This is a genomic window from Kitasatospora atroaurantiaca (assembly GCF_007828955.1).
Classification (GTDB): Bacteria; Actinomycetota; Actinomycetes; order Streptomycetales; family Streptomycetaceae; genus Kitasatospora; species Kitasatospora atroaurantiaca.
The window spans coordinates 1,884,240-1,941,132 of record NZ_VIVR01000001.1 but is presented as its reverse complement, the minus strand read 5'-3'; the positions used below and the strand labels follow the sequence as shown (position 1 = coordinate 1,941,132).

At 71.1% G+C, this 56,893-nt stretch carries 47 protein-coding genes and 1 pseudogene (2 of these 48 only partly in view); 23 read left to right on the top strand and 25 right to left on the bottom strand.

Annotated elements, in window-relative coordinates:
- Positions 1–1,163, top strand: the 3' portion of a protein-coding gene (locus FB465_RS08745; protein WP_145789192.1) for a hypothetical protein. The gene continues 259 nt to the left of window position 1, outside the view; the window shows 1,163 of its 1,422 coding nt (coding positions 260–1,422); the start codon falls outside the window, past its left edge; it ends in the stop codon at positions 1,161–1,163.
- A gap of 54 nt (positions 1,164–1,217) precedes the next feature.
- Here FB465_RS08745 and FB465_RS08740 read toward each other — a convergent pair whose 3' ends face one another.
- The 5 genes from FB465_RS08740 to FB465_RS08725 all read right to left on the bottom strand — a co-directional run bounded on the left by FB465_RS08740 (position 1,218) and on the right by FB465_RS08725 (position 6,013).
- Entirely contained in the window at positions 1,218–2,264 is a 1,047-nt protein-coding gene (locus FB465_RS08740) for a DUF1906 domain-containing protein (RefSeq protein WP_342791791.1), read from the bottom strand.
- A 196-nt stretch (positions 2,265–2,460) separates the two neighbouring features.
- On the bottom strand, positions 2,461–2,622 hold the full coding sequence (locus FB465_RS35655) for a hypothetical protein (protein ID WP_170290529.1): 162 nt from the start codon (positions 2,620–2,622) through the stop codon (positions 2,461–2,463).
- Positions 2,623–2,722: 100 nt separating this feature from the next.
- The gene (locus FB465_RS08735; protein WP_145789190.1) at positions 2,723–4,720 is read right to left on the bottom strand and encodes an aldehyde dehydrogenase family protein; all 1,998 of its coding nucleotides are present in this window, start codon (positions 4,718–4,720) and stop codon (positions 2,723–2,725) included.
- A 49-nt stretch (positions 4,721–4,769) separates the two neighbouring features.
- Positions 4,770–5,057, bottom strand: a complete 288-nt coding sequence (locus tag FB465_RS08730; protein ID WP_145789188.1) for a putative quinol monooxygenase — start codon at positions 5,055–5,057, stop codon at positions 4,770–4,772.
- Between the two features lie 29 nt (positions 5,058–5,086).
- Positions 5,087–6,013, bottom strand: a complete 927-nt coding sequence (locus FB465_RS08725; protein ID WP_145789187.1) for an NADP-dependent oxidoreductase — start codon at positions 6,011–6,013, stop codon at positions 5,087–5,089.
- A 117-nt stretch (positions 6,014–6,130) separates the two neighbouring features.
- Between FB465_RS08725 and FB465_RS08720 the strand changes: the two genes are divergently transcribed.
- The gene (locus FB465_RS08720) at positions 6,131–6,574 is read left to right on the top strand and encodes a MarR family winged helix-turn-helix transcriptional regulator (RefSeq protein WP_145789185.1); all 444 of its coding nucleotides are present in this window, start codon (positions 6,131–6,133) and stop codon (positions 6,572–6,574) included.
- A gap of 44 nt (positions 6,575–6,618) precedes the next feature.
- On the opposite strand, the gene FB465_RS08715 is transcribed toward FB465_RS08720, so the two are convergent.
- Together FB465_RS08715 and FB465_RS08710 are read right to left on the bottom strand one after the other, a co-directional pair.
- Positions 6,619–7,638, bottom strand: coding sequence for a serine hydrolase domain-containing protein (locus FB465_RS08715; protein ID WP_145789183.1), 1,020 nt, complete (start codon positions 7,636–7,638; stop codon positions 6,619–6,621).
- A 6-nt stretch (positions 7,639–7,644) separates the two neighbouring features.
- A complete protein-coding gene (locus FB465_RS08710) occupies positions 7,645–8,046 on the bottom strand; it encodes an ACT domain-containing protein (protein WP_145789182.1) in 402 nt (133 codons plus the stop codon).
- A 151-nt stretch (positions 8,047–8,197) separates the two neighbouring features.
- Here FB465_RS08710 and FB465_RS08705 point away from each other — a divergent pair, with 151 nt between their 5' ends.
- Positions 8,198–8,875, top strand: coding sequence for a PadR family transcriptional regulator (locus tag FB465_RS08705; protein ID WP_145789180.1), 678 nt, complete (start codon positions 8,198–8,200; stop codon positions 8,873–8,875).
- Positions 8,876–8,898: 23 nt separating this feature from the next.
- On the opposite strand, the gene FB465_RS08700 is transcribed toward FB465_RS08705, so the two are convergent.
- Positions 8,899–9,117 carry a hypothetical protein gene (locus FB465_RS08700; protein ID WP_145789178.1) on the bottom strand — a complete coding sequence of 73 codons (219 nt, stop codon included), beginning with the start codon at positions 9,115–9,117 and terminating at the stop codon, positions 8,899–8,901.
- A 360-nt stretch (positions 9,118–9,477) separates the two neighbouring features.
- On the opposite strand from FB465_RS08700, the gene FB465_RS08695 reads away from it, so the two are divergent.
- Complete coding sequence (locus FB465_RS08695; protein ID WP_145789176.1) at positions 9,478–10,179, top strand: bifunctional DNA primase/polymerase; 702 nt, start codon at positions 9,478–9,480, stop codon at positions 10,177–10,179.
- 143 nt (positions 10,180–10,322) lie between these two features.
- Here the strand turns inward: FB465_RS08695 and map are convergent, their stop codons facing one another.
- Complete coding sequence (gene map, locus FB465_RS08690; RefSeq protein WP_145789174.1) at positions 10,323–11,168, bottom strand: type I methionyl aminopeptidase; 846 nt, start codon at positions 11,166–11,168, stop codon at positions 10,323–10,325.
- Positions 11,169–11,272: 104 nt separating this feature from the next.
- Between map and FB465_RS08685 the strand changes: the two genes are divergently transcribed.
- Positions 11,273–11,503: a hypothetical protein gene (locus FB465_RS08685; protein ID WP_145789172.1), complete on the top strand. Its 231-nt coding sequence runs from the start codon at positions 11,273–11,275 to the stop codon at positions 11,501–11,503.
- Positions 11,504–11,538: 35 nt separating this feature from the next.
- On the opposite strand, the gene FB465_RS08680 is transcribed toward FB465_RS08685, so the two are convergent.
- Both FB465_RS08680 and FB465_RS08675 read right to left on the bottom strand, forming a co-directional pair.
- Positions 11,539–12,867 (bottom strand): MFS transporter, encoded by a 1,329-nt coding sequence (locus tag FB465_RS08680; RefSeq protein WP_211785741.1) that lies wholly within the window; start codon positions 12,865–12,867, stop codon positions 11,539–11,541.
- 112 nt (positions 12,868–12,979) lie between these two features.
- A complete protein-coding gene (locus FB465_RS08675; protein WP_145789171.1) occupies positions 12,980–13,561 on the bottom strand; it encodes a hypothetical protein in 582 nt (193 codons plus the stop codon).
- Positions 13,562–13,608: 47 nt separating this feature from the next.
- On the opposite strand from FB465_RS08675, the gene npdG reads away from it, so the two are divergent.
- Both npdG and FB465_RS08665 read left to right on the top strand, forming a co-directional pair.
- Entirely contained in the window at positions 13,609–14,301 is a 693-nt protein-coding gene (gene npdG / locus FB465_RS08670; protein ID WP_145789169.1) for an NADPH-dependent F420 reductase, read from the top strand.
- Positions 14,302–14,387: 86 nt separating this feature from the next.
- On the top strand, positions 14,388–14,573 hold the full coding sequence (locus FB465_RS08665) for a hypothetical protein (protein ID WP_145789167.1): 186 nt from the start codon (positions 14,388–14,390) through the stop codon (positions 14,571–14,573).
- Here FB465_RS08665 and FB465_RS08660 read toward each other — a convergent pair.
- Together FB465_RS08660 and FB465_RS08655 are read right to left on the bottom strand one after the other, a co-directional pair.
- Positions 14,570–15,310 (bottom strand): MBL fold metallo-hydrolase, encoded by a 741-nt coding sequence (locus FB465_RS08660; RefSeq protein WP_145789165.1) that lies wholly within the window; start codon positions 15,308–15,310, stop codon positions 14,570–14,572. The genes FB465_RS08665 and FB465_RS08660 overlap by 4 nt on opposite strands.
- A gap of 8 nt (positions 15,311–15,318) precedes the next feature.
- On the bottom strand, positions 15,319–16,134 hold the full coding sequence (locus tag FB465_RS08655) for a site-2 protease family protein (protein ID WP_145789163.1): 816 nt from the start codon (positions 16,132–16,134) through the stop codon (positions 15,319–15,321).
- A gap of 162 nt (positions 16,135–16,296) precedes the next feature.
- Between FB465_RS08655 and FB465_RS08650 the strand changes: the two genes are divergently transcribed.
- Entirely contained in the window at positions 16,297–19,635 is a 3,339-nt protein-coding gene (locus FB465_RS08650) for an ATP-binding protein (RefSeq protein WP_145789161.1), read from the top strand.
- Here the strand turns inward: FB465_RS08650 and FB465_RS08645 are convergent, their stop codons facing one another.
- From FB465_RS08645 to panB, 3 genes are all read right to left on the bottom strand, one after another.
- Positions 19,636–20,445, bottom strand: coding sequence for an ABC transporter permease (locus FB465_RS08645; RefSeq protein WP_145789159.1), 810 nt, complete (start codon positions 20,443–20,445; stop codon positions 19,636–19,638).
- Positions 20,442–21,464: an ATP-binding cassette domain-containing protein gene (locus tag FB465_RS08640; protein ID WP_145789158.1), complete on the bottom strand. Its 1,023-nt coding sequence runs from the start codon at positions 21,462–21,464 to the stop codon at positions 20,442–20,444. Before FB465_RS08640 ends, FB465_RS08645 begins: the two co-directional genes overlap by 4 nt.
- 219 nt (positions 21,465–21,683) lie before the next feature.
- A complete protein-coding gene (panB, locus tag FB465_RS08635; protein WP_145789156.1) occupies positions 21,684–22,577 on the bottom strand; it encodes a 3-methyl-2-oxobutanoate hydroxymethyltransferase in 894 nt (297 codons plus the stop codon).
- Positions 22,578–22,822: 245 nt separating this feature from the next.
- Between panB and FB465_RS08630 the strand changes: the two genes are divergently transcribed.
- From FB465_RS08630 to FB465_RS08615, 4 genes are all read left to right on the top strand, one after another.
- The gene (locus FB465_RS08630) at positions 22,823–24,418 is read left to right on the top strand and encodes an MFS transporter (protein WP_145789154.1); all 1,596 of its coding nucleotides are present in this window, start codon (positions 22,823–22,825) and stop codon (positions 24,416–24,418) included.
- Positions 24,419–24,471: 53 nt separating this feature from the next.
- On the top strand, positions 24,472–25,134 hold the full coding sequence (locus FB465_RS08625) for a TetR/AcrR family transcriptional regulator (RefSeq protein WP_145789152.1): 663 nt from the start codon (positions 24,472–24,474) through the stop codon (positions 25,132–25,134).
- Between the two features lie 120 nt (positions 25,135–25,254).
- Positions 25,255–26,259 (top strand): endonuclease/exonuclease/phosphatase family protein, encoded by a 1,005-nt coding sequence (locus FB465_RS08620; RefSeq protein ID WP_145789150.1) that lies wholly within the window; start codon positions 25,255–25,257, stop codon positions 26,257–26,259.
- A gap of 27 nt (positions 26,260–26,286) precedes the next feature.
- Entirely contained in the window at positions 26,287–26,862 is a 576-nt protein-coding gene (locus FB465_RS08615; protein ID WP_145797222.1) for a maleylpyruvate isomerase N-terminal domain-containing protein, read from the top strand.
- A 26-nt stretch (positions 26,863–26,888) separates the two neighbouring features.
- Here FB465_RS08615 and FB465_RS08610 read toward each other — a convergent pair whose 3' ends face one another.
- Positions 26,889–28,643, bottom strand: coding sequence for an NAD+ synthase (locus FB465_RS08610; protein WP_145789148.1), 1,755 nt, complete (start codon positions 28,641–28,643; stop codon positions 26,889–26,891).
- Between the two features lie 207 nt (positions 28,644–28,850).
- On the opposite strand from FB465_RS08610, the gene glnA reads away from it, so the two are divergent.
- Both glnA and FB465_RS08600 read left to right on the top strand, forming a co-directional pair.
- Positions 28,851–30,212: a type I glutamate--ammonia ligase gene (glnA, locus tag FB465_RS08605; RefSeq protein WP_145789146.1), complete on the top strand. Its 1,362-nt coding sequence runs from the start codon at positions 28,851–28,853 to the stop codon at positions 30,210–30,212.
- Positions 30,213–30,343: 131 nt separating this feature from the next.
- Entirely contained in the window at positions 30,344–30,769 is a 426-nt protein-coding gene (locus FB465_RS08600; protein WP_145789144.1) for a hypothetical protein, read from the top strand.
- Positions 30,770–30,776: 7 nt separating this feature from the next.
- On the opposite strand, the gene FB465_RS08595 is transcribed toward FB465_RS08600, so the two are convergent.
- Positions 30,777–31,550, bottom strand: coding sequence for a hypothetical protein (locus tag FB465_RS08595; RefSeq protein ID WP_145789142.1), 774 nt, complete (start codon positions 31,548–31,550; stop codon positions 30,777–30,779).
- Positions 31,551–31,807: 257 nt separating this feature from the next.
- Here FB465_RS08595 and FB465_RS08590 point away from each other — a divergent pair, with 257 nt between their 5' ends.
- On the top strand, positions 31,808–34,948 hold the full coding sequence (locus FB465_RS08590; protein WP_145789140.1) for a bifunctional [glutamine synthetase] adenylyltransferase/[glutamine synthetase]-adenylyl-L-tyrosine phosphorylase: 3,141 nt from the start codon (positions 31,808–31,810) through the stop codon (positions 34,946–34,948).
- A 28-nt stretch (positions 34,949–34,976) separates the two neighbouring features.
- On the opposite strand, the gene FB465_RS08585 is transcribed toward FB465_RS08590, so the two are convergent.
- On the bottom strand, positions 34,977–35,936 hold the full coding sequence (locus tag FB465_RS08585; RefSeq protein WP_145789138.1) for a phosphatase PAP2 family protein: 960 nt from the start codon (positions 35,934–35,936) through the stop codon (positions 34,977–34,979).
- Between the two features lie 436 nt (positions 35,937–36,372).
- On the opposite strand from FB465_RS08585, the gene pulA reads away from it, so the two are divergent.
- From pulA to FB465_RS08565, 4 genes and pseudogenes are all read left to right on the top strand, one after another.
- Positions 36,373–41,976, top strand: coding sequence for a pullulanase-type alpha-1,6-glucosidase (pulA, locus tag FB465_RS08580; protein ID WP_145789137.1), 5,604 nt, complete (start codon positions 36,373–36,375; stop codon positions 41,974–41,976).
- A gap of 531 nt (positions 41,977–42,507) precedes the next feature.
- Positions 42,508–44,850, top strand: coding sequence for a M4 family metallopeptidase (locus FB465_RS08575; protein WP_246192579.1), 2,343 nt, complete (start codon positions 42,508–42,510; stop codon positions 44,848–44,850).
- Positions 44,851–45,060: 210 nt separating this feature from the next.
- The gene (locus FB465_RS08570) at positions 45,061–46,380 is read left to right on the top strand and encodes an ammonium transporter (RefSeq protein WP_145789135.1); all 1,320 of its coding nucleotides are present in this window, start codon (positions 45,061–45,063) and stop codon (positions 46,378–46,380) included.
- A pseudogene (locus tag FB465_RS08565) lies at positions 46,377–46,714 on the top strand (P-II family nitrogen regulator). Before FB465_RS08570 ends, FB465_RS08565 begins: the two are co-directional and overlap by 4 nt.
- 2 nt (positions 46,715–46,716) lie before the next feature.
- On the opposite strand, the gene FB465_RS08560 reads toward FB465_RS08565, so the two are convergent.
- Both FB465_RS08560 and FB465_RS08555 read right to left on the bottom strand, forming a co-directional pair.
- A complete protein-coding gene (locus FB465_RS08560) occupies positions 46,717–47,505 on the bottom strand; it encodes a hypothetical protein (RefSeq protein WP_145789134.1) in 789 nt (262 codons plus the stop codon).
- A 40-nt stretch (positions 47,506–47,545) separates the two neighbouring features.
- Positions 47,546–48,094 (bottom strand): SigE family RNA polymerase sigma factor, encoded by a 549-nt coding sequence (locus FB465_RS08555; RefSeq protein ID WP_342791790.1) that lies wholly within the window; start codon positions 48,092–48,094, stop codon positions 47,546–47,548.
- Positions 48,095–48,407: 313 nt separating this feature from the next.
- Here FB465_RS08555 and FB465_RS08550 point away from each other — a divergent pair, with 313 nt between their 5' ends.
- Both FB465_RS08550 and FB465_RS08545 read left to right on the top strand, forming a co-directional pair.
- Complete coding sequence (locus tag FB465_RS08550; RefSeq protein ID WP_145789132.1) at positions 48,408–50,147, top strand: carbohydrate-binding module family 20 domain-containing protein; 1,740 nt, start codon at positions 48,408–48,410, stop codon at positions 50,145–50,147.
- Positions 50,148–50,286: 139 nt separating this feature from the next.
- Positions 50,287–50,508: a hypothetical protein gene (locus tag FB465_RS08545; RefSeq protein ID WP_145789130.1), complete on the top strand. Its 222-nt coding sequence runs from the start codon at positions 50,287–50,289 to the stop codon at positions 50,506–50,508.
- Between the two features lie 30 nt (positions 50,509–50,538).
- Here the strand turns inward: FB465_RS08545 and FB465_RS08540 are convergent, their stop codons facing one another.
- The gene (locus FB465_RS08540; RefSeq protein WP_145789128.1) at positions 50,539–51,942 is read right to left on the bottom strand and encodes a glycoside hydrolase family 16 protein; all 1,404 of its coding nucleotides are present in this window, start codon (positions 51,940–51,942) and stop codon (positions 50,539–50,541) included.
- A 207-nt stretch (positions 51,943–52,149) separates the two neighbouring features.
- Between FB465_RS08540 and FB465_RS08535 the strand changes: the two genes are divergently transcribed.
- The gene (locus FB465_RS08535; protein ID WP_145789126.1) at positions 52,150–53,655 is read left to right on the top strand and encodes a glycoside hydrolase family 64 protein; all 1,506 of its coding nucleotides are present in this window, start codon (positions 52,150–52,152) and stop codon (positions 53,653–53,655) included.
- A 56-nt stretch (positions 53,656–53,711) separates the two neighbouring features.
- Here FB465_RS08535 and FB465_RS08530 read toward each other — a convergent pair whose 3' ends face one another.
- Complete coding sequence (locus FB465_RS08530) at positions 53,712–54,464, bottom strand: SDR family oxidoreductase (protein WP_145789124.1); 753 nt, start codon at positions 54,462–54,464, stop codon at positions 53,712–53,714.
- Positions 54,465–55,004: 540 nt separating this feature from the next.
- On the opposite strand from FB465_RS08530, the gene FB465_RS08525 reads away from it, so the two are divergent.
- Complete coding sequence (locus tag FB465_RS08525) at positions 55,005–56,030, top strand: alpha/beta hydrolase (RefSeq protein ID WP_145789122.1); 1,026 nt, start codon at positions 55,005–55,007, stop codon at positions 56,028–56,030.
- A 42-nt stretch (positions 56,031–56,072) separates the two neighbouring features.
- Here FB465_RS08525 and FB465_RS08520 read toward each other — a convergent pair whose 3' ends face one another.
- Both FB465_RS08520 and FB465_RS08515 read right to left on the bottom strand, forming a co-directional pair.
- The gene (locus tag FB465_RS08520; RefSeq protein ID WP_145789121.1) at positions 56,073–56,600 is read right to left on the bottom strand and encodes an SRPBCC family protein; all 528 of its coding nucleotides are present in this window, start codon (positions 56,598–56,600) and stop codon (positions 56,073–56,075) included.
- 15 nt (positions 56,601–56,615) lie between these two features.
- Positions 56,616–56,893 carry the 3' portion of an ArsR/SmtB family transcription factor gene (locus FB465_RS08515; protein WP_145789119.1) on the bottom strand. 91 nt of this gene lie beyond the right edge of the window, so only the last 278 of its 369 coding nucleotides appear in the window; its start codon lies beyond the right edge, outside the window; it ends in the stop codon at positions 56,616–56,618.

The following is a 56,893-nucleotide window of genomic DNA, read 5'->3' as shown; positions in this document are numbered from 1 at the left end:
TCGAGGCATCCGTCACCTCACTCATTGCGCGCTTCATGAACGCCCTCTCTCTGACTCCCGCCGACTGCACGTTGCTCGGCAGCTCGAAAGGCGCCAGTGCCGCGCTGTATTTCGGGCTGAGGTACGGCTTCAAGAATATGGTGGCCATCGCCCCCCAGTTCGCGATCGGGACTTATGTGAGGGAGGTGCACCCCCGTACCGCCCGATTCATGACGGGGGAGGCGGTCTCCGACGAGAACATCAGAATCCTTGACGGAATCCTGCCTGACCTGGTGGTCGGAGGGGCCAACGCCGGGGCCAACGTCTACCTGTTCTCCTCGCCTGCCGATTCGCAGTACCACCAGCAGATCGAGCCCTATCTGGGTCTTTTCCAGAACTACGCCAATTTTAATTTCGTCTTCACGGAATCCCCCTTTGTGACCAATCACGCCGAGGTGGCCGGGCGAAATGTTCCCATCATCATGGGGCTCATCAACTTCCTCATCGACGGAATCGCTCCGCGTATAGGCCTGGTCCGGAACGGCTATGAGGACCCCCACGGCGACAGATCCGCCATCAACGACTACCTTGCGGCCACCGCTCTGGGGGAGGGCGGGCCGCTTGCTCCGCCGGTGGTTTCGGTGCCGGGGGCCAACCAGCAGGTGCCGGGAGCCGTTATGCGCTTCGTGGGGTCCGCGCGCGGCGCCGCAAAGGTGAGCTTCTGGGAGAACGGCAAGCGCCTGGGGTGGAGCAACGTCGCTGCCGACGGCAGCTGGGGCTGGGCGCCGGGCAAGCCCTGGGCCATGGGGGATCACGTCGTCAAGGTCTTCGCGGTGGATTCGACCGGTGGCGAGTCCGAGCGGACCACGGTGCCCTTCACCATTCTGAACACGCTCCCCGCGCCGGTGGTGTCGGCGCCGGTGCCCTACCAGATGGTGCCGCCGGCGGCTGTGGGTTTCATGGGGTCCGCCTGGGGCGCCGTGAGGGTCGAGCTCTGGGAGAACGGCAAGCGTCTGGGGGCGAGTGACGTCGCTGCCGACGGTAGCTGGATGTGGCAGTCGGACGGGTCCTGGCTGGAGGGGGATCACGTCGTCAAGGTCTTCGCGGTGGACCCGACCGGTAGCGAGTCCGAGCGGACCTCCGTCCCCTTCACCATTCCGACCCCGCTCTACAAGGGCTTCTGAGCGGGGCCGGCGGCGTACCTCGGTGAGGGCGGCGGCCCGCAGCCAAGCTGATGGTCAGCCGACCTGGGCGACGGGGCCGTCCCAGGCGTTGCGGTCCACGGTGAGGGCGGCGCCCCCGTAGGTCTCCTTCTGGTTGACCTGGTACTGGTGGCCGCGGCGGTGGCCGGTCCACAGGCCGGCCGCGAAGGGGAAGCTCGTGGTGGTGTCCGCGGCGCCGTCGTACTTGGCGTACCAGAGGGCGTCCGGCAGGTCGGCGGCGGACTGGCCGGCGGCCCGGGCGATGCCGGCGGCGCTGGAGCCGGCGAAGCCGTAGAAGCCGGCCCAGTAGCCGGCGGCGTGCACCGCACGGTCCCAGGCCTGGACGTAGGTCAGCACGGTCTGCGCGCAGGCGGTGTTGCCGCTGTCGTAGGCCTCCATGTCCAGATAGAGGGCGCTGCCGGAGCGCATGCCCAGCGCGGAGGCCTTCGCCACCGCGTCGGCGCCGTCGGAGGCTCCCAGCGTCGAGGCGTTGTCGGCGGTGATCTTCTCCGGGCTGCTGCCGGTCTGGCACGGCGGCTGGGCGCCGACGTACAGCGGGATCAGCCGCCAGCCGGCGGCGCTGACGGACCGTACCCAGCCCGAGGTCAGCTGGGGCTGGGCGCAGCCGCGGTTCTTGCCCCCGATGTAGACGGCGGCAGCGCCGTAGGGGGAGGCCTGGTGCCAGGCGTTCATGGTGGCGAGGGCGGGCGCGGTGCAGGTGTCGAAGGCCTGGCCGCTGAAGACGGCGGGGGGCGACAGCTTCGCCGTGGTGTGCGGCGGTGCGGCTGCCGCCGAGGTGCCGGGGGAGGCGGTGCCCGAAGCCGAAGCGGACGGGGAGCCCGAGGCGGACGCGGCGGGCGAGGCGGAGGTGATGGCGCGGGCCGAGGCTGAGCCGGACGGGGCAGCCTCGGAGCCGGCGGTCGCCGTCGCGTCGGAGGCCACCGAGTCGGCCGCCACCGGGGCCGCCTTCCCGTCGCCGCTCCCCGATCCCGAGGCGCCGGTCAGCACGGCGCAGCCCACGATGAGCACGCCGGCGGCGGACAGGGCGACGGTACGCCGTCTCGATATGCGGCCGTTCGGCACGACGACCTCGCAGAGGTGGGGGCGGGCGCGAACGCCGCAGCTGATGATCGGTACCAGTACCTATCACCCGTGGTCGTGGCCTCGCCAGTTCGGGCGCCGTCGCCCGACTCCATCCGCGGCACGGTCGCGCGCGAGGGGCCTCTCCCTACCCCGTGGTCGGGAAGGGAGAGGCCCCAGGCAGGACGGCCGGTCGCGGTCAGTCCACGCGGCGCCAGCCCCAGTAGCCGGGTGGCGAGTCCAGATCCTCCCGGCAGCAGGGCCGTTGGCACTCGGCCGTCGGCGCCTGCACCTCGTCGTCCGGGTCGGTGACGAAGGTGCCGGTGCCGGCGATCGTTCTGGGGATCTTCTCGCGGTCCATCGCGCTCTCTCCTCCTCGGACGTGGCAGGGACTGACACTACCGTCCGTGGCGAGGCGTGTACATGCCGCATTGTCATTCGTATGCGGGCTTGTGCGTTGCTCAGCGCAGCGGCTTGTCCAGGACGGCCTTCGCGTGGCTGAACGTCGCGATCGAGTACCTGCCGTGGTAGTTGCCCATGCCGCTCTCGCCGACGCCGCCGAACGGCAGCTCGGGTACCGCGAGGTGGGAGACGGGCAGGCCGAAGACCAGGGCGCCGGAGGAGGTCTCCTCGGTCAGTCGTCGCTTGGTGTCCGCGGACTCGGTGAACGCGTACAGGGCCAGGGGCTTGTCGCGGTCGTTGATGAAGGCGATGGCCGCATCGAGGTCGGGCACGGGGATGACCGGCAGGACGGGGCCGAAGATCTCGGACTGCATCACGGGGGCGTCGGGGGAGACGTCCGCGAGCACGGTGGGTGCGATGTAGCGGTCGGCGCGGTCGTGTCCGCCTCCGGTGACGGTCCGGCCGTCGCCCAGCAGCGCGGTGAGCCGGTCGAAGTGCCGGGTGTTGACGATCCGTCCGTACTCCGGGTTGGCGGCCGGGTCGTCGCCGGCCAGCGCGTGCACGGCGGCGGCCAGGTGCGGTTCGAGCGCGGCCGCGGCCGTGCCGATGGCGAGGACGTAGTCGGGGGCGACGCAGGTCTGGCCGGCGTTGAGGAACTTGCCCCGGGCGAGCCGCTCGGCGGTGACGGCGAGATCGGCGTCCTCGTCGACCACGACCGGACTCTTGCCGCCGAGTTCCAGGGTGACCGGTGTGAGGTGCTTGGCCGCGGCGGCCATGACGATCCGTCCGACGGCGCCGTTGCCGGTGTAGAAGATGTGGTCGAAGCGCTGCTCCAGCAGCGCGGTGGTCTCCTCGACGGCACCCTCCACGACCGCGACCGCCTGCGGATCGAGGTAGCGGGGCAGCAGACGGGCGATCAGCGCGGAGGTGGCGGGGGCGAGCTCGCTCGGCTTCACGACCACCGCGTTCCCGGCCGCCAGCGCACCGACCAGCGGGGCGAGGGCCAGCTGGAGCGGGTAGTTCCACGGCGCGATCACCAGGACGACGCCCAGCGGCTCCCGGACGACGCGGGCCTCGGCGGGGAGGAAGGCGTCGGGGACGGCGGCCGGCTCGGGCTGCAGCCACTCCTCCAAGTGCCGGACGGTGTGGTCGAGTTCGTTGAGGGTGAAGCCGACCTCCGTACGGTAGGCCTCGGCCGGGCCCTTGCCCAGGTCGCTGCGCAGCGCCTCCAGCAGGGCATCGGTCTGCTCGGTGAGCAGGGTGCGCAGGGCGCTCAGCTGGCCGAGCCGCCACTCCAGCCGCCGGGTGCGGCCGGAGTCGAAGCCGACCCGCATCCCGGCCACCACCGCAGCGGCGTCGACCGGCCCGGCGGCGACCAGCAGGCGGGCCAACTCGGCGGAGGAGGACGGGTTCTGGCCGGTGAACAGGTTGCGGTCGACGACCGTGTGCGGGGTGAAAGGCGCCGCCTCCTCGAAGTCCGCGCCGAGCTCGACCAGGCGGTCCTGGATCAGCCAGACGGCACGCTCGGCGAGGCCTGCCGCGGTCTCCTCGGCGTTGGTGAACGAGGTCAACCGGTACCCGGCGAACGGCCAGCTGCCGTCCTCGCGGCGGGCGGCGAGCAGCGCGGCGGGTGCATGGCAGAGCACGCCCACGGGCTTGCCGGTGTCCAGGGCGCGGGTGAGGATCCGGCCGGAGTCCGCGTCCGTGGCGAGGTCCTCCATCGGCCCGTGTCCGCCCGGGTAGAACACCACGTCGTACTCGTCGGGGTTGATGTCCGCCAGCTCGGCCGGGCTCTCCAGCTCGGCACGGATGGAGTCGAGGTACCTCGCGACGGCGTCCGCGCGCTCCGCGCCGCCGTTGGCCTCGGCGGTCAGGCTGGCGCGGTCGACCGTGGGGGTGACGCCGCCCGGGGTGGCCAGCGTGATCCGGTACCCGGCTTCGCGGAGGATCCGGTGCGGCTCGGCGAGCTCCTCGGCCCAGTAGCCGGTGGGGTGGAGGGTGCCGTCGGCGAGGGTCCAGTGGGCGGCGCCGGTGACGACGAACAACGCTGAGGTCATGGTGTCTTCCTGGTGTGTACGGGCGTGTGCGGGCGCGTCGGACGGCTGGTCAGATGGTGGAGTAGACCTCGACCTGCCGGTCGATGAGGAGCGGGGCGATGGTTCCCTGGACGAAGTCGCGGAAGTGGTCGGTGGCGCGGTGGGCCTCCAGCGCCGCGGCGTCCGCGTACTCCTCGAAGAGCACGAAGGCCGCCGGGTCCCGCCGGGAGCGCACGGCCCGGAAGCCGAGCGCGCCGGGTTCGGCCAGGACGGCCTCGGTGAGTGCGGGCAGCAGGTCGGCGACTCGCTGCTCCTGGCCGTCGGCGGCGAGCCAGTCGGCGATGACGACGATGGACATGGGGTTCCTCAGGGGGTCGCGACGGAGCTTCAGGGGACGGTGACGACGACCTTGCCGCGGGTGTGGCCCTCGGCGTTGAGCCGCTGCGCGTCGGCGGCCCGGCGCAGCGGGAAGGTCGCGGCGACCTCGACCTTCAGGCGGCCGATCTCGGCGAGGTCGGTGAGCGCGGCGAGGTCGGCGGCGTCGGGGCGGACGAACACGAAGCGGCCGCCGAGCCCGAGCACGGTGGGCTCCGCGGCGGAGGCGAGGCGTCCGCCCGGGCCGAGCAGTGCGGGGGAGGCCTGAAGGGCCTCGCCGCCGATCAGGTCGAGGACGGCGTCCACGCCCTCCGGTGCGAGCGCTCGGACCCGGGCCGCCAGCCCCTCGCCGTAGCGGACGGGCTCGGCGCCCAGCGAGCGCAGGAAGTCGTGGTTCTGCTCGCCGGCCGTACCGATCACCCGGGCGCCGAGCGCGACGGCTATCTGGACGGCGAGTGACCCGACGCCGCCGGCGGCCGCGTGGACCAGGACGGTCTCGCCCGGCTGCACGTCGAGGGCGCGGGTGAGGGCCTGGTAGGCGGTGAGCCCGGCCAGCGGGAGACCGGCGGCCTGCTCGAAGGTGAGGTTGCGCGGCTTGCGGGCGAGGGTGCGGACGGGCGCCGCGACGTACTCGGCGAAGGTCCCGCGGCTCACCATGTCCTCGCGGACGTAGCCGATGACCTCGTAGCCGGGCTCGAACTCGGTGATGCCGATGCCCACCCGTTCGACGACGCCCGCCACGTCCCAGCCGGGGATGACGGGGAAGACGGCGTCCATCGCACTGTCCAGGTACCCGGCCTGGATCTTCCAGTCGACCGGGTTGACCGAGCTGGCCCGTACCCTGACCAGCACCTGGTCGGCTCCCAGCTTGGGCTCCGGGACCTCCCCGTACTCCAGGACGTCGGGGCCGCCGTAGCTGCGGTAGGTGATGGCCTTCATGGTGGTGCTCCTGAACGGAAAGATTTGATGCCCTTGATGATTGAAGTCGTCAAGCAATGAATCGAAGGTAGATCTAGATGGTTGAGGATGTCAAGTAAATCCGCCTAGACTTGAGCCATGACCCCGACCAAGCCGCCCGCCGCGCCCGCACCGACCGCCGCCGAACTCCTGGACCAGCTCGCGCAGGCGGCCGCCGCCTACTACCGCAACTTCGCCGTCACGGCGGCCGGGCAGGAGCTCACCCTCATGCAGGGGAAGATGCTCAGCGTGCTCCGGCGGCCGATGTCCATGCGCACGCTGGCCGAACTGCTCGGCTGCGACGCCTCCAACATCACCGGGATCGTCGACCGGCTGGAGACGCGCGGACTGGTCCGCCGGACGGCCGATCCCGCGGACCGCCGTATCAAGAACGTCGTCCTGACGGACGAGGGGGCCGAGGTAGTCCGCCGGATCCGCGCGGAGATGAGGTCGGGGCTCACCGGCCTGGAGCAGCTGGACGCGGAGGAGCGGCGGGTGTTCCAGGACCTGCTCGGCCGGGTGCTCCCTGCCGCGGCCGCCTGAGTTCACGGCCGCCTCGGCGGCACCGCGCCGGCGGCGGTCCGGTGTCACGTCCCGTCCGCGATGGTCCTGAGTGCGAGGTCGCGCAGCGGTGCCAGCCGGGCCTTGTCCCAGCCGTGGTAGACCGCGTTGGTGCAGATGGCGAGGTAGCGGCCGGTGCGCGGCGCGAGGTGCAGGCTGGTGCCGGTGAAGCCGTGGTGGTACGCGACGGCGCCGTCCTCGGCGATGATCCAGGCCAGCCCGCGGTGCAGGCCGGGCTCGATGAACGCGGTCGGCCGCATGCTCTCCGCGAGCCAGGGCGAGCCGAGGGTGCGCTCGGCGAAGCTCGCGAGGTCCGAGGTGGTGGTGAAGACCCCGGCATGGCCGGCGATGCCGCCCATCATGGCGGCGCTGGGGTCGTGGACGGTGCCCCAGAGGCGGGGCGCCCCGGTCAGGCGCGGCTCGGTGGGCGCGACGTCCGGCCCCCGGGCGACCGGCCCGTACAGCGTTTCCGTCATGCCCAGCTCGCGCCACAACTCCCCTGCCGACCGGTCGAGTTCGCGGCCGTGGAGGGCGGTCAGCAGCAGGCCGAGCAGGATGAACCCCCGGTCGATGTACCGGTGTTCCGTGCCGGGTGCACTGATCAGCGGTTCCTCGCAGATGAGTTCGGCCAGAGGGGTCCCGCGGTCCAGGTAGCGTTCGAAGTGGGTGTCCGCGCGCAGCCCGGTGGTGTGGGTGAGGATCTGGCGTACCGTCAGCGCCGCCCCGGGTGCGGAGGGTGGGATACCGGGCAGGTAGGTGTGCACGGGCGCGTCGAGGTCGAGCAGCCCGGCGTCCACCGCCCGGCCGACCAGTGGCCAGGTGGCCACCACCTTGGTCAGTGAGGCGACGTCGTAGCGGGTGTGCTCGTCCGGCGGCTCCGGGCCGCACTCGGGGGCGACGATCCCGGCGGCCACGGTGTGGCGGACGCCGTCCGCCGTCCCGGCCGTGATCACACCGCCGGGCAGGCCGCCGTCCGCCGTGAGCGGGTCGAGGCAGTCCTCGAGTACGGCGGCCGCGGTGGCCGCCCAGTTTCGGGCCCGGGGCACGGCGGCTCAGGCCCGGTTGGCGGCCGACAGCTCCTGCAGGGCGGCGACCGCGCGGTCCGCGTCATCGGCCGCGACGAAGAGGTGGTCGTGGTGGAAGCCGGCCACCACGTTGCAGCTGATGCCGTGTTCGGCGAGGCAGGTGGCGACGGCGGCGGTGAGGCCGACGGCCTCCAGGGCGGAGTGGATCTGGAGGGTGATCCAGCCGGCCACGTACTCGTAGCGCAGGCCGAGGGCGTCGGCCTCCTCCTGGGCCACCACGATGGTCGGCCCCTCCGCCTCCGCGACCATGACCACCGGCCGCAGCCCGGCGGGCACCTTGGCGGGGAGGGTGCAGTAGACGTACCGCCCGGGGTTGAGCACCGGGCGCATCCCGCCGAGCAGCTGCTGAAGATCTCGTTCACCGGCCATGGCGGCCACGCTAGCCCGTGTGATCCACCGTCGCGGGCGGACGGCGCGCGACGCGCAGAATCGTTGACGAGCGATAGGTAGCGATATATCGTTGAGCTATCAAGATGCTTCGGGAGAGAGGCATCGACAGTCTGAGAGGTGGTGCGCAGTCATGCGCCCAGGAAGCCCGTTTCGAGGAGAGGGGCGGCGCCGCGGCCGGCGCCCCCAGCCCGGGGAGTTCCCCGGGGAGAGTTTCGAGGGCCGCAACGCGTTCGGCGGCTTCGGTGGTCCGGGCCGTCCGCCCGGCCCGCCGGGAGCGTTCGGACCGTTCGGTCACGGTTTCGGCGGCCGGGGTGGCCATGGCGGCGGCTTCGGCGGTCATGGCCGGGGTGGCGGCCGTCGTGGTGGGCGGGCGCGTCGCGGGGACGTCCGCGCGTCGCTGCTCGCGCTGCTCAAGGAGCGGCCGATGCACGGCTACGAGATGATCACCGAGATCGGTGAGCGGACCGGCGGAGCCTGGCGGCCGAGCCCCGGTTCGGTGTACCCGACCCTCCAGCTGCTGGAGGAGGAGGGGCTGATCCGGGCTCAGGAGGTCTCGGGAAAGCGGCTGTTCGAGCTCACCGAGGCCGGTAGGACGGAGGCCGAGGCGGGTCAGGAGTCGCCGTGGGACGAGGCCGGGCGAGGTGTCGACTGGGAGGCGATCCAGGAGGTCGGCCAGGCGCTCGGTGCCGTGGACCACGCGATCCGGCAGGTCATGACCACGGGTACGGAGGAGCAGCGGGCCAAGGGCCTGGCCGTGCTCACGGACGCCAAGAAGAAGCTGTACCTGATCCTGGCGGAGGAGGACTGAGCGTGGAGGCCTGAGGGAGGAGGCTAGGAGGCGGCCTGGTCGTACTCGTAGCGCCAGCGCGAGTGGCCCTTGGCGTCGTACTCCCTGGCCCGGCGGTACACGAGTGTGGCGGCCGGCACATCCCCGTGAGCCGGGACGGGTACCCGGTAGACCTTCGGCACGTTGTGGAACAGGCCCAGCAGGATCGGCAGCACCTTGCCGTCCAGTGGCCCGCCGACGAATTCGGTGTCCGCGCTCTTCACCAGCACAGCCTATGCCGACGGCCGGTGTGACCAGCGCAGCACCGCCCCCGGTCAAGAAGACCCGCCGGACACCCTTATCCTGCTCTGTACGCCCCCGGGGTTTCACCCGGGTCAGCGGGCCCCGTACGGGCCGGGCAGGGCGCGCGTCGGTGCGCCTGCCCGCCGAGCTTCAACTCTCGTACTCCGTCACGTGACCCCGGGCGTCGGCCGTCCGGCAACCCCGGCTCCGGCCCACGGCGGATGCACCGGACCGAGCACACCCGGGAAGTAACGGGCGGGCCCGGACGTTGCGTCCGATATCGCGTCGGTCGCTGTGTCACACCAGGCACGGCAGGTCACAGCAGGTGCGGAAGGGGCCCGATGGAAGCCAGCAGTAGGTGGACGACCTGGTGGCAGCGGCGTGACCGGGAGCGGGCGAGGCCCGTGACCGGGCAGGACGCGGCCGTCCGGCTGGATCTGCTGCTCGGCGCGGTCAGAGCGGGCTTCCCGCTGGCGCCCGCCGCACACCCGGCAGGCCATCGCTGTTCCTGCGACCGGGTCGGCTGTCCGGCCCCCGCCCAGCACCCGGTGTCCTTCGCCTGGCAGACCCAGGCCACCACCGACCCCGAGCAGCTGGCCCGCTGGCTCTCGAGGGACCCGCAGGCGAACTTCATCACCGCCACCGGCCGCGCGCACGATGTGCTCGACGTACCCGCCGTGGCCGGGCGCCTCGCGCTCGAGCGGCTCGACAAGCTCGGCGTGGGCGGCCCGGTCGCGGCCGTCGGCGAGGACCGGTACCTGTTCTTCACCGCCACCCGCGGCACCCCGGTCGACGAGGACGAGTGGTGGCCGAGCGCGCTGGACAGCACGCCCGACACCATGTCCGAGCACCCCGGCCTGCGCTGGCACTGCCGCGGCTCGTACACCCTGCTGCCGCCGGCTTCGCTGCCGGACGGCTCCGAGGTGCGGTGGCTGCGCGGGCCCGAGCAGCCGCTGCCGGACGCGCTGCGCGTTCTGGACGTGCTCACCGACGCCTGCACGGAGGTCGGCGCGGTGGCCGAGGAGCAGTGGCTCATCGGCTGAGCGGCTCCGCCGTGGATCAGGCAGACGAGCAACTACAGCAGGGGCGCGAGGAACTGCGCGAGGCGGTAGGGCACAGGTCGTCGCCTTCCGATCTCGCGCAGTTCCCCGCGCCCCTATGGGGTACCCCGACTTGATCGGTGCACCTACGGCAGCGTGAGGACCTCCGCGCCGTCCGCCGTGACGACCAGGGTGTGCTCGAACTGGGCGGTGCGCTTGCGGTCCTTGGTGACCACCGTCCAGCCGTCCTCCCAGATCTCGTAGTCGTACGTGCCCAGGGTGAGCATCGGCTCGATGGTGAAGGTCATCCCGGGCTTGATCACCTCGGTGGCGCGGTCGCTGTCGTAGTGCGGGATGACCAGGCCGGAGTGGAACGAGGTGTTGATCCCGTGCCCGGTGAAGTCCCGGACCACGCCGTAGTCGAAGCGCTTGGCGTAGGACTCGATGACGCGGCCGATCACATTGACCTGGCGCCCGGGCTTGACCGCCTTGATCGCGCGGTTGAGTGACTCCCGGGTGCGCTCGACGAGCAGCTTGGACTCCTCGTCCACATTGCCGCACAGGTACGTCGCGTTGAGGTCGCCGTGCACGCCGTGGATGTAGGCGGTCGCGTCGATGTTGACGATGTCGCCGTCCTGAAGGACCGTCGAGTCCGGGATGCCGTGGCAGATCACCTCGTTGATCGAGGTGCAGACCGACTTGGGGAAGCCGCGGTAGCCGAGGTCCGAGGGGTACGCGCCGTGGTCGCACATGTACTCGTGGGCGACGGCGTCGAGTTCGTCGGTGGTGACCCCCGGCGCGATCAGCTTGGCGGCGGCCTCCATCGCCTGCGCGGCGATCCGGCCCGCGATCCGCATCTTCTCGATGGTCTCGGCGGACTGCACCTCGGGCCCGTCGTACGGGGTCGGCTTGGGCTTGCCGACGTACTCGGGGCGCGCGATGTGCGCGGGAACCTTGCGGGTGGGGGACTGGATGCCGGGTACGAGAGCCATGGCGCCGAGTCTATCGGCCGGGTCCCGGCCGACCCGGCTGTGTGTGCGAGACGGTTGCCGGGAATGATCCGTAAGGAAGCAACCGAGCGACAGGAGAACCCGTCATGCCACTGGGATTCGGCCGAAAGCCCACCGGGAAACCGGGCGAGTGGTTCTACTGCATCAAGCACGCCAAGGTCGAGGAGGGCCCGGAGTGCCCGGCCAAGGACCGCCTCGGCCCGTACGCGAGCCGTGAGGAGGCCGCGCACGCGCTGGAGATCGCCGCCGAGCGCAACCGCGAGTGGCAGACCGACCCGCGCTGGCACGACAAGGTCGAGGAGCAGGAGGGGGACTGAGCGCGCCTCGCCGAAGGCCTGACGGCCCGTCGGCCTCAGGCGGCCAGCGCCGCCGTGGCCTCGTGCTCGGCCCGGACGGCGGCGGCGTGCGGGTCGGTGCGGTCGTCGTAGGCCAGCAGCTTCGGCAGGGCGGCGGCCAGGCCGAGCACGCCGACCACACAGGCCAGGCCGCCCGCCCAGACCGAGCCGCGGACGCCGATCAGTCCGGCCATGCCGCCGGCCCTGACCTGCCCGAGGTGCGGACCGACCGAGTAGCTGAGCAGTTCCACGCCGGCCAGCCGGCCGCGCAACTCGTCCGGGATGGACTGGTTCCAGATGGTCGAGCGGGCCACCCCGCTGATCTGGTCGGCGCCTCCGGCCACGGCGAGGAAGAACAGGACCAGCCAGATGTCGCCCACCAGGCCGGCCACGGCCATGGCCGCTCCCCAGCCGAGCGCGGAGAACACCAGCATCCGCCCGTGCCGGTGGACGTGGGAGGTCCAGCCGCTGGTCACCGAGACCGCCAGCGCGCCGACGGCCGTGGCGGCGTACATCAGGCCGAGCGCCCAGTCGGCGTGGAGGTCCCCGGCCAGGAACGGGAAGATCGCGACGGGGTAGGCGAAGAGCATCGCGCAGGTGTCGACGGCGTACGTACCCAGCAGGTCCGGACGGCTCCAGGCGTACTTCACGCCGGTGGCGATCGCGCGCAGGGACGGCTTCTCGGCACCGGTCGGCGGCGGGACGGCGCGCATCCGGGCGAGCAGCAGCAGTGAGACGGCGAAGGTGGCGACGTCCAGGGCGTACGCGGTCTGCACGCCGGCGACCGCCACGATGACACCGGCCAGCGCCGGGCCGGCCACCGAAGCGGCGTTGCGGTAGAGGGAGTTGAGGGCGAACGCGGCGGTGAGCTGGTCGTGCGCGACGATCCGCGGGGTGAGCGAGTCCAGGGCCGGCCGCTGGAGGCCGTCCACGGCGGCGACCAGGCCGGCCACCAGGTAGATCGGCCAGAGCACCGGCGTCGGCAGCAGGGCGTTGAGCAGCAGCAGCCCGGAGAGCAGGCCGAGTCCGGCCTCCGAGCACAGCACCAGCTTCCGGCGGTCCAGGGCGTCGGCGAGGGCGCCGCCCCAGAGCCCGAAGACGATCAGCGGCAGCAGCTCCACCGCGCCGACCAGGCCCACCGCGAGCGAGGAGCCGGTGAGCTCCTTGATCTGCAGCGGCACGGCGACATAGGTCAGGAAGCTGCCGAAGGCCGAGACGCAGCCGGAGCTCCAGAGCAGGCGGAAGTCGCGCGAGGACCGCCAGGGCGCCAGGTCGGGGCGGATCTTGTGGGCCAGCGCGCGCCAGCGGGGCTGATCAGGAGGTCGGGACGTCACGAGGGGGATCATCCGTCGGGCTCGACGGCGTCGCAATCGAATTTGGTGCCGGTCAGGGGCGCGCCGATGGCGTAGGAGAGCCTGCAGTTGAGGGACCGTCGGGGCAGCGGGTCCGACCGCCGTCCTACCAGCGCGCGACGGGCGAGGCCGTGAGCCGCTCGGCGAGGCGGACCAGCCGGGAGCGGGTGGCCGGGGCCGCGCCCGCGGCCGCGCTGACCAGGTGCTGGACCAGGTCGAACGGCTCCTCCTCGGCCTCCGGCACGGCCAGCCGTTCGTGGGCCAGGCCCGCCAGCTCCCGGTCGCCGGTGTCGAGCGCGAGCACCGTCGCGCCACCGCAGCGGGCGTCCTGCACCCGCTCCAGCAGGCCCGCCCCCGCGGCGGCGGGCGCCACCACCAGGACGGTCGCGCCGCGCCGGGCGCCCGCCAGCAGCCCGAGGCCGTACGAGAGGTGGGCCGGAGCGTCCGGCGGGACCTGGTGCCGCAGCAGGGTGGGGGCCAGCCGGGGGACCCCCGACCAGGCGGCCTCGTCGTCCAGATGGGCGGCCAGGTGCCAGGGCTCGTACCGCTCGGTGCCGACCAGCAGCAGGCCGGCGGCCGTCCGGCGGGTGACCGAACGGCGCAGCGCGCTCGCGAAGGTCTTGGTGGACTCGAGCCAGCCGGTGCCGGCCAGGGACTCGCGTAGTGCTGAAACTCTCACCGCGTCCATGCCGCCCAGGATGGAGCAGCGGCCCCTGCTTTGGCAGGATCTTCGGCATGAGTACCCACGATTCAGTGACCAACCCGGCGCACCTGCTCCCCGACGTCTCCCACCTCGTGGTCGGCGTCCTGGGCGGCACCGGCGACCAGGGCCGCGGCCTGGCCTACCGGCTGGCCAAGGCCGGGCAGCAGGTCATCATCGGCTCCCGTACGGCCGAGCGGGCCGAGGCCTCGGCCGCCGAGCTCGGCCTCGGGGTGCGTGGCGCGGACAACGCGACCACGGCTCGGGAGAGCGACATCGTGATCATCGCGGTGCCGTGGGAGGGCCACGCGGCGACCCTGGAGGCCCTGCGCGAGGAGCTCGCGGGCAAGATCGTCGTCGACTGCGTCAACCCGCTGGGCTTCGACAAGCAGGGCGCGTACGCCCTCAAGCCGGCGGAGGGCAGCGCCGCCCAGCAGGCCGCCGCCCTGCTGCCGGACTCGCGCGTCACCGCCGCCTTCCACCACCTCTCGGCGGTGCTGCTGCAGGACGAGTCGATCGAGGAGATCGACACCGACGTGATGGTGCTCGGCGAGGAGCGCGAGGCCACCGACATCGTGCAGGCCCTGGCCTCCCGCATCCCGGGGATGCGCGGCATCTTCGCGGGCCGGCTGCGAAACGCCCATCAGGTGGAGTCGCTGGTGGCCAACCTGATCTCGGTGAACCGCCGCTACAAGGCCCACGCCGGCCTTCGCGTCACCGACGTGTGACGTGCCCGGAAGGGTCCCCTGCGCGCTGTGGGGGACCCTTCGGTGACAATGGGTGCTGACCAGCCCCCGAGCCCAGGAGCCTCAGCATGCCCCGCAACGCCCTCTATGCCTCGATCGTCTTCGTGCTGGCGGTGGCCGCCGCTGTCGTCTCGTTCGTCGAGGGCAACTGGCTCGGGGTCGTCTGGGTGCTGATGGCGGGCGTCTCCAGCAACATCGCCTGGTTCTACATCCGCCGCGAGCGGCTCGCACAGGCGTCCTCGACCGAGGGCTAGCCGAGCTCGACGATCCGTCCTTCGTCGGCGGCGATGACCTCGCCGGCGAACGTACTCCGGGCTTCGGCCACCGAGAGCGCTCTGTCGCTGCCCGGCCAGAAGTGCGTGAGCAGCAGTCGCCTGGCCCCTGCCCGGGTCGCCCAGGTGCCGGCTTCGAGGGCGCTCATCAGGTGGTGCGGGTCGTCGCCGGGCGGCGGGCCCTGCAGGGTGGCTCCGATGACGAACAGATCCGCCGCGGCGCCCAGCTCCGCGAGCGCGGCGTCCGGGCCGGCGTCGCCGCTGTAGGCCAGGGTCAGCCCAGGCGCGGTGACCCGTACTCCGGCGTGCGGGACGTGGTGCGGCAGCGGGACGGCGTCGAGGTGGAACGGGCCGACCCGGTGGGCGCCGGGGAGCCGGTGGACGTCGAAGACGTCGAGCAGGTCCTCGGTCGGTTCCATCGCCTGGACGCGCTCGATCACCCCGGGCGTGCAGTAGAGCGGTACACGGGGCCCCCGGTCGGCCGCGAAGTACCGCTCCCGGCACAGGGCGCTGAGATCGGCGCAGTGATCGGGGTGCTCATGGGTGACGACCACGGCGTCGACGTCGCTGCCGTGGCAGTGCTCGAGCAGTCGCGGGAACGTCGCGTAGCCCAGGTCCAGCACGAGCCGGAACCCGTCGTACTCCAGCAGGAAGCCGCTGGCGGCCCGGCCGGCCTCCGGCCACCCACCGCAGGTTCCCAGCACCGTCAGGCGACGCATCCGGTGGGCTAGTGCTTCCAGAAGCGGAACAGGTAGTCACCGAGGAAGGCGTAGGCGCCGTCCACGCCGAACAGGTCCATGACGTTGTAGACCAGCGAGAAGAACCACTGGTTGACCTCGGACTGCCAGAGCACGATGAACACCGCGAGCAGCCCGTACGGGGCGAACGGCTCGACCGCCCGGCGGGTCTTCAGGGACAGCCAGGGCTCGATGATGCCGTAGCCGTCCAGGCCCGGGACGGGCAGCAGGTTCAGCAGGGCCGCGCTCACCTGGAGCAGACCGAGGAAGCCGAAGGCCGCCGCCAGCGGTGAGACGCTCAGCTCGTGGCCCTCGTAGACGGCGTGCACGGCCGGGTCGTCCAGCCAGCCCGCGCCGACCGGGATCAGCAGCGCCGCCGCGCAGAGCACGTTCACCAGCGGGCCCGCGGCCGAGATCAGGCTGTGCTTGAGCCGGCCCTGGATGCGGTGTCGCTCGATGTAGACCGCGCCGCCCGGCAGGCCGATGCCGCCGAGGATCACGAAGACCACCGGCAGGACGAAGCTGAAGATCGCGTTGGCGTACTTGAACGGATTGAGCGTCAGATAGCCCTTGGACCCTATCGTGATGTCCCCGCTGTGCATCGCGGTACGGGCGTGCGCGTACTCGTGGAGGCAGAGCGAGACCATCCAGCCGGCCACCACGAACAGGAACACGCCGAAGCCGGCGTTGCCGTAGCCGGTCGAGATCGCCCAGCCGGCGGTGCCGAGGGTCGCCAGGAGCACCCAGAAGACCGGGCTGATCCGGCTGTCCTCGCTGCGCGAGCGCTGCGTGTCGGCGAAGGTCATGGCGGTGGGGCTCCGATGGGGTCGCTGGGAGGACGAAGGTCGATCATGCCGGGCGGGGTACGCCCCGGACAAGCCGTCCCCGGTGAACGGTCGGCGCGGGGCGGTGGTTCCGGACGGACAAATGTACGTGCGCGGGCAGGGCCGTCGACCAGAATGGTCCCCGTGCACTACGGCATCCTCGGAACGACCACGGCCCACCACGACGACGGCACCCCCATCCCGCTGGGCGGCGCGAGACTGCGCGCGCTGCTGGCAGCACTGGTCCTGCGGCAGGGGCGGCCGGTCCCGGCGGACCTGCTGGTCGACGAGGTCTGGGGCGCGGAGCCCCCGCAGGACTCCACCGCCGCCCTGCAGACCCTGGTCGGGCGGCTGCGCCGGACCATCGGGCGGGACGAGATCGGCTCCGGCCCGGCCGGGTACTGGCTGACCGGCGAGCACACCGACCTGGGGGAGTTCCAGCGCCTGGCGGCGGAGGGGCGCCAGGCGCTGGAGGGGGCCGACCACGCCCGCGCCGCCGAGCGGCTGAACGCGGCGCTCACGCTCTGGCGCGGCCCGGCCCTGGCCGACCTGCCCGACCGCGGCGGCCCGGCCACCCGCCTGGAGACCCAGCGCGACGAGGCCCGGCGGCACCGGATCACCGCCGAGCTCGAGCTCGGGCGGGCCTCCGAGCTCACCGCGGAGCTCGCCGAGCTCTGCGAACAGCGGCCGCTGGACGAGCAGGTGCAGGTCCTGCTGATCCGCGCACTGCGCGACAGCGGCCGTACCGCGGAGGCGCTGCGCCAGTACGAGACGGCCCGGCGGGCCCTCGCCGACGAGCTCGGCGCCGACCCCGGCGCTCAACTCAAAGCGCTCCACCGCGAGTTGCTGCAGCCGGCCGAGGACGCGCCGACGCCCGGTCCGATCCCGCGGCCGGTGCCTCAGTCCGTGTCACCCCGGGCAGGCGGCAACCTGCGGCCCCGGCTGACCAGCTTCGTCGGCCGGGACGGCGACCTCACCGCGCTCAGGGGCGCCCTGGCGGCCGGCCGGCTCACCACCCTCACCGGCCCCGGCGGCTCCGGCAAGACCCGCCTCTCGGTCGAGACCGGCCGGGCCGAACAGGCCGCCGGGAACTGGCCGGACGGCGTCTGGATCGCCGAGCTGGCCCCGCTGGAGGACCCGACCGCCGTGCCCGGAGCGGTGCTCTCCGCCCTGGGCCTGCGCGAGACCGTGCTGCACACCGGCAGCGCGGTGGCCGAGGTGATGGAGAGCCGGCCCGACGACCCGGTACGGCGGATCGTCGAGCACTGCGCCCAGCGCCGGATGCTGCTGGTCCTCGACAACTGCGAGCACCTGATCCAGGCCTCGGCCGACCTGGCCGACCAACTCCTCGCCGAGTGCCTGGGGTTGACCGTCCTGGCGACCAGCAGGGAGCCGCTCGGCGTACCCGGCGAGGTCGTCCTGCCGGTGGAGCCGCTGCCGGACCCGGCCGCGCTACGACTGTTCGCCGAGCGCGGTGCGGCGGCCCGCCCCGGCTTCGACCCGGCCGAGGCCCCCGCGGCCTGTGCCGAGATCTGCCGCCGCCTGGACGGTCTGCCGCTGGCCATCGAGCTGGCCGCCGCCCGGCTCCGCGGACTGACGCCACGCCAGATCGCCGATCGCCTCGACGGCCGCTTCGCCCTGCTCACCGCCGGCTCGCGCACCCTGCTGCCCCGCCAGCAGACCCTGCGCGCGGTGGTGGACTGGAGTTGGGACCTGCTGGGCAAGCGCGAGCGGGCCGTCCTGCGCCGGCTCTCCGCCTTCGCCGGCGGCTGCACCCTGGAGGAAGCCGAGCAGGTCTGCGCGGACGGCACCGAGGTGCCCCGCGAGGAGGTCGCCGACCTGCTGCTCTCGCTGGTCGACAAGTCCCTGCTGGTCGCCGGTCTCGGCTCCGAACCCCGGTACTGGATGCTGGAGACCATCCACGAGTACGCCGCCGAGCGCCTCGCCGAGGACGCCGAGGACGAGGCCGCGCAGCGCCACATCAGCTGCTTCCGCGAGCTCGTCCGCCAGGCCGAGCTGAAGCTGCACGGCCCCGAACAACTGCACTGGCTCGCCGTCCTGGAGCGCGAGCAGGACAACATCCGGGCCGCGCTGCGCCGCGCCGTGGACACCGGTGAGGAGCAGGAGGCGCTCGTCCTCGCACTGGGGATGAGCTGGTTCTGGTCCCTGCGCGACTACCGCACCGAGGCACGCAGCTGGTACGAGGCGATCTGCACGCTCGGCCCGGACCCGTACGCCGACGACGCCCCGCCGCCCGTCCCGCTTTTCAGCGGTCCGCTGGACGAGCCGCTCCCGATGTCTCCGGAGATGCTCCAGGAGGCCCGTCGACAGGTCCAACTGCACCGGCTGGTGAGCATGTTCACCGGGAACATGGCCACCCTCGGCGACCCCGAGGCGGCCGAGACGTCCCGCCGGGTGCTGCGGACGTACACCCCGGACCTGCCGCAGTCCTACCGGTTCCCCGTCCTGCTGCGGGTGTTCGCCGCCTTCCTCTCGGGGGAGATGGACGAGTTGCGGCCGCTGCTGGACGACTCCGTCGAGGGCTGCCGCCGCCACGGCCGGGACGGCGACCTCGCGTTCATCCTGCAGATCCGGGCCCGGATGCTCAACGACTGGGTCGGCGGCCTCGAGCAGGCGGTCCGGGACAGCGAGGAGGCTCTGGAGCTGTTCACCCGGGCCGGTGACCGCTGGGGCATGTCCGAGGCACTCGCCGCCCGGGCCGAGAACGCGGCGAAGCAGGGCGACTCGGCCCACGCGGCCGCCGCCTACCGGCGGGCGATCGGACTGGCCGAGGAACTGGGCGCCCCGCAGGAGGTGCCGCTGCTCCAGATCCGGCTCGGCGAGGCGCTGTTCGACAGCGACCCGGAGACGGGCGAGCGCATGATCACGGAGGCGCTGGCGGACATCGGGTCGACCAACCACACCGCCGACGGGGCGGTGCTGTACGGCCGTCTGGTGCTCTGCACCCTGTACACGACACGGGGCGAATACGCGGCGGCGCTCCGGGAGCTCGACCAACTGGTCATCGACCAGAGGGCGTTCGGGCCGATCGTGCCCGAGATCTTCGAGGGGATCGAGTCCTGCGTCCGGGGCTGGACGACGGCGCGGGCCGGCGATCCGGATGCCGGTCTGGAGCTGCTGCGCGAGGGACGCCGGGCGATCCGGTCCATCTCGGGAAAGGCCACGGCGTTCGGCGAGCACATGACGGTGCTGCTGATCCTGCCGGCCGTCGGCGTGCTGGTGGTGCTCGCGGAGCGCGACGGCGACCTGCGTCCCGCCCGGCGGGCCGCGGTGCTGCTCGGTGCGCACCACGCACTGCACGGGGCGCCGGGGTCGTACCTGGAGCGGCAGGAGCGGGTCGCGAACGAACGCGCCCTGCGCGAGCTGCTCGGCACGGACGCCTACGACACCGCCGTCGCAGAGGGCGGCCGCCTCACGCTCTCGGAGGCGACCGCCCTGCTGAACGATCCGGATGACTACTGATCAGGTCCGCTTGCGGAACCTCGCCACGGCCAGCGGCGCGGTGACGGCGGTGATCGCCACCGACCAGACGAGCACGATCAGCACCGAGTGGGTCAGCGCCCCGCCGTTGATCAGGTTGCGGCAGGCGTCGGCCAGTGCCGAGAGCGGGTTGTACTCGGTGAAGGCCTGCAGCCAGCCGGGCATGGTGCTGGTCGGCGCGAAGATCGAACTGCCGAACTGCAGCGGCATGATGACCAGCATCGACACCCCCTGGACGGCCTGGGCGCTGCGCAGTGACATGCCGAGCAGCATCGAGATCCAGACGATCGACATGCCGAAGGTGAGCGAGAGCCCGACCGCCGCGAGCAGGTGCAGGAAGCTGGTCTTGATCTCCAGCCCGAGGATCATCGAGAAGCTGATCAGGATGGTGAAGGAGACCAGACCGCGCAGGGTCTCCGCCGCGATCTTGGAGAGCAGTACCGCGGACCGGCCGATCGGCAGGGTGCGGAAGCGGTCCATCACCCCGGTCTGGAAGTCGGTGTTCAGGCCGGTGCCGACGGCCATCGCGAGATTCAGCCCGGTGGTGCCGAGCAGGCCGGGGATCATGTACTGGATGTAGTCGTGCTGGCTGCCGGAGACCGCGCCGCCGAAGACGTAGACGAACAGCAGGGTGAAGATGATGGGGATGAGGAGGGCGTCGAGGAGGGACTCCGGGTCCGCCTTGATCCGCATCAGGTTGCGTCGGGTCAGCGCGCCGATGTGACGCAGGTTGGCGCGTGGGCCGATCCGACTGTCGTCCAGGCGGCCGGGGTTGAGGGTCGCGGCGCTCATGCCACGGTCTCCTTGCTGAGGGTCGGGACGGCGTCGGTGACGGCCGGCTTGGCGGTGATGGCCAGGAAGACCTCGTCCAGGCTGGGCAGCTTGGTGTCGATACCGGTGATCCCGAAGCCGCGGGTGCCCAGCACGCTGACCACGGCGGTGAGCTGCTCGTCGTCGGTGATCTGCACCGACAGCAGGCCGGTGTCCTCGGAGACGGTGGCGCCGGTGATGCCCGCGTCGTGCAGGCAGCGGGCCATCTCGGAGAGTTCGGCCGGGTGGACCGGCCGTACCTGCAGAGTCCGGCCGCCGACCTGGGACTTCAGCTCGGTGACACCGCCGGCCGCGATCACCCGGCCCTTGTCGATGACCGTCAGCTCGTTGGCGAGCTGCTCGGCCTCCTCCATGTACTGGGTGGTGAGCAGCACGGTGGTGCCCTCGGCGACCATGCGCTGCACCTCGTCCCAGACCTCGTTGCGGGTACGCGGGTCGAGGCCGGTGGTGGGCTCGTCCAGGTAGAGGACCTTGGGGCGGCCGATCATGCTGGCGGCCAGGTCGAGCCGGCGACGCATACCGCCGGAGTAGGTCTTGGCGGGGCGCTTGGCGGCCTCGGTGAGGGAGAAGCGCTCCAGCAGCTCGGTGGCGCGGGCCTTGGCCTCCTTGCCGGGCAGGTCGAGCAGCCGGCCGATCAGGTAGAGGTTCTCGTAGCCGGAGAGCAGCTCGTCGACGGAGGCGTACTGGCCGGTGAGGCCGATGGTGCGGCGCAGCTGCTTGGGCTGGCGCAGGACGTCGTAGCCGCCGACGTACGCGGTGCCGGCGTCCGGCTTGATCAGCGTGGAGAGGATGCGGACCAGGGTGGTCTTGCCGGCGCCGTTCGGGCCGAGCACACCGAGGACGGTGCCCTGTCGGACCGTCAGGTCGACGCCATCCAGCGCCTTGGTGGCGCCGTAGTACTTGACGATTCCTCGGACCTCGACGGCGTTGCCGGTGCTGAGCGGCCCCCGGTCGTTCGGGGCGGTGTCGATTCGTGTCATGCCCTCAGGCTGCCCGGCCCGCCTGTCAGCCCGCTGTCACCCCGCAGTCGCCGCTGTCGCTTCGCTGTCACCCGACTGTCAACGCACTCGGGCCCCTCGTGCGGTTGCCCCTATCGCATTCGGTGAACCACAGCAGGGGCGCGAGGAACCGCGCGTGCAACCGTGCACCTCCGTAGAGGGTCGGTCGCGCAGTTCCCCGCGCCCCTGGTGTGGTTGTCCCTACTTGAAGGTGTGCTCCGGCGCCGGGAAGGTGCCCGCACCGACCTCGGTGGCGAACTCGCGCGCCGCGTCCCCGAGAACGGCCCGCAGATCGGCGTACTGCTTGACGAACTTGGGCACCCGCCCCGCCGTCATACCGGCCATGTCCGTCCAGACCAGCACCTGCGCGTCCGTCCCGGCCCCCGCGCCGATCCCGACGGTCGGGATCGCCAGCTGCTCGGTGACCTGCGTGGCCAGCTCCGCCGGCACGGCCTCCAGCACCACCGAGAAGGCACCCGCCTGCTGCACGGCCTTGGCGTCCCGCAGCAGCTGGTGGGCCGCCTCGTCGCCGCGCCCCTGCACCGGGTACCCGCCGAAGGCGTGCACCGACTGCGGGGTCAGGCCGATGTGGGCCATCACCGGGATGCCGGCCTCGACCAGCAGCTCGATGGACCGGGCGCTGCGCTCGCCGCCCTCCAGCTTGACCGCGCCGACACCCGCCTCCTTCATCAGCCGGGCCGCGTTGTGCATCGCCTGGGCCGGCGACTCCTGGTACGAGCCGAAGGGCATGTCGCCGATGATCAGCGCGCGCTTGGTGCCACGGACGACGGCGGCGGAGAGCATCACCATCTGATCCATGGTCACCGGCACGGTGGTCTCGTAGCCGAGGTGGCAGTTGCCGGCGGAGTCGCCGACCAGCAGCACCGGGATGCCGGCCTCGTCGAACACGCCGCCGGTCAGGGCGTCGTACGCGGTGAGCATGGCCCACCGCTCGCCGCGCTGCTTGGCGGCGGCCAGGTCTCGGACGGTGACGCGGCGGTTGGTGACGCCGCCGTAGAGGGTGCTGCCCTGCTGCTGGCCGGTCTGCGGCTGGCCCGACTGCGGCTGGGCAGGCGAAAGCGGAGAAGCGTTCATCGAACAGGCTCCTGAAGGGTTGTCGTCTCGTGGCGCCGTACGGCGTCCCCGGATCTCCTCCATGCTTGCACGCCCCGGCCCCGGCGCAAAGAGCGGGGGAGGGGCTTCCCCGGCACACCTTTTTGCCCAGACTTTACGATACGACCCCGTCTCGTATCGAAAAACGAGCTACGCTGAGCCCCAAGGGGTTACGAGACGCATCCGGCTCGTAAGTCCGCACACCTCGTACGGACGGGAACACACCGATGAGCACCGAAGCCGCACCGCACCGGATACCCGAGGCGGTTCACCGACGCCGCTGGGCGATCCTGGGGACCCTGATCCTCGCCCTGCTGGTCGTCGTCCTCGACAACTCGATCCTCAACGTCGCGATGAAGACCATCGCCTCGCCCGCCCCGACCGGCCTGGGCGCCAGCCAGAGCGACCTCGAATGGTCCATCAACTCCTACACGCTGGTCTTCGCGGGCCTGCTCTTCACCGCAGGTCTGCTCGGCGACCGGATCGGCCGCAAGCGGACGCTGCTCGGCGGCATGCTGGTCTTCGGTCTCGGCTCGCTGCTCTCCGCGCTGGCGGCCTCGCCCGGTGAACTCATCACCTACCGCGCGGTGATGGGCCTCGGCGGCGCCTTTGTGATGCCCGCCACGCTGGCCATCATCATGAACCTCTTCGAGCGGCACGAGCAGCCCAAGGCGATCGGCATCTGGGCCGGAGCCGTGGGCCTGGCGATCGCGATCGGGCCGATCACCGGCGGCCTGCTGATCGAGCACTTCTGGTGGGGCTCGGTCTTCCTGGTCAACGTCCCGATCGTGGCCGTCGCGCTGGTCGCGATGATGCTGCTGGTGCCGGACTCCAAGGACCCGAACCCGGGCAAGCTGGACCCGGTCGGCGTGCTGCTCTCCATCATCGGCCTGGTCGCGCTGATCTACGGCATCATCAAGGGCGGCGAGCTGGCCGACTTCACCGCGGTCGCGGCCTGGGGCCCGGTCCTGGCCGGCGTCGTCGCGCTGGCCCTGTTCGTGCTGCACGAGCGGCGTACCACCCACCCAGCGCTGGACGTCAGCTGGTTCCGGAACAAGCAGTTCAGCGGCTCCGTCGCGGTCGTCGGCCTGGTGTTCTTCGCCCTGATGGGCGTCTCGTTCTTCGGCGTCTTCTACACCCAGAGCGTCCGCGGCTACAGCGCGCTGCAGGCCGGTGTGCTGATGCTGCCGCTGGCCGCCGCCCAGCTGGTGTTCGCACCCCGGGCCCGGCTGGTGGTGGACCGCTTCGGCGTCCGGGCCACCTGTGCCGGCGGGATGGCCCTGATCGCGGTCGGCTTCCTCGGCTACCTGCTGCTGGGCGCGACCACCCCGATCTGGGTGCTGGTGGCGATCGGCTTCCTGATGGGCGCGGGGATGGCGCACGTGATGCCGCCGGTCACCGTCGCGATCATGGGCTCGCTGCCCCGCGAGAAGGCCGGCGCGGGCTCCGCGGTCAACAACACCTTCCGCCAGGTCGGCGGCTCGCTCGGGGTCGCCGTGCTCGGCGCGGTGCTCTCCACGGTCTACCGGGACGGCGTCTCCGACCAGCTCGCCCAGCTCCCGCCGGCTCTGCGGGACAAGGCGGGGGAGTCGCTGGAGGCCACCCTGGCGATCGCCGGCGGCACCCACCGGACCGGCCTGGTCGACCCGGCCAAGGAGTCCTTCATCCACGCGATGCACGTGGTCTCCGGTCTCTCCGCGGGCATCACCGTGGTCGGCGTGCTGCTCGCCTGGTTCCTCCTCCCGGCCAAGGCCCCCGCAGCACCGGGCGGCCCCGGCGCCCACGACCAGGCCGTCGCCGGACCGCAGCCCGCCAAGGTGTGACCGCGCTGTGGACCGTGCCGTGAGGAGTGAGCAGCGCCGTGGAGAATAGGGCCATGCAGACCGACACCACGGCTCCGGCACCCAGCGACTGCCCCGACCCGGAGTCCTTCGCTCCGAGGCGGGGCCGTCCGCGCAGCGAGGCGGCCGAGCAGGCGATCTTCGCCGCCGTGGAGCAGCTGATGGAGGACGGCGCGAGCCTCGCCGACCTCTCGATCGAGCGGATCGCCGCGGCCGCCGGGGTCGGCAAGGCCACCATCTACCGGCGCTGGCCCAACAAGGAGGCCCTGCTGGTCGACGTGGTCGCCCGGCTGGAGGCCCCCGAGCCGGTGCTCTGCGGCGGGAGTGTCCGCGAGGACCTGGTCGGCATGATCGAGTACATGCGTCAGCGCGGCCTGGCCAAGCGCTCGCGCTGGATGCTGAAGGCCGCGCTCGGCCAGATGCACTCCTGGCCGGAGCTGCGCAACGCCTACCAGGAGCGGGTGATCAAGCCGCGCCGCGAGCTGGCCCGGGACATCGTGCGGCGCGGCGTCGCCGAGGGTGTGCTCCGCGCCGACCTGGACCTGGAGCTGCTGGTGGAGGTGCTGATGGGCCCGATCCTGGTGCGTACCGTCCTCTGGGACGAGGCCCCGCTGGACGATCCCGGCCTCGCCGAGCAGATGGTCGACGCCGTGCTGCGCGGCGTCGGCGTGAGCCCGTCCGGTGGGGAATCTCACTGATCAGGGGCGTGCCGCAACCCCTGCCGAGGGTGCCCGCGTCTGTCCCGTCATAGGCTGAGCCGAGAATCCGACTAAAACGGCATCAGTCACATGAAGCGGGACGGTACGGAGGATCACGGCATGGCGCAGACGGAGAAGGCAGTGGCACCGGCGGACGGCGGGGAACCCGCCCCCTCGGACCAGGCCCCCCGTAGCGGCCGTGCCGACTGGCGACGTGGCTGGATCCTGACGGTCCTCGCCGTCCTCACGGCCGGCCTGCTCGCCTTCCACTCCTGGGTGCCCAACGGCATCGGCAACCTCGGCAGCCTGCTGGAGACCTTCCTGCCCTGGCTCGGGCTGGCCGTGCCGGTGCTGTTGGCCCTCGCCCTCTGGCGGCGGGCACCCACCGCAATGGCGGCCGTCCTGCTGCCCGCCATCGTCTGGGTGAACCTGTTCGGCGGGCTGGTCACCGACAAGAGCACCGGCAAGGGCGACTTCACGGTGCTCACCCACAACGTCGCGGCCGCCAACACCGACCGGGCGGGCACCCTCAAGCTGCTGAACGGCTCCGGCGCCCAGATCGTCGCACTGGAGGAGCTCGCCTCGGGTGCCGTCCCCGCGTACACCAAGGGCCTGGCCGCGACCTACCCGTACCACGCGGTGGAGGGCACCGTCGGCCTCTGGTCGAAGTACCCGCTCGACGACGTCTCGGTGGTCGACATCAAGATCGGCTGGACCAGGGCCTTCCGGGCCACGGTGACGACCCCTCAGGGCCCGCTCGCGGTGTACGTGGCGCACCTGCCCTCGGTACGGGTGAAGTTCGACAGCGGCTTCACCGCCGGGCAGCGCGACGCCAGCGCACAGGCGCTCGGCGATGCGATCGAGGCCGAGCGGCTGAAGAAGGTCCTGCTGCTCGGCGACCTCAACGGCACCATGAACGACCGCAGCCTCGCCCCGGTCACCTCACAGCTCCGATCGGCCCAGGGCGCGGCCGGCGACGGATTCGGCTTCAGCTGGCCGGCCGCCTTCCCGATGGCCAGGATCGACCAGATCCTCAGCAAGGGCGGCCTCAAGCCCACCAACTCCTGGGTACTGCCCCCGGACGGCAGCGACCACCGCGCGGTTGCGGCCGACTTCAAGTACTGACCGTGCGTCAGACTGTCCGACGTGACCATGGACAGTTCCGACGTCGACCAGGCGCTCGCTGAGATGCTGCGGGTGCTCGGCCCGTACGACTCACCGGACCGGCAGGACTGGCACGCCCCCGCCGGGTCACTCGACTGGAGCTGCTGGACGACGGCCGCCCATGTCGCCCACGACCTGCTGGCCTATGCCGGGCAGCTGGCGGCGCTCCCGGGCGATGCCTACCTGCCCTTCGACCTCGCCGTTCACCCGGACGCCTCGCCGCGCGAGGTGCTCCAGGTGGTCACGGCCTGCGGCGGACTGCTGAGCAGCGCCCTCCGTACGGCAGCGCCGGGAGCCCGCGCCTGGCACTACGGGTCCTGCGACCCGGAGGGCTTCGCCGCGATGGGGGTCGCCGAGGTCCTGCTCCACACCTACGACATCACCCAGGGCCTCGGGGTGTCCTGGCTCCCGCCCGAGCGGCTCTGTGCGGCGGTGCTCACCCGGCTGTTTCCCGACGCGCCGCCCGGCGACCCGGCCGAGGTGCTGCTCTGGTCCACCGGCCGCGCGGAACTCGACGGCCGCCCGCGCCTCACCTCCTGGGTGTGGCGGGCGGCCGTCTCCTGAGCGTCGGCGTCGGCCGCGGCTCGAGGTCAGCCGCGGCGCCAGCGGTTGGTGATGGGGAGGCGGCGGTCGCGGCCGAAGCCCTTGGGGGAGATCTTCGGGCCCGGCGGGTACTGCCGGCGCTTGTACTCGGCGGTGTCGACCAGGCGGACCACCCGGTCCACCACGGCCGCGTCGAAGCCCGCCGCCACGATGGCGTCCCGGCCCTGGTCGCCCTCGATGTAGAGGTCGAGGACGGTGTCCAGCAGGTCGTAGTCGGGCAGCGAGTCGCTGTCGACCTGATCCGGCCTCAGCTCGGCGGACGGAGGCTTGGAGATGGTGTTCTCCGGGATCGGCGGCACCTCGCCGCGCTCCTCGGCCGCCTCGTTGCGCCAGCGCGCCAGCCGGAAGATCAGCGACTTGTAGACGTCCTTGATCGGCCCGTACGCGCCCACCGAGTCGCCGTACAGCGTGGAGTAGCCCACCGCCAGCTCGCTCTTGTTGCCCGGAGCGAGCACGATGTGCCCCTCCTGGTTGGAGATCGCCATCAGCAGGGTGCCGCGCAGCCGGGACTGCAGGTTCTCCTCGGCCAGGCCCGTCAGGTTGAGCGCGCTCATGTAGGCGTCGAACATCGGCGCGATCGGGACGGTGCGGAAGTTCAGCCCGGTACGGCGGGCCAGCTCGGCGGCGTCGTCGCGCGAGTGCTGCGAGGAGTAGCGGCTGGGCATCGAGACGCAGTACACGTTCTCGGCGCCGACGGCGTCCACCGCGATGGCGGAGACCAGGGCGGAGTCGATGCCGCCCGAGAGGCCGATGAGCACCGACTTGAAGCCGTTCTTCTGCACGTAGGCCCGGGTGCCGGCCACCAGCGCCTCGTAGATCTCCGCCTCGTCGCTCAACCGGGGCGCGATACCCGCCTTCGCCGGCTCCTCGGCGGCCCGGAGCTGCACCTCGCCCAGCTCGGTGCGGACCAGGTGCAGCCCGTCGCTGAGCAGCAGCCCGTCCGTGTGGTTGGCGCTCGCCGCCGGCAGCTCCAGGTCCACCAGCAGCAGGCTCTCCTCGAACTGCGGCGCCCGTGCCAGCACCTCGCCCTCCGCCGTGACCACCACCGAGTCACCGTCGAAGACCAGCTCGTCCTGCCCGCCGACCATGTTCAGGTACGCCAGCGGGCAGCCCGCCTCGGCGGCCCGGCGCTGAACCAGCTCCAGCCGGACGTCGTCCTTGTTCCGCTCGTACGGCGAGCCGTTGATCACCAGGAGGAGCCCGGCGCCGGCCTCGCGGGCCGCGGTGACCCGGCCGCCGTCCTGCCAGATGTCCTCGCAGATGGCCAGCGCGATGTCCACGCCGTTCAGCCGCAGCATCGAGAGCTGGTCGCCGGGGACGAAGTAGCGGTACTCGTCGAAGACGCCGTAGTTGGGCAGGTGGTGCTTGGCGAAGCGGGTGACCACCTCGCCGCGGTGCAGCACCGCTGCGCAGTTCTGCGGGGAGCCCGCGGGGCGGCCGCCCCGGGCGGAGGACTCCTCGGAGCGGCCGAGGTAGCCGACCACCACGGGCAGCTCGCCCAGGCCCTCGGCGGCCAGCCGGGCGGCGAGCTCCACCAGGGCGGTCCGGGACGCCTCGACGAAGGAGCTGCGCAGGGCGAGGTCCTCGACCGGGTAGCCGGTCAGCGCCAGCTCGGGAAAGGCGACCAGCTGGGCACCGGCGTCGGCGGCCTGCCTGGTCCAGCGCACCACCTCATCGCTGTTGCGTGCGATGTCACCGACCCAGGGGTCGATCTGGCTCAGGGCGAGACGGAGATTGGGCATGCCCCGAGTGTAATCGTCTATCTGACGCTATGTCTCGGGGGGTCGCGAGCCGAGGCCCCGGGTCAAGAGCGCCCGTAGGCGAGCGAGCCTTGAACGGGGGTGCCTGGTATCGGCAACGTGGGGAAGATCCGCCATGATGGGAGCAGCCGCTTTCGAGCCGCTTCCGCGCGTAACACGAACGTAAAGAGCAGAGGTGAGACTGTCCCCATGGGCAAGCAGCAGGAGTTCGTGCTTCGCACGCTCGAGGAGCGTGACATCCGGTTTGTCCGACTGTGGTTCACCGACGTTCTCGGGTTCCTCAAGTCGGTCGCCGTCGCTCCGGCCGAGCTGGAGCAGGCCTTCGAGGAAGGCATCGGCTTCGACGGCTCGGCGATCGAGGGCTTCGCCCGCGTCTACGAGTCCGACATGATCGCCAAGCCGGACCCGACCACCTTCCAGATACTGCCCTGGCGCTCGGAGACCCCGGGCACCGCGCGCATGTTCTGCGACATCCTGATGCCCGACGGCTCGCCCTCCTTCGCCGACCCGCGCTTCGTGCTCAAGCGGACCCTGGAGAAGGCCTCCAACCTCGGCTTCACCTTCTACACCCACCCCGAGATCGAGTTCTTCCTGCTGAAGAACCTCCCGGGCGACGGCACCCCGCCCATCCCGGCCGACCAGTCCGGCTACTTCGACCACACCCCGCGCGGGGTGGGCCACGACTTCCGCCGCCAGGCGATCACCATGCTGGAGTCGATGGGCATCTCGGTGGAGTTCTCCCACCACGAGGGCGCCCCGGGCCAGCAGGAGATCGACCTGCGCTACGCCGACGCGCTCTCCACCGCCGACAACATCATGACCTTCCGCCTGGTCATGAAGGAGGTCGCGCTGGAGCAGGGCGTGCACGCCAGCTTCATGCCGAAGCCCTTCTCCGACCACCCGGGCTCGGGCATGCACACCCACCTCTCCCTCTTCGAGGGCGACCGCAACGCCTTCCACGAGTCGGGCGCCGAGTACCAGCTGTCGAAGGTCGGCCGCTCCTTCATCGCCGGTCTGCTCAAGCACGCAGCCGAGACGGCCGCCGTCACCAACCAGTGGGTCAACTCCTACAAGCGGATCTGGGGCGGCTCGCAGCGTACGGCGGGTGCGGGCGGCGAGGCGCCGTCGTACATCTGCTGGGGCCACAACAACCGCTCGGCGCTCATCCGGGTCCCGATGTACAAGCCCGGCAAGCAGGGCTCCACCCGCGTCGAGGTCCGCTCCCTGGACACCGGCTGCAACCCGTACCTCGCCTACGCGGTCACCCTGGCCGCCGGCCTCAAGGGCATCGAGGAGGGCTACGAGCTCCCGCCGGGCGCCGACGACGACGTGTGGGCGCTGTCCGACTCCGAGCGGCGGGCGATGGGCATCCAGCCGATGCCCCAGAACCTCGGCGAGGCCATCGACCTGATGCAGCGCAGCGAGCTGGTCGCGGAGACCCTCGGCGAGCACGTCTTCGACTTCTTCCTGCGCAACAAGCGCCAGGAGTGGGAGGAGTACCGCTCCGAGGTCACGCCGTTCGAGCTGCGGAAGAACCTGCAGGTGCTGTAGGCACAGTCCGGCGTCCAATCCCGAACACGCGAAGGCTCCGGGCCAGCGGATCATCACCGCCGGCCCGGAGCCTCTGTTATCTGCCGGGGACGTCTACGGGTAGCCATGCGGTTCACCGACGTGGGGGATGGATGAGTACGAGCACAGTCACCAGCGCGAGCCGGATTCTGCGGCCGTTGCATGTCGCTGGAAGCGGCTTCTTGCTGAGTGTCGCGGCAGTCGGGGAGCGCATATCGGCGTCGCGCGGTGGACAAACCTACGTCTTCTGTCATGCCTCACCCGCCATAGACCGCATCACCTATGCGGCGCTGACTCTCGTCCTGGTGGCCGGCATGTCTGCTCTGGCGGGCGGACTCGTCCTGGCGCGGTTCAAGCCGAGAACCGCGATCCCAGCCTTCGCGTGCTTCCTTGCTGTTGTGGTTCTGCTGGTGGCTGCGGATGCCGTCGACGCTCATGGTGCGCACGAAGCCCGGGCCGTAGCGGCCCAAGTGCGGCCGGAAGGCACGTGCGATTACGTGCCTCCGACCTACACGGTGACGCCGGGATGGTTCTGGTGATCCCTTCTCAGGGGTGGGGCAGCTCGTCGGGGGCGGGGTGTTCGATGAGGAGGTGGTCCACGCTGAGGGTGGCCGGGGTGGGGGTGGCCGGGGCCGGGTGGTAGCCCCTGCCGTTGCTGATGGAGAGGTTGAGGATCGGGTAGGCGGCGAAATCCGCTCCCACGCCGGTGTGGTCGGCGAAGACGGGGGTGAGGTGGTCGAGCGTGGGGCCGACGTACCAGGTCGTGTTGTCGGCTCCGAAGTGGGTGCCGATGTAGAGCCACTCTCCGGCGCCGACGGAGGCATCCGTGTAGTAGGCGTTGCCCGAGCGGACGTGGTTGACGAATTCGAGGGTGTCGGGGTGGTCGGCGTGCCATTCGAAGACGTCCACCTCGTTGTGGCCGTCCCGCCAGGTCCACAGGCCGGCCCAGGTGCCCGTGTCCGCATGGGGGAGCAGGACATGGGCCACCATCAGGTCGCCGGTACGGACCAGGGTGCCGTCGCCGCCGGTGCCGCAGGACTCGCCGGTGGTGAGCAGTCCGGTGTCCCAGTGGCCGTCCGGATGGGCGGTGGCGGTGATGGTCAGATAGCCGCGTGCGGTGCTCAGCGCGTCGGGGGTGAGGCGGTCGAGCTTCCAGCTGTCCGGGTTGTCGTCGTTGTCGGTGCACCGGGAGTACGCGGTGCTCTGCCAGCCCCAGAGCCGTCCGGGGCCGAGATCGAGAGTGGTGAACCGCTCGGCGAGGACGGGATGTGGGCCACCTGTCCGCGTGGGGGTGGTGGCGGTGGCAGGGAAAGCGGTCATCGCCAAGGCCAGGAGCAGGCAAGGTATGTCCACAGTGGTCCGCCCAGGGATTCGGTACCGGCACGTGCGGGAACGCCCGCGCCCTCCACGATCCCCTGCGGGCCACCGGCGTTCCCGCTCGCGGAGCTGTCCGGATGAATCCTGGCCGGGCGGCGACGCCACGGTCGGGCGGCCAGCGGCTGCCCCGGGAGGGGGCAGGCCCGTAGGCTCGTAGGTCCGCAGGTGTTTTCGCGGCCTGCAGTCATATCGGAGGGGCGATGGCAGTGGAGGAACGGACCGGCAGCCGGACCAGCCGTCTGGAGATACGGCTGGTGCGACGGGGTTTCAGCGACCCCGAGGCCGCGGTACGCCTGCTGGCCGGGCCCGGCCTGAACGGGCTGGCCTCCGACCCGGTACTGCTGGACGCCCTCGGCGCCTCCGCCGATCCTGACCTTGCGCTGCTCGGCCTGGCCCGGGTACTGGAGGCCTTGGACGAGTCCGAGCGGCACACCCTGCGGGACACCCTGACCGGCTCCAAACCGCTGCGCGACCGCCTGCTGGGCGTCCTCGGTGCCTCCGCCGCGCTCGGCGACCACCTGGCCCGACACCCCCGGGACTGGCACGCGCTGGTCACCTTCGATGTGCGCGACATCCACCCGGGGCCGACCGACTTCCTGCGTGAGCTGTCCCGCCACGTCTGGGGCACCACCGGCAACGGACACGCGGAGGGAAAGGCATACGGCGACGGCAAGGCATACGGCGACGGCAAGGCATACGGCGACGGCAAGGCACACGGCGACGGCAAGGCACACGGCGACGGCAAGGCCCACCCCAACCGCGCGGACGCCCTGCGCGTCGCCTACCGCCGCTGCCTGCTGGCCATCGCCGCCCGCGACCTGAGCGGAACCACCGACCTGCCGCAGGCCGCCGCCGAGCTGGCGGACCTGGCCGGCGCCACCCTGCAGACCGCCCTGGACATCGCCGTCGAGGAGGACCCGGACGCCGCCCGGGCCTGCCGCCTGGCCGTGATCGGCATGGGCAAGTGCGGCGGCCGGGAGCTCAACTACGTCTCCGACGTGGACGTGATCTTCGTGGCCGAGCCCCACGAGGGCGTCGAGGAGCACCGGGCGACGCAGGCCGCGACCAGGCTGGCCGCCCGGCTGATGCGGCTGTGCTCCGACACCACCGGCGAGGGCGCGATCTGGCCGGTGGACGCCAACCTGCGGCCGGAGGGCCGCAACGGCCCGCTGGTCCGCAGCCTGGCCAGCCACCTCGCGTACTACCAGCGCTGGGCCAAGACCTGGGAGTTCCAGGCGCTGCTCAAGGCCCGCCCGGTGGCCGGGGACGCCGAGCTGGGCGCGGCGTACGTCGAGGCGGTGGCGCCGCTGGTCTGGCAGGCCGCCGAGCGGGACAACTTCGTCACCGATGTGCAGCAGATGCGCCGGCGGGTGGTGGACAGCATCCCCGTCACCGAGCTGGACCGGCAGCTCAAGCTCGGCCCCGGCGGGCTGCGGGACGTCGAGTTCGCCGTCCAGCTGCTGCAGTTGGTGCACGGCCGTGCCGACGCCACCCTGCGCAGCGGCAACACCCTCGAAGCGCTGGCCGCGCTCAGCACCGGCGGCTACGTCGGCCGGGCGGACGCAGCCTCGCTGGACGCCGCGTACCGCTTCCTGCGCTCGCTCGAGCACCGCATCCAGCTGCACCGGCTGCGCCGCACCCACCTGATGCCCAGGGAGGAGGCCGACCTGCGCCGGCTCGCCCGCTCGCTGGCCGGCGTGATCAACGACGACACCCGGGCCGACCCGGTGGCCGCTCTGCAGCGGGAGTGGAAGCGGCACGCCGTCGAGGTGCGGCGGCTGCACGAGAAGCTGTTCTACCGTCCGCTGCTGGACGCCGTCGCCGAGCTGCCCGCCGGTGCCACAGGACTCAGCCCGCAGGCGGCCAAGGCCCGGCTGGAGGCGCTCGGCTACGCCGACCCGGCGTCCGCGCTGCGCCACCTGTCCGCGCTCGCCTCGGGCGTCAGCCGCAAGGCCGCGATCCAGCGGACCCTGCTGCCGGTGCTGCTGGGCTGGTTCGCCGACTCGGCCGACCCGGATGCGGGCCTGCTCAACTTCCGCCAGGTCTCCGACGCGCTCGGCCGCACGCCCTGGTACCTGCGGCTGCTGCGCGACGAGAGCGCCGCCGCCGAGCAGCTCGCCCGGGTGCTGTCCGCCGGGCGGCTCGCCCCCGACCTGCTGCTCCGGGCGCCCGAGGCGGTCGCCATGCTCGGCGACCCGCAGGGGCTGGAGCCACGCGGGCGAGCGGCGCTGGAGCAGGAGATCCTGGCCGCCGTCGGCCGGGCCGGATCGGCCGCCGCCGGGGTGGCGGCCGCACGCTCGGTACGGCGCCGTGAGCTGTTCCGGACGGCCGCCGCCGATGTGCTCGGCCGGTTCGGCGACCACCCGGGCAAGGCCGTGGACGCCGCCGGTGAGGCCCTGACCGCCATCAACGCGGCCACCCTGCAGGGCGCCCTGCGCGCCTGCATCGCAGCCTGGGAGGCCGAGAACGGCGAGCTGCCGACCGGGCTCGCGGTGATCGCGATGGGCCGCTTCGGCGGCCACGAGCTCGGCTACGGCTCCGACGCGGACGTGCTCTTCGTCCACGAGGCGCTGCTGGGGGTGCTGGAGGAGGATGCCGCCAGGGCGGCCCAGGCCGTCTGCAACCAGCTGCGCACCCTACTGGCCTCCCCCTCGACGGAGCCGCCGCTGCTGGTCGACGCCGACCTCCGCCCCGAAGGCAGGCAGGGCCCGCTGGTGCGCACCCTGGCCTCGTACGCGGCGTACTACCGGCGCTGGTCGCACGCCTGGGAGAGCCAGGCACTGCTGCGCGCCGAGCCGGTGGCGGGCGACGTGGCGCTGGGGGAGCGGTTCCGCGCGCTGATCGACCCGCTGCGCTACCCGGGTGTCGGGGTGCCGGAGAAGGACCTGCTGGAGATCCGCCGGATCAAGGCCAGGATCGAGTCCGAGCGGCTGCCGCGCGGGGCTGACCCGACCACCCACACCAAGATCGGGCGCGGCGGCCTGGCCGATGTCGAGTGGACGGTCCAGGTGCTCCAGCTCCAGCACGGCCACGAGCTGCCCGCCCTGCGGACCACCCGTACCAGGGCGGCACTGGCCGCCGCCGCCGAGGCCGGACTGGTATCCGGCGAGGACGCCGCGGTGCTGGACGCCGCCTGGGTGCTGGCCTCCCGGGTCCGCAGCGCGGTGATGCTGGTCCGCGGCCGCCCGGGCGACAGCTTCCCCGGGGACGCCCGCGAGCTGGCCGGAGTCGCCCGCTACCTGGGCTACGCCGCCGGCCACTCCGGCGAACTGGTGGACGACTACCGCCGTACCACCCGCCGGGCGCGCGCGGTGGTGGAGAAGCTCTTCTACGGGCCGTGAGGGGCCCCGAGCGGCAGGGGGGCCGGGACTAGCGCCGCCCGGCGCTCACCGGGGTGCTCCACTGGACGGGGACGGTGACCGGTACGTCGGTGCTCGCCACACCAGGGACGCGGGGGAGCTGGTAGGCCCAGACGTGGTAGACCGCCCGGGCGGCCACGAAGCCCACCGCGAGGCAGAGTGCGCCGCCGACCGCGTCCATCCAGAAGTGGTTCGCGGTCGAGATGATCACGACCAGGGTGGCCACCGGATAGAGCACGCCGAGTGCCCGGACCCAGGCGCGCTGGGCCAGGAAGAAGATCGTCAGGCCGCACCAGAGTGACCAGCCGATGTGCATCGAGGGCATCGCCGCGTACTGGTTGGAGACGTGCGCGGCCGCGCCCGAGGCCATCGAGCCCCAGGTGTGGTGCACGGCGACGGTGTCGACGAAGCCGCCGCCGGTCATCAGCCGTGGCGGTGCCAGCGGGAAGAAGTAGAAGCCGACCAGGGCGATCCCGGTGGTCACGAAGAGCACCGTCCGCGCCGCTGCGTAGCGGCCCGGTTGCGAGCGGTACAGCCAGACCAGCACACCGATGGTGACGATGAAGTGCAGCGTCGCGTAGTAGTAGTTCATGCCGACGATGAGCCAGGTGGCCGCGTTCAGCACGTGGTTGACCGAGTGCTCCACCCCGACGCCGAGGTTCTGTTCGAAGCTCCAGATCCAGCTCGCGTGCTTCTGCGCGATCGCCTCCTGCTCGGGGACGGCGTTGCGGATCAGCGAGTACACCCAGTAGCTGAAGCCGATCAGCAGCAGCTCGAACCAGAGCCGAGGCCTGGCCGGCGTCCGGCGCTGCTCGCGCACACGGTTGCGCAGGGCGGCAGTGGGCGTCTGGGCGGCGCGGGTGGCTCCGTCCGGCGTGCGGCTCGTACGGCCCTCGTCCAGAACGGAACCGCCGTGCGCCGCGTCGACGCGGTCGGCGCCGGCTGTACGGATCTCGGTCGGTTCCCCCATGGACGAGAAGTCTGCCAGACGTCCTGTGGCCGTCTGCTCATCCTGCGGTAGTGGATTCTTCACCAACTGTCCCCCCAACGGGTTAGGGGACGGGTACCGGAGACGGGCATGAAGTCCATTGTGACTCGTTCGCAGACCACCGGTCGAGGCGGGGTCCGCGGTGGCTGCCGAGGTGGGGGCCGGGCATGGGAAAGCCCGTCGGAGATCAGGTGCTCCGACGGGCGAACCATCCCCCACGCGGGATCGTCCCGACCCTCACCGGGAGCCCGTGTGACGCCCGCTCCGGCTCGGCGGAGGGCGTGCAACCGACTCTGCGGCCTGCGCAACGGTTCGGTCAAGACATCGGTTGCAACAATTTCAGCATCTTGCTGAAACATCTTGCAGCCGCTAGCGTCCAGCCACTCATCGACGACGAGCCGCCTCAAGGGAGCCCGCAGTGGCCGAAGTCCAGCCCCGCCGCCCACGGAGCACGACCCGGAGCTCGACCCGGAGCACGACCCCCTACCGCAGACCCGGCCGCGCGGCCGTCCTGCTCGCCGCATCCCTGATAGCGGCCACCCTCGGCTCGGCCCCGCTCGCGGCCGCCGCCACCCCGCCGGCCCCGCCCTCGGACGCCGCCCTGGCCGCCTCGGCCGCCCGTCACGACCTCACCCGCGAGCAGTTCTACTTCGTCCTCCCGGACCGCTTCGCCAACGGCAGCACCGCCAACGACACCGGCGGCATCACCGGCTCGCGGATGGACAACGGCCTCGACCCCACCGACAAGGGCTTCTACCACGGTGGTGACCTCAAGGGTCTGATCGACAAGCTGGACTACATCCAGGACCTGGGCACCACCGCCATCTGGATGGCCCCGATCTTCAAGAACAAGCCCGTGCAGGGCACCGGGGACAACGCCTCGGCCGGCTACCACGGCTACTGGATCACCGACTTCACCCAGGTCGACCCGCACTTCGGCACCAACGCCCAGCTCAAGGAGCTGATCGCGAAGGCGCACGCCAAGGGCATCAAGGTCTTCTTCGACGTCATCACCAACCACACCGCCGACGTCATCGACTTCGCCGAGCAGTCGTACGACTACCGCTCGGCGGGCGCGTACCCGACCCTGGACGCCGACGGCAACCCGGTGGACGAGACGGCCGTCGCCGACGCGGGCACGGCCTGGCCGAGGATCACCTCGAACTCCTTCCCCTACACGCCGACCCTGCGCAGCCCTGCGGACGCCAGGGCCAAGACCCCGTCCTGGCTCAACGACCCTTCGCTGTACCACAACCGCGGCAACTCGACCTTCGTCGGCGAATCCTCCACCGAGGGCGACTTCTCCGGCCTGGACGACCTCGACACCCAGAACCCCAAGGTGGTCAAGGGCTTCGAGAAGATCTACCAGACCTGGGTCGCCGAGACCGGCGTCGACGGCTTCCGGATCGACACGGTCAAGCACGTCAACATGGCCTTCTGGCAGCAGTGGGCGCCCGCGCTCAAGGAGTTCGCCGCCAGGCAGGGCAACCGGAACTTCTTCATGTTCGGCGAGGTCTACTCCGGCGATCCGGCCGTCACCTCCCCGTACGTGACCAAGGGCAAGCTGCAGGCCACCCTGGACTTCGCCTTCCAGGAGGGAGCACGCAAGTACGTCTCCCAGAACGGCTCCGCCAAGGCGCTCTCCCAGGTGTACGGCCAGGACTACCGCTACACCACGGCCGATGCCGACGCGTACGAGCTGCCGACCTTCCTCGGCAACCACGACATGGGCCGCTTCGGCAGCTTCCTGCAGAGCGACAACCCCGGTGCGGACCGGGCCACCCTGCTCAAGAAGGACCAACTCGCCAACGAGCTCCAGTTCCTGACGCGCGGTCAGCCGGTTGTGTACTACGGCGACGAGCAGGGCTTCACCGGTGCGGGGGGCGACAAGGACGCCCGGCAGGACATGTTCGCCTCGAAGACGTCCTCGTACAACAGTGACAACGTGATCGGTGGCACCAAGGGCTCCGCCGACCGGTACGGCAAGGACGGGGCGCTCTACCAGGGCATCTCGACGCTGGCCGAGCTGCGCCGGGCCAACCCGGCGCTCGCCGACGGTGCGCAGATCGAGCGGTACGCGGCCGACGGGCAGGGCGTGTACGCGTTCTCCCGGATCGACGCCAAGCAGCAGGTCGAGTACGTCGTCGCGGTGAACAACTCCACCGAGGCGAAGACCGTCACACTGGACACCTTCTCGGCCGGGATGGACTTCAACCAGCTGTACCCGTCGGCCGGTTCGAAGACCACCAGCGGCGCGGACAGGAAGCTCACCATCACGGTGCCGCCGCTCTCCTCGGTGGTGCACAAGGCGGCCGGCAGGCTCGCCGCGGTGAGCGCGGCCCCTCAGCTCACCCTGCAGACCCCGGCGGACGGCTCCACGGGCACCGTCACCATCGGCGCGGCGGTGGACGGCGGCGGCTTCAACCGGGTCTCCTTCGCCGCGCAGGTCGGCAGCGGGCCCTGGCAGACGCTGGGGACGGCCGACAACGGAACGTACAAGGTGACGCAGGACCTGAGCGCGGTGGCGCCCGGCACCGTCGTCCGCTACAAGGCCGTGGTGCAGGACTCCAGCGGCCATCTGCGCTCGGTCACCGGCAGCTTCACGACCGGAACCCCGGCGCCGCAGCAGGTGCCGAGCGCGAGCTCGCGCCCGTACGCGGTGGTGCACTACCAGCGCAAGGACAACAACTACGCCGGCTGGAACCTCTACACCTGGGGCGACATCGCCGACGGCGAGTCCACCAACTGGCCCGCCGGGCACGAGTTCATCGGCCGGGACGCCTACGGGGCCTTCGCCTACGTCAAGTTGAAGAGCGGTGCCTCGGACGTCGGCTTCGTGGTGGAGAACAACGGCACCAAGGACGTCGACTCCGACCGCCACATCGACATCGGCACCACCGGCGAGGTGTGGATCAAGGAGGGCGACGCCTCCGTCCACACGAGCAACCCGGACCCGGCGGGCACCGTCCCCGCCGACACCGCCGTGATCCACTACCACCGTGCGGACGGCAACTACGACGGCTGGGGCCTGCACGACTGGACGGGCGCCAAGAACCCCACCGACTGGGGCAACCCGCTGCAGCCCGTCCGCAAGGACGCCTACGGCGCCGTCTTCGAGGTGCCGCTGGCGGCCGGGGCGACCAGCCTCAGCTACATCCTGCACAACGGCAACGACAAGGACCTGCCGAACGACCAGTCGCTGAACTTCGCGACCAGCGGCCGGGAGGTCTGGATCCTCGGCGGCCAGGAGAGCTACCTGCTGCCGCAGACGGCCGGCACGTCCTCCCAGCTCGACATCTCCTCCGCCAAGGCGCAGTGGATCGACGCGAAGACGGTTGTGGTGCCCGCCAATTACGGCGCCGCCGACGCGGCGCTGAAGGGCGGCACCAGCGCGCAGCTGATCTACGACCCCGAGGGCGGCCTGGCCGTCGACAAGGGCGTGCTCAACAAGCCGGGCCACTGGATCCGGCTCAACCCCGGTGCTCTCACCGACACCCAGAAGGCCGAGTACCCGCACCTCGCGGGCTACCGCGCCTTCACCGTGGACTCCCGCGACATCGGCCGGATCACCCAGGCCCTGCGCAGCCAGCTGGTCTTCACCGAGCACCTGCCCAACGGCGCCGCGCTCACGGCGACCGGCGTGCAGATCCCGGGCGTGCTGGACGACCTGTACGCGGCCAAGGCAGCCAAGGCCCAGCTGGGCCCCGCCTACAGCTCAGACAAGAACAGTAGCTCCGACGAGCGCGAGGGCTGGGACGACTACCCGTACGGCGGCTACCAGTTCTGGGACAAGGGCCGGAAGGTCACCCTCTCCCTCTGGGCGCCGACGGCCACCGAGGTCTCCGTCCAGCTCTTCGACCGCTCGACCGGGGGCACCCCGAGGACCGTCCCGCTCAAGCGCGACGAGGCCAGCGGCGTCTGGTCGCTGACCCGGGACGCGGACGAGCTGGACGGCAAGTACTACCTCTACCAGGTCAAGGTGTGGGCGCCGAGCGTCCAGCAGCTGGTCACCAACGTCGTCACCGACCCGTACTCGGTCGCCCTCTCGACGGACTCCAAGCGCAGTCTGGTGGCGGACCTTTCGGACCGTTCCACCAAGCCGCGCGGCTGGGACCGGCACCGCAGCCCGCAGCCGGTTTCGGCCAACCGGCAGCAGATCCAGGAGCTGCACGTCCGCGACTTCTCCTCCGCCGACACCACCGTGCCGGCCGCCGAGCGCGGCACCTACCTGGCCTTCACCGAGTCCAGGTCGGCCGGTGTGCAGCACCTGCGGGACCTGGCCAAGGCCGGTGTCACCACGATCCACCTGCTGCCGACCTTCGACATCGCCACCATCCGGGAGAACCGGGCCGAGCAGAAGCTGCCCGCCTGCGACCTCACCTCGCTGGCGGCGGACAGCGAGAAGCAGCAGGAGTGCGTGGCGGCGGTGCAGGCCGACGACGCGTACAACTGGGGCTACGACCCGCTGCACTACACGGTGCCGGAGGGCTCGTACGCCACCGACTCCGACGGCACCGCGCGGACGGTGCAGTTCCGGCAGATGGTGCAGGCGATGCACGAGGCCGGGCTGCGGGTGGTCCTGGACGTGGTCTACAACCACACCGCCGCTGCCGGGCAGGCCGAGCACTCGGTGCTCGACAAGGTCGTCCCGGGCTACTACCAGCGGCTCAGCGACGCGGGCAAGGTCACCACGGACAGCTGCTGCGCGGACACCGCTCCCGAGCACGCCATGATGAACAAGCTGGTGGTGGACTCCGTCGTCACCTGGGCCAGGCAGTACCGGGTGGACGGCTTCCGCTTCGACCTGATGGGCCTGGACCCGAAGTCCACCATGCTGGACGTGCAGTCGGCACTGCGCGGGCTGACCAAGGAGAAGGACGGCATCGAGGGGAAGGACGTCTTCCTCTACGGCGAGGGTTGGAACTTCGGCGTCGTCGCCAACAACTCCCGTTTCGTGCAGGCCAGTCAGCTGAACATGGCGGGCACCGGCATCGCGACCTTCAACGACCGGGTCCGGGACGCCGCCCGCGGCGGCAACTTCATGCTCTCCTCGGCCCCGCAGCAGGGCTTCGCCTCGGGTCTCTACACCGACCCCAACGGCTCGGCCGACAACGGCACTCCGGCCGAGCAGAAGGCCCGGCTGCTGCACCAGATGGACCAGATCAAGGTCGGCCTGACCGGCAACCTGGCGGGGTACTCCTTCACCGACAGCTCCGGAAAGGCCGTCAGCGGCGCGGGAGTCGACTACAACGGCTCGCCGACCGGGTACGCCGCCAGCCCCGGCGAGGCGGTCGAGTACGTCGACGCGCACGACAACGCGGACCTCTTCGACGCGCTCGCGTACAAGCTGCCGGCCGGCACCACGGCCGCCGACCGGGCCCGGATGCAGGCCCTCGGGCTGTCGCTCACCGCGCTCGGCCAGGGCCCGGGGTTCGCCCAGGCCGGCAGCGATCTGCTGCGCTCCAAGTCGCTGGACGCCAACTCCTTCGACTCGGGTGACTGGTTCAACTCCATCCACTGGGACTGCACCCAGGGCAACGGCTGGGGCCGCGGCCTGCCGATGGCCGCCGACAACCAGGCGATGTGGCCGAGGGCCAAGTCGCTGCTGGCGGACCCGAAGCTGACGGTGGGCTGCAACGAGATCGACGCGACCACCGCGCAGTACCAGCAGTTCCTGCGGATCAGGCAGTCCTCGCCGCTGTTCTCGCTGAGCAGCGCCGCAGCGGTGCAGCAGCGGCTCTCCTTCCCGCTCTCCGGTACGGCCGGTGAGACTCCCGGGGTGATCACGCTGCACCTGGACGGGACGGGCCTGCCCGGCGCCGAGAAGGGCATCACGGTGGTCTTCAACGCCACCCCGACCGCCCAGCAGCAGACCGTGACGGCCCTTCAGGGCACCCGCCAGGCTCTGCATCAGGTGCAGGCGGAGGGCGCCGACCAGGTGGTCAGGCAGTCCGGCTTCGACGCGGCCACCGGCACCTTCACCGTCCCCGGCCGTACGGTGGCGGTGTTCGTCCAGAGCTGACGCATCTCCTCCACAGGTTCAGGGGCTCCGCCACCCGGCGGGGCCCCTGCGTCGTGTGGCCGAATCTTTTCGGTCGGGGGAGGGGTGGAGTGACATGAGCGCGGCGGGTGGCGCTGTTCCGGGCCGATGGCGGCGGACCGCCGGTCCTGGAGCTCGGACCCCGTTGTGGTCCTGCAATGCGGCAACGTGATGACATTCATGTTCAGTACCGGGGTTGACGGTCTTTAGGGTGACACTCCGTCGGCTTTACCGTGCCGTGGTAACAAAATGGCCAATCAGTGGCATGCATCTGTCATTCACGGCTTGTTTGCTGCCACGATTCCCCCGGCTGCAGATGAGAGGGTCCCCCACCCCCCGGTGCGGCTGCTCCAGCGCAGGTTCAGCGCTACCGGCTCCACCTCCTGCACCGCTCCTGATTGCACCGCACCCGTGTCGCGCACCAGCGGCAGGGGCCCCCGCTGCGCCGCAACCCCGCGGCCAGGTTCTCTCCACCGCTCGTGAACCCCGCGACCGGTCGGAAAAGGAGTCCGCATGTCCCGCTACACCCACGCCCGGGTGACGATGGCCGCCATGGCCGCGACCACCGCCCTGCTGGTGACCGGCATCCCGGTCATCGCGCACGCCGCGCCCGCCGCCCCGTCGGCTGTCGCCGAGCAGCAGGCCGTGGCCGGCAGCAAGGCCCAACTGCTCACCGACGCAGGCCAGAAGAGCGCCTCGATAGCCCAGTCCCTGGGTCTGGGCAGCCAGGAGCAGCTGGTCGCCAAGGATGTGATCGTCGACGCCAACGGCACCCGCCACCTGCGCTACGAGCGCACCTTCGGCGGCCTGCCGGTCCTCGGCGGCGACATGATCGTGCACCAGACCGCGGCCGGCGTGATCCAGAGCGTGGACCGTGCCAGCGAGGCCTCGCTGAACGGCGTGAACACCACCCCGGCGCTGGCCGCCCCGAAGGCCCAGGCCGCCGCGCTGGCCGCCGAGGCCGGCTCCACGGTGGAGACCGCGCCGCGCCTGGTCGTCTGGGCCGCCAAGGGTGCCCCGAAGCTGGCCTGGGAGACGGTCGTCTCCGGCAAGGAGGCCGACGGCACCCCGAGCAGGCTGCACGTGGTCACCGACGCCAAGTCCGGTGAGGTGCTGGCCAAGGTCGAGGGCATCCAGAAGGGCACCGGCCAGGGTGTCTTCGTCGGCAACGTCAACATCGGCACCACGCTGTCGGGTTCGACGTACCAGCTGAAGGACGGCACCCGCGGTGGGATGTACACCACCAACATGAACAACGGGACGTCCGGCAACGGCACCCTGTTCACCAAGTCCACGGACGCCTGGGGCAACGGCCTGGCCAGCAACAAGGAGTCGGCCGCGGTCGACGCCCACTTCGGCGCGCAGGCCACCTGGGACTACTACAAGAACGCCTTCGGCCGCAGCGGCATCCGCAACGACGGTGTCGGCGCCTTCAGCCGCGTCCACTACAGCAGCGGCTACGTCAACGCGTTCTGGGACGACCAGTGCTTCTGCATGACCTACGGTGACGGCTCCGGCAACACCCACCCGCTGACCGAGCTCGACGTGGCCGGACACGAGATGACCCACGGTGTCACCTCCAACACCGCCGGCCTCAACTACTCGGATGAGTCCGGTGGTCTGAACGAGTCCACGTCGGACGTCTTCGGCACCATGGTCGAGTTCTCCGCCAACCTGCCCTCCGACGTGCCGGACTACCTCATCGGCGAGCTGATCGACATCAACGGCAACGGCACGCCGCTCCGTTACATGGACAAGCCCTCCAAGGACGGCAGCTCGGCCGACTCCTGGTACTCGGGCGTGGGCAACCTGGACGTGCACTACTCGTCCGGTGTCGGCAACCACCTCTTCTACCTGCTGGCCGAGGGCAGCGGCGCCAAGGTCATCAACGGCGTCAGCTACAACAGCCCGACGGTGAACAACATCACCGTCACCGGCATCGGCCGCGACAAGGCCGCGGCGATCTGGTACCGGGCGCTCACCACCAAGTGGACGTCCACCACCAACTACGCCAACGCCCGCGCCGGCATGCTCGCCGCGGCCACCGACCTGTACGGCGCGAACAGCGCCGAGTACAACGCGACCGCCACCGCCTGGGCGGCCGTCAACGTCGGTTCGCTGCCGAACCCCGGTGGCCCGACCGTCACCAACCCGGGCAACCAGACCACCGCGCTGAACGGCACGGCCAACCTGCAGATCCAGGCCAGCGGCGGCACCGCCCCGCTGACCTTCTCGGCCACCGGCCTGCCGACCGGCCTGTCGATCAGCTCCAGCGGCCTGATCACCGGTACCGCGACCGCCGCGGGTACGTACAACGTGACCGTGACCGCGACGGACGCCGCCAGCAAGACCGGCACCACCAGCTTCACCTGGACGGTCAGCACGGGTGGCGGCGGCACCTGCACCCCGGCCCAGCTGCTCGGCAACGCGGGCTTCGAGACCGGCACCGCGGCGCCGTGGACGGCCACCAGCGGCGTCGTCGACAACAGCAGCAGCCAGGCCGCGCACAGCGGTTCGTGGAAGGCCTGGCTGAACGGCTACGGCTCCAGCCACACCGACAGCGCCTCGCAGTCGGTGACCATCCCGGCGGGCTGCAAGGCCACCCTGAGCTACTGGCTGCACATCGACACCGCCGAGACCACCACCAGCACCGCGTACGACAAGCTGACCGTCACGGTCAACGGCACCACGGTGGCCTCGTACTCGAACCTGAACAAGAACACCGGCTACGCCCAGAAGACCATCGACCTCTCGTCCTACGCGGGCCAGACGGTCACCCTGAAGTTCAACGGCGTCGAGGACTCCTCGCTGCAGACGAGCTTCGTGATCGACGACACCTCGATCCAGACCAGCTGACCCTGAGTCGGTGAGGGCCCGGCGGCTTCGGCCGCCGGGCCCTTCGGCTCGGTCGCCCGGCCTTCGGCTGTGAGTGTCCGGAAACTGAGACGAAACATGAAACACGGGCGAAACACCGTCGTCCGCAAGCAGTAACGGGCGCGGGCAAAACTCTCCCGACCGGCGCGCAACCCCACCCACGGCGCGTCCGGACCGGGAAGGTACCTCCGCATGCTCCTCGCTGACTCGACGGCCGGACTCGACACCGGCGACACCGCCTGGCTGCTGGCCAGCACGGCCCTGGTCCTGCTGATGACCCCGGGCCTCGCGCTGTTCTACGGCGGCATGGTCCGCACCAAGAGCGTGCTCAACATGATCATGATGAGCTTCGTCTCGATCGCCGTGGTGACCGTGGTCTGGCTGCTGGCCGGCTACTCGCTGGCCTTCGGCGAGGACGCCGGGGGCTGGGGCCTGATCGGCCGCCTCGACCACCTCGGGATGGCCGGGATCACCCCGGCAAGCCTCACCGGCCACGTGCCGACCCTGCTCTTCGCCACTTTCCAGCTGACCTTCGCGATCATCACCGCCGCGCTGATCAGCGGCGCCATCGCGGACCGTGCCAAGTTCGGTTCCTGGGTGGCTTTCACGGCCGTCTGGACGCTGCTGGTGTACGTGCCGGTCGCGCACTGGGTCTTCGCGCCGGGCGGCTGGATCCTCTCGAAGCTCGGTGCACTGGACTTCGCCGGCGGCACCGTGGTCGAGGTCAACTGCGGTGCCAGCGGCCTCGCGCTGGCCCTGCTGCTCGGCCCGCGCATCGGCTTCCGGAAGGAGGCCATGCGCCCGCACAGTCTGCCGCTGGTGCTGCTCGGCGCGGGCCTGCTCTGGTTCGGCTGGTTCGGTTTCAACGCCGGATCCGCGCTCGGCGCCAACGGCATGGCCGCGGCCGCCCTGCTCAACACCCAGGCGGCGGGCTGCACCGGCCTGCTCGGCTGGCTGCTGGTCGAGAAGCGCCGCGACGGCCATGCCACCACGCTGGGCGCCGCCTCCGGAGCGGTGGCCGGACTGGTCGCCATCACCCCCTCCTGCGGCAGCGTCGACCTGCTCGGCGCGCTGGTCGTCGGCCTGGCCGCCGGGGTGGTCTGTTCGTACGCCGTCAGCTGGAAGTTCCGTTTCGGCTTCGACGACTCGCTGGACGTGGTCGGCGTGCACTTCGTGGCCGGGGTCATCGGCACGGTGCTGATCGGGGTCTTCGCGACCGCGACCATGACGGGTGGGGTGGCCGGGCTGCTGCACGGCGGCGGTCTCGGGCAGAGCGGCAAGCAGCTCGTCGCGGTCCTGGTGGTCGCCGTGTACGCCTTCGTGGTGACGTACGGGATCGGGAAGGCGATCGACCGGGTGATGGGCTTCCGGGCCCCTGCCGAGGACGAACTGACCGGCCTGGACCTCGCCGTGCACGCCGAGACCGCGTACGATCACGGCGTCCTGGGCCATGGCACCGCGGCCCACGCCACCGTGCTCGCGCACTCGTCCGACAAGGCCCCCGCGCTATGAAGCTGATCACCGCCGTCGTCAAGCCGTTCAAGCTGGACGAGGTCAAGACCGCGCTGCAGGAGCTCGGGTGCACGGACTGACCGTCACCGAGGCCAGTGGGTACGGGCGCCAGCACGGTCACACCGAGGTGTACCGGGGAGCCGAGTACCGGATCGACCTGGTGCCCAAGGTGCGGATCGAGGTCGTGGTCGAGGACGACGACGCCGAGCCCGTGATGGCCGCCATCGTGGACGCCGCCCGCACCGGGAAGATCGGCGACGGCAAGGTCTGGTCCGTCCCGGTAGAAGGCATCATCCGGGTGCGGACGGGGGAGCGCGGCCCCGACGCCGTGTGAGGTCAGGGCTCGGGTGTCAGGTGCTCCTGCTGGGCCAGGAGCTGCCAGCGCGGGCTCTCGGCGACGGTGCTCCAGGCGGACGGGGTCAGCGGCGGCACGGCGCGGGTGGCGGTCATCCGCTGCCCGGGTTCGGTGGGGTTGTCGATCGTCCCGTTGCTCGCCGTGATGACGACCACCACTCCGTCCCGGGGGTGGAAGGAACACTCGAAGGCGATGACGCCTGCGCCGCTCATGGTCCGCTTCACCACCACGTCCGTACCGTCCGTGGTCACGGCGTCCTTGCAGCTGAGCCGGTCGATATCCCCAGCCTCGAGTGCGTTCTCGCAGTCCGGTGCCTCCCCGGTGGGCCTGCGTGACTCCAGAGTGACCCACACGGCCACCGGTCCTCCCTGGCCGTCGTCGTACTCCACATCGAACGTGATCGTGTGGGCCGAGACGGTGACCTTGCTGTACTGGCGGAGACTCGTACCCGGCGGGAGCAGGTCCGAGAGGATCTTGGCGATCCGGTCGGAGGTGGTCGGCGTGGCGGAGGTGGTCGGCATGGCGGAGGGCATGGGCGCGCTGACCGCGGGCGCGGTCGGCGCCGCGGGCGGCCGGTGCGGCAGGCCGATCACCGCCCCCGTGCCGACCAGGGCGGCGACCGAGAGAGCCGCGGCGGCCGTCTGCAGGCGACGGCGGATGCGGAACCTCCGTCCGCGGACGGTGGCTTCGGCCACGATGGTGTGGACGGGGACGGCCATACCGTCGACGCTGTCTTCGAGCAGGCGGGTCAGTTCGTGCTCAAGGTCCATGGCCGGGTTCCTCTGTGTCAGGTTCGGGGGAGCGGTCGGGTCAGGAGTGGAAGAGGAACTCGCGGTCCTCGCCCAGGATGTCCCGCAACTTGGCCAGAGAGCGGGTGTTGAGACTCTTCACGGCGCTGGTGGAGATGCCCAGCGTCTCGGCCACGGCCTCGATGCTGTTGTCCTCCAGGTAGCGCAGGACCACCACCGCCCGGTTGCGCGGCGGCAGTTGCCGCAGCGCGGCGGTCAGGGTGAGCCGGAGGTCGCTGCCGTCGCCGGGCGCCGCCGCAGGCTCCGGCAGCTCGGCGGCGACGATCTCGGTCGAGCGGCGCAGCCGTTTCTGGGAGAGGTAGGTACGCAGCAGGACCTTGCGGGCGTAGGCGTCCAGGCCGGGCTCGTCCTGGCCGCGCCGCAGGCGGCCCCAGACGGAGAACATCTTCGCGAGCGTGGTCTGCACCAGGTCCTGTGCCTGGTGCCAGTCGCCGCACATCAGGTAGGCGACCTGGAACAGCCGGCGTGCCCTGGTACTCGCGAACTCCTCGAAGGCGAGTGCCTCGTCCATCCGGTTGTCCCCCACGATCCGTACTGCTGTCGACGTCACCCGTACTAGACGCTTCGGGAGTCCTGGAGGTATCACACCGACTTCGCCGACATCCAAACTGTTGCCTACGGGCCTCTTGACGTGATCTTGAGGCACCCATAAATTCAGCGCGTTGCAAGTTTCCTGAAAGTTTCAGTGTTCTTGCAGCAAGCTACCCGGCCGTAACGCTGACGGTGTATCACCGGCGCGTCCCCGGACCGGGAGGGGCACCCCCACCCGCCGCTCCCGGCTCCGCCCCACCCTGCCGCTGTCCGCCCGTGCCATCTGCGTCCATGGGCGAACCAGGCTGCCACCCCAGCCCCCTGGAGACACTGTGGTCACCACTGCACCCGCCCGCAGGCGCGCCCGCGCGACAGTCGCGCTCGGCGCGTCCGCCGCACTCGCGCTCTCGATCGGCACCGGGCTCTCGCTCGCCCCCACCGCTCAGGCCTCCCCGCCGAGCACCAAGGATGTCACCGCCACCCTCTTCGAGTGGAAGTTCGACTCCGTCGCCAAGGCCTGCACCGACACGCTCGGACCCAAGGGCTACGGCTTCGTCGAGGTCTCCCCGCCGCAGGAGCACATCCAGGGCAGCCAGTGGTGGACCTCGTACCAGCCGGTCAGCTACAAGATCGCCGGCCGCCTCGGTGACCGCACCTCCTTCCAGAACATGGTGAACACCTGCCACACCGCGGGCGTCAAGGTGATCGCCGACTCGGTGATCAACCACATGTCGGCCGGCTCCGGCACGGGCACCGGCGGGACCAACTACACCAAGTACAACTACCCCGGGTACTACCAGGACCAGGACTTCCACTCCTGCCGTACCGCGATCAGCAACTACGGCGACCGCTCCAACGTGCAGAACTGCGAGCTGGTCAACCTCGCCGACCTCGACACCGGCAGCACGTACGTCCAGCAGACCATCGCCAACTACCTCAGCGACCTGCTGACCCTCGGCGTGGACGGCTTCCGGATCGACGCGGCCAAGCACATCGCCGCCTCCGACCTGTCCGCGATCAAGTCGAAGATGAGCAACCCCAGCGCGTACTGGGTGCAGGAGGTCATCTACGGCGCCGGCGAGCCGATCCAGCCGAGCGAGTACACCGGCACCGGTGACGTGGACGAGTTCCGCTCCGGCACCTGGCTGAAGAGCGCCTTCAACGGCGGCAAGATCTCCGACCTCTCCACCTGGGGCTCCGGCCTGCTGGCGAGCGGCCAGGCACGCACCTTCGTCGACAACTGGGACACCGAGCGCAACGGCTCGACCCTGAACTACAAGTACGGCAACTCGTACACCCTCGCCAACGTCTTCATGCTCGCGTACCCGTACGGCTCGCCCAACGTGTACTCCGGCTACGCCTTCTCCTCCAACGACGACGGCCCGCCGAGCGGCGGCACCGTCAACGCCTGCTACAGCGACGGCTGGAACTGCACCCACGCCTGGCAGCCGGTCGCCAACATGGTCGGCTTCCGCAATGCGGTCTCGGGCACCGGCCTGACCAACTGGTGGTCCAACGGCAACAACGCGATCGCCTTCGGCCGCGGCAGCAAGGGCTACGTCGCGATCAACCACGAGAGCGGTTCGATCACCCAGACCTTCCAGACCTCGCTCCCGGCCGGCAGCTACTGCGACGTCGAGCACGGCGACCCGATCAGCGGCGGCGGCTGCACCGGCACCGCGTACACGGTCGGATCGGACGGCAGGTTCACCGCCACCGTCGGCGCGGGCGACTCCGTCGCGCTGTACGTCGGCGCACAGGGGAGCGGCACCGTGACGACCACGGGCGCCTCGTTCGCGGTCAACGCGACCACCGTCTACGGCCAGAACATCTACGTGGTCGGCGACAACGCGGCCCTCGGCGGCTGGGACACCGGCAAGGCCCTGCTGCTCTCCTCGGCGAGCTACCCGGTCTGGAAGCTGGACGTGACGCTCCCCGCGGGCACGGCCATCCAGTACAAGTACATCCGCAAGGACGCCGGGGGCTCCGTCACCTGGGAGTCCGGCTCGAACCGCACGGCCACCGTCCCGGCGAACGGGCTGATCACCCTCAGCGACACCTGGCGCAACTGACCGTACGAGAACCGGCTGCCCCACCTCCAACCTGCGAGGTGGGGCAGCCGGTCACGGTTGCACGGACGAAACCCCTCGAACGAGTGGGGCTGCTGCGTCACCCCACTGCGCGGGCAGGCCCGCTGGCAGCATCGACCGGGTGACCATAACCCCCACCATCCTCGATCTCCAGCTCTACGGCGGCCGTTGGGACGGCCACCTCAAGCGGGTCCGCTCCGCCGCGCCGCCGCCCTCGCTGCGGATGGTGCTGCGCGCCGAGCTCCCCGCCACCGAGACCGGCGAGTACTGGCCGACGACCAGCGTCTACCGGCTCGAGGACGAGGGGTCGGTCTGGCACTACCGTCACTCGCACGACGAATGACCGCCGTCGGACACCCCGGAGTGCCGGGGATCAGTGCCCGAAGTCGAACCAGTTGAGGTTGACGTAGTCGGCCGGCTGACCGCTGGTGAAGGTGAGGTACACGTCGTGCGTCCCGGTCACGGCGGTGACGTTCGCCGGGACGGTCCTCCAGCTCTGCCAGCCACCGGTGTTGGCGATGGCGAACGAGCCGATCGGCGCGCCGGCACGGCTGTCCAGCCGGACCTCCACCAACCCGCTGACCCCGCCCGCGGCTCCACTGGCGGCCCGGGCCACGAACTGCGTGGCGGGCGTGCTGCCGAAGTTGACGCCCCGGTACAGCGCCCAGTCGCCGTTGGCCAGGGAGCCGATGTCCTGGCCGCCCTCGCTGCAGGTCTCGACGGCCGTGCCGCTCTGGTCGTTGTACGACTCCGCCTGGATCTGGCTGTAGGCGTCCCGGCTGCCCGGGGGCGGGGTGCCGGTCGGGCTACCCGTGGGGGTAGGAGTAGGCGTCGGCGTGGGCGAACTGCCGGGCCCCGCCTGCCAGACGCCCACGTAGTCGACGACCATCGGCACACCCGAGGCAGTGCCGCCGTCCGGTCCGCCGCCGAAGGCTGCCGGGAACTCGCCGCCCATGGCGACGTTCAGGATGATGAAGAAGCCGTGGTTCGTCGCCGCGGCCCACGTCCCGGCGTCCATCTGGGCGGCGGTGACGGTGTGGAACTGCACCCCGTCGAGGTAGAAGCGCACCTGCTCCGGGCTGGTGCTGCGGTCCCACTCCACCCCGTACGTGTGGAATCCGCTCTGGCAGGTGCCCGGGGTGCAGACGCGCTGCCCGCCGATGCCGCTCTTCTCGTTGCAGGGGCCGCCGGGGCTGGTGCCGCAGTGCATGGTGGCCCACTCGTTGTTGATGCCCTGGACGTTCTCCATGATGTCGATCTCGCCGACACCGGGCCAGTTCCAGTAGTTGCCCCGGTAGGGGGAGCCGAGCATCCAGAAGGCCGGCCAGTAGCCCTTGGCGGCCGCCCCGGTGACGTTCGGCATCTGAAGCCGGGCCTCGACCCGCAGCTTGCCGCCGGCCGGGGGCTGGAAGTCGGCGCGGTTGGTCTCGATCCGGCCCGAGGTCCACTGCCCGGCGCCGTTGCGGACCGGGGTGATCCTCAGATTGCCGGCACCGTCCAGGGCGACGTTGGTCGTGTCGGCCGTCATCGTCTCGACCTCGCCGGTGCCGAAGCCGGCCGGGCCGCCCGGGTAGGAAGTGCCGGTGGTGTAGCGCCAGTTGGCGGTGTTGATGCCGGATCCTGCCGGGCCGGTGAAGTCGTCACCGAAGACCTGCGTCCAGCCGGTCGGTGACGGGACGGTGGCGTGGGCGTCCAACTGCCCGGCCAGCCCGCCTGCCAGGAGGCCGACGAGCCCGAGAGCGGTGAACAGATGGCGTATGCGTGGTCTGAACCGCATGGCTGCCTCTCGATGGGGGTGGGGTTGCGTGAGAGCGCTCTCTAATTTGGTATCGAAACTCGCGGAAGCTGTCAACGGATGAAGGTGAACTGGCATCCAATGGGCGTTGTGCATTGAAGAATTGACCCAAAGCATTGACAGTCCGTCGAGTTGGCGACACTCTCCGGCCGAGAGCGCTCTCAGATCCCCACTCGTCGAGAGGTCGCCATGACCAAGCTCTTCCGCATGCTGTCCGCCCTGCTGCTCCTCTGCGGTGCGCTGTTGGGAGCCGTGACCCCGGCGGCGCAGGCCGCCGCGGACTACACCCAGGGCGTCAACCCCGCGGGCACCGGCCAGGTCCAGTTCTGGTTCGAGCCCACCACCCCGGCCGCGCTGGTCGACGTGCACTACCTGGTCAACGGCGCCGGCCAGCAGAACTTCCGGATGGACAGCGCCGCGGGCACCTGGACCAAGACCGTCGGCAGCCTCCCCTCCGGCGCCGCCCTCGACTACTGGTTCACGTACGAGAAGTCCGGCCCGCTCCACGACACCCCGCACTTCGCCTACACCGTCGGCACGGGTGGCGGCACCCCGCCGCCGGGCGGTGGCGGTGGTGGCGGCGGTACGGGCAGCTTCCCGGTGACCTTCCAGAACAACACCCGCGGCACCTGGTCCAACAGTCAGGTGTACGTGCTGGTCCTCGGCATGGCCACGCCAGGGCAGTGGTCGTACCTCAAGCCCGACGGGACGCTGAAGCACATCAGCCACCTGGACGAGAGCGCGCCCGGCCACCTCACCAAGAACGGTCGCAACTACGCCGCGATGTCCTTCTCACTGGCCCAGGCCTCGACGGTGACCATCCCCGCGCGGCTGGAGGGCGCGCGGATGTACCTCTCGGTCGGCTCGCCGATGTACATCCCGATCTCGCCCGACGACGCGGGCTGGGGCGGCCCCGACCTGCTCAACCCCGCCGACCCCAACCGCGACGTGTACTTCGACTGGTACGAGTTCACCTACTGGTACGGGGTGGTCCCGTTCGGCGGCAACACCACCCAGGTGGACATGTTCGGCTTCCCGGTCACCGCCCGGCTGGAGCAGACTGCGACGGGCTACGACCAGACCGTCGGCATCACGCTCACCCGCGACCAGGTCCGCTCCCAGTACAACTCGGCGGTCGGTGCGGCCTTCCGGCCGCTCGTCGACGCGTACCGGATCGTCGCCCCGCGCACCTCGGCACTGTTCCGCCCCGGAGGCGCCCAGGCCGGTTACCTCCAGTCAGCCATCGACCAGGCCTGGAACCAGTACACGGCCAACCAGTTCACCCTGACCCGGCTGAACCAGACCTTCACCGGCCGGGTGGTGAACGGGCGGCTCCGGTTCACCAAGGACGGCGCGGGCCCGTTCTACCTGGCCAAGCCCACCACCACCGCCGACGTGATGGCCTGCTCCGGCGCCCTGGCCTCGGCCGGAATGGCCACCGTGGAGCTGGAGTTGGGCGCCGAGTTCTGCGCCGCCTTCAACCGGGGCGTCGCACTCGACACCGCGCAGTGGTACACCCCGAGCGCGTACTTCCCGGCCGGCGCGAAGAACGACTACGCGGGCTTCTTCCACTCCGTGGGCCTCGGGCACCGCGCGTACGGCTTCGCCTACGACGACGTGAACGACCAGAGCTCGGTGAAGATCCTGCCGAACGCCAACCCGCCGAGCAGGCTGACCATCGGCATCGGCTGGTAGTCGACAGCAGCTGACAGTACGGCGGTCGGCCCGGCGCAGGCAGGGCCGACCGCCGGTCAGCCGCGTCCGATGTACGGCATCGTGGTCGCCATCACGGTGGCGAACTGGATGTTGGCCTCCAGGGGCAGCTCCGCCATGTGCCGCACGGTGCGGGCGACGTCGCCCACGTCCATGGTCGGCTCGGGCGCGATCCGCCCGTCGGCCTGCCGGACGCCGACGCTCATCGCCGCCGTCATGTCGGTGGCCGCGTTGCCGATGTCGATCTGGCCGCAGGCGATGCGGTAAGGCCGGCCGTCCAGCGAGAGCGACTTGGTGAGCCCGGTGACGGCGTGCTTGGTCGCCGTGTACGCGATGCTCTGCGGGCGCGGGACGTGGGCCGAGATCGAGCCGTTGTTGATGATCCGCCCGCCCTGCGGGTCCTGACGCTTCATCAGCCGGAATGCGGCCTGCGCACACAGGAAGGCGCCGGTCAGGTTGAGGTCCACCACGGCGCGCCAGTCGTCGTAGGCGAGGTCCTCGACCGGGGTCGGGGCGCCGAAGGTGCCGGCGTTGTTGAAGAGCAGGTCGACCCGGCCGAAGCGCTCGGCCGCCTCGGTGAAGAGGGCGTCGACGGCGGCCGGGTCGGTGACGTCGGTCGGCACGACGGCTGCGCCGCCCGCTGCGCCGCCCGCCAGGGATGCCGTCTCCTGCAGCGGCTCGGCCCGGCGTCCGGCGAGGACCAGCTGCCAGCCGGCGGCCGCAAGCTCCAGTGCCACGGCGCGCCCCACGCCCGTACCGGCTCCGGTGACGACTGCGACCTGCTGCGACATGGCTTGCTCCTCGGGGTGCGATGACCCCTCGATGATCGCCGACGGCTCGCCCGGCGTCACTGGTGGGAGCGTCCAAGGGTGGATCGGGAAGGAGCGGTTCCGGCTGGTGGGACGTCCCGACGCGGGGGCGTGTCAGTACTTCGCGTGGCACTTGGTTTCTGCAATTAAGTAACGTGGAGTGACCGAAGGGAGGCAGGGTTGTGCGCGTTGGAGCCCGCCCTGGGCGAAGTGATCGTAGGCCCGGCCCCCTGACGCACTCTGACCCGCCGTTCGGCGGGTGCGCACCCCCGCCGAACGGCGGGTGTACGGACACTTCGAACGGCCTACCGCAACCGTCGGCCGTCCGGGCCACGTCATAGGATCACGGGACGGCGTGCTGCTCCGCAGGGAGCGGTCACGCCGTCCTGGGGTCGGCGACAGGGAGCCCGTGGCAGTCAGGTGCCCGAGCTCGTCGGACGCCCACACCCCCGCTCGGCCCCACCCGGGGGCCACCGCCCGGATCCGTTCCTCCGGGCGTGAGATCGGTCGGAGAGACTAACCGTGCAGTCGCAGCCCACCCGCACCCGTGCCGTCCTCGCCGGTGCCACCGTGCTCCTCCTGTCCGCCGCCCTCGCGGCCTGCGGCAGTGAGGGCGGCAGGCCGAGCACCGATGCGAAGGCCGCCGGGGCCTCCGGCGGTGCGAGCGCGTCGGCCGCGCAGAGCAGCAGCGCGCCACCCAAGCCCTCCAAGGTGCTGATGCCCACCGGTCCGGCCGCCGACCTCCGCAAGGTCCGTGACACGGCGGCCGGGCCGATCATGATGACCACCGTGACCGGCGCGAAGTCCGGTGTCACCGGCAAGGTCTGGGTCTGGCTGCCGCCCGAGTACAACGACCCGAAGTACGCGAAGCACGGCTTCCCCGTGCTCACCCTCTACGCGGGCGGCCAGAGCGCGGGCTACAACACCTGGACGGACAACCAGCTGCCCATCCAGGAGGCCGACGCGCAGCTGTCCAAGCAGGGCAAGGCGCACCCGTTCATCATGATCATGCCGGTGCAGAACCTGGACTCCAACGAGTCCAGGGCCCTGGAGTGCAGCGACATCCCCGGCCAGCCCAGGATCGGCACCTGGATGTCCCAGGACATCCCCGACTTCGTCCGGGCCAACTTCCGTACGGTGAAGGGACGCGACGGCTGGGGCGTGATGGGTGCCTCCACCGGTGCCTTCTGCAGCGCCAAGCTCGCGATGCAGCACCCCGAGGTGTTCAAGGCCGCGGTGCCGATCGACGGCTACTTCAACCCGGACTCCCCGCTCTGGAAGGGCCACGAGACCGAGCGCCTCGCCAACAGCCCGGACGTCCTGGTCGCCCAGAGCAAGGCCGACGTGCGGATGCTGGCCACCTCGGGCGGCGCCAACGCGTACGAGACCAAGCTGGTCAAGAACTGGGTCGCCAAGGCGGGGGCCCCGCTCACCGTCGACTACTACGAGCAGCCCGGCGGCAAGCACCTCACCTCGGACTTCAAGAAGATGATCCCGTACACCCTCGAGTGGCTCACCAAGAGCCTGGCGGGGCCGGAGGCCGACTGACGGCCCCTCGCCGCCAGGGCCCGGCCTGTGCCGACGGCACTGTCAGGGCTTGGGCTCCCAGCCCGGCGGCGGGCCGATGGTGGAGGCCTCGGGACCGAAGGCGGCGACATAGCCGGGGTGGAGCTCGGCCCACTTCTGGCCCGGGCTCCAGGTCTCGCCGCGGCCGTCGAGGTCGACGGCGAGCAGGTCGAGGCACTCGTGCCAGCCGGCGCCGTCGCGGGCGGCCTTGCCCAGTTCCTCCAGGGTGTCGAGCAGGACGAGCGTGCAGCCGCCGTCGCGCTCGGTGAGCTCCAGCCGGATCACGTCAAGGCCCCAGCTGAACTCCAGCACGGCGGGCGGGGCGTAGGCCAGCACCTCGCCTTCGAAGGCGGGGCCGCGGCCCTCGGGGTCGGTGAAGACCAGCTTGCCGCCGACGGCCCACTCGCCCGTGATGATGCTCGGGAACCACCGCGCCAGGTGCTCGTGTTCGGTGACCGCCCGCCAGACCTTCTCCCGGGGGTGGGAGAGTTCGCGGATGAAGCGAAGGTGCCAGCGGTCGCCGGCCTGCTCCAGACTGCCGATGCCGGTCATGTCGGCCTCCCGTGGTCAGGGTCCTGCCTCCGAGGGTCCTGCCTCCGAGGATCGTGGATCCGAGGGTCGTGCATCCGAGTCGTCCATCCGGTCGAGGTGCCGTTCGAGCCGGTCCAGCCCGGCGTTCCAGGTCGCGCGGTACGGAGCCAGCCACTCCTCGAGTTCGAGCAGCGGCCCGGGCCGCAGCCGGTAGAGCCGGCGCTGTTCGGCGACCCGGACCTCTACCAGCCCGGCCTCTCGCAGTACCCGCAGGTGCTTGGACACGGACGGCTGGCTGGCGGCCAGCTCGGCCG

What these genes read in the sequence shown, in the direction of transcription:
- FB465_RS08620 (WP_145789150.1), top strand. Translation starts at nt 25,255, where the DNA reads ATGGCGCAGACGGAGAAGGCAGTGGCACCGGCGGACGGCGGGGAACCC.
- FB465_RS08675 (WP_145789171.1), bottom strand. Translation starts at nt 13,561, where the DNA reads ATGGACGCGGTGAGAGTTTCAGCACTACGCGAGTCCCTGGCCGGCACC.
- FB465_RS08570 (WP_145789135.1), top strand. Translation starts at nt 45,061, where the DNA reads ATGCTCCTCGCTGACTCGACGGCCGGACTCGACACCGGCGACACCGCC.
- FB465_RS08725 (WP_145789187.1), bottom strand. Translation starts at nt 6,013, where the DNA reads ATGAAGGCCATCACCTACCGCAGCTACGGCGGCCCCGACGTCCTGGAG.
- FB465_RS08645 (WP_145789159.1), bottom strand. Translation starts at nt 20,445, where the DNA reads ATGAGCGCCGCGACCCTCAACCCCGGCCGCCTGGACGACAGTCGGATC.
- FB465_RS08585 (WP_145789138.1), bottom strand. Translation starts at nt 35,936, where the DNA reads ATGGGGGAACCGACCGAGATCCGTACAGCCGGCGCCGACCGCGTCGAC.
- FB465_RS08665 (WP_145789167.1), top strand. Translation starts at nt 14,388, where the DNA reads ATGCCCCGCAACGCCCTCTATGCCTCGATCGTCTTCGTGCTGGCGGTG.
- FB465_RS08655 (WP_145789163.1), bottom strand. Translation starts at nt 16,134, where the DNA reads ATGACCTTCGCCGACACGCAGCGCTCGCGCAGCGAGGACAGCCGGATC.
- FB465_RS08630 (WP_145789154.1), top strand. Translation starts at nt 22,823, where the DNA reads ATGAGCACCGAAGCCGCACCGCACCGGATACCCGAGGCGGTTCACCGA.
- FB465_RS08600 (WP_145789144.1), top strand. Translation starts at nt 30,344, where the DNA reads ATGAGTACGAGCACAGTCACCAGCGCGAGCCGGATTCTGCGGCCGTTG.
- FB465_RS08615 (WP_145797222.1), top strand. Translation starts at nt 26,287, where the DNA reads ATGGACAGTTCCGACGTCGACCAGGCGCTCGCTGAGATGCTGCGGGTG.
- FB465_RS08730 (WP_145789188.1), bottom strand. Translation starts at nt 5,057, where the DNA reads ATGTCCATCGTCGTCATCGCCGACTGGCTCGCCGCCGACGGCCAGGAG.
- FB465_RS35655 (WP_170290529.1), bottom strand. Translation starts at nt 2,622, where the DNA reads ATGGACCGCGAGAAGATCCCCAGAACGATCGCCGGCACCGGCACCTTC.
- FB465_RS08720 (WP_145789185.1), top strand. Translation starts at nt 6,131, where the DNA reads ATGACCCCGACCAAGCCGCCCGCCGCGCCCGCACCGACCGCCGCCGAA.
- npdG (WP_145789169.1), top strand. Translation starts at nt 13,609, where the DNA reads ATGAGTACCCACGATTCAGTGACCAACCCGGCGCACCTGCTCCCCGAC.
- FB465_RS08680 (WP_211785741.1), bottom strand. Translation starts at nt 12,867, where the DNA reads ATGATCCCCCTCGTGACGTCCCGACCTCCTGATCAGCCCCGCTGGCGC.
- FB465_RS08705 (WP_145789180.1), top strand. Translation starts at nt 8,198, where the DNA reads ATGCGCCCAGGAAGCCCGTTTCGAGGAGAGGGGCGGCGCCGCGGCCGG.
- map (WP_145789174.1), bottom strand. Translation starts at nt 11,168, where the DNA reads ATGGCTCTCGTACCCGGCATCCAGTCCCCCACCCGCAAGGTTCCCGCG.
- FB465_RS08640 (WP_145789158.1), bottom strand. Translation starts at nt 21,464, where the DNA reads ATGACACGAATCGACACCGCCCCGAACGACCGGGGGCCGCTCAGCACC.
- FB465_RS08535 (WP_145789126.1), top strand. Translation starts at nt 52,150, where the DNA reads ATGACCAAGCTCTTCCGCATGCTGTCCGCCCTGCTGCTCCTCTGCGGT.
- FB465_RS08520 (WP_145789121.1), bottom strand. Translation starts at nt 56,600, where the DNA reads ATGACCGGCATCGGCAGTCTGGAGCAGGCCGGCGACCGCTGGCACCTT.
- FB465_RS08625 (WP_145789152.1), top strand. Translation starts at nt 24,472, where the DNA reads ATGCAGACCGACACCACGGCTCCGGCACCCAGCGACTGCCCCGACCCG.
- FB465_RS08660 (WP_145789165.1), bottom strand. Translation starts at nt 15,310, where the DNA reads ATGCGTCGCCTGACGGTGCTGGGAACCTGCGGTGGGTGGCCGGAGGCC.
- FB465_RS08685 (WP_145789172.1), top strand. Translation starts at nt 11,273, where the DNA reads ATGCCACTGGGATTCGGCCGAAAGCCCACCGGGAAACCGGGCGAGTGG.
- FB465_RS08560 (WP_145789134.1), bottom strand. Translation starts at nt 47,505, where the DNA reads ATGGACCTTGAGCACGAACTGACCCGCCTGCTCGAAGACAGCGTCGAC.
- FB465_RS08695 (WP_145789176.1), top strand. Translation starts at nt 9,478, where the DNA reads ATGGAAGCCAGCAGTAGGTGGACGACCTGGTGGCAGCGGCGTGACCGG.
- FB465_RS08530 (WP_145789124.1), bottom strand. Translation starts at nt 54,464, where the DNA reads ATGTCGCAGCAGGTCGCAGTCGTCACCGGAGCCGGTACGGGCGTGGGG.
- FB465_RS08540 (WP_145789128.1), bottom strand. Translation starts at nt 51,942, where the DNA reads ATGCGGTTCAGACCACGCATACGCCATCTGTTCACCGCTCTCGGGCTC.
- FB465_RS08590 (WP_145789140.1), top strand. Translation starts at nt 31,808, where the DNA reads ATGGCAGTGGAGGAACGGACCGGCAGCCGGACCAGCCGTCTGGAGATA.
- FB465_RS08735 (WP_145789190.1), bottom strand. Translation starts at nt 4,720, where the DNA reads ATGACCTCAGCGTTGTTCGTCGTCACCGGCGCCGCCCACTGGACCCTC.
- FB465_RS08710 (WP_145789182.1), bottom strand. Translation starts at nt 8,046, where the DNA reads ATGGCCGGTGAACGAGATCTTCAGCAGCTGCTCGGCGGGATGCGCCCG.
- FB465_RS08610 (WP_145789148.1), bottom strand. Translation starts at nt 28,643, where the DNA reads ATGCCCAATCTCCGTCTCGCCCTGAGCCAGATCGACCCCTGGGTCGGT.
- panB (WP_145789156.1), bottom strand. Translation starts at nt 22,577, where the DNA reads ATGAACGCTTCTCCGCTTTCGCCTGCCCAGCCGCAGTCGGGCCAGCCG.
- FB465_RS08595 (WP_145789142.1), bottom strand. Translation starts at nt 31,550, where the DNA reads ATGACCGCTTTCCCTGCCACCGCCACCACCCCCACGCGGACAGGTGGC.
- glnA (WP_145789146.1), top strand. Translation starts at nt 28,851, where the DNA reads ATGGGCAAGCAGCAGGAGTTCGTGCTTCGCACGCTCGAGGAGCGTGAC.
- FB465_RS08575 (WP_246192579.1), top strand. Translation starts at nt 42,508, where the DNA reads ATGTCCCGCTACACCCACGCCCGGGTGACGATGGCCGCCATGGCCGCG.